Consider the following 54,520-nt stretch of genomic DNA (forward strand, 5'->3'; position numbering starts at 1 on the left):
GCTGGTCAATGAATCGGCCACAATCGAAGCCGAACGCAACGCGGATATCGCGGCGGCCAGCATCCAGAATCACAACCTGCACTTCGCCAGCCAAACGGTCGAAACCAGCCGCGGTCCCAAGCTCTACTACCGATTAGAGAACGCCACGGAGTTCTTGGACGGTTCCAAATTGTGGCTGTGTGATTCCGTCACCACGGCCTGCGGCAAAGACCCGGTGACATTCCTGGATGATGATTCCGAGCGCCGCCTGCTGCTGCCGTCCGACAAGTATCCCGAGTCTCGCTACGGTCCGCCGATCGACTACGTTCAGGGCGTAAGGGGCAAAGAGGGCCGAGACGCGCCGATTCCGCCGGCCTATCTGCCGGACCCCTACGTGTGCGGTCCGGGTGGGGATGCTTGCAACTACGAGAAGGGCGGCCCCCGCTACAAGGCGGGCGACGGCGTGTGGCGCGTGTTCGGCGTGGCTGAACCCGTCCCCGTGCCGCCCATGGTCGAGGTCAAGTGCAACATCAACCAAACCTGCCAGGTCTCGACGCCGGAACGCGACCAGGCCTTGGCGACCAACGAAGCTCGCCATAAGGAACTGGAAGGCAAGATCTACGCCTTCAACGCGGATTTCAATAGCCGGCTGGTCAAGAACTTCTTCTACTACAAGGTGGAAGAAGTCGTCATGGAAAGCCGTACGATTTCGACAGATCCCGCCAGGATCATCGTGGGCGGCGCGGCCAAGTTCACCGGCACGGTGACCAATGACAAGAGCCGCATCGTTGCGGGCGGCACCTTGTCGGCGGTGGGGCCTGCGATCAACAACCTGGGCGCCGAAGGTCTCCGTTCAATCGAGCGGACAGGTTCCGAAGTCCGGACCGTAGCCAAGGGCGGCGGCCGTGACGAACGCTGGTCTGACTACAAAGATGTCGTAGCGCCCGAGCGCATTGATCTGGCCATCGCGAGTTCCGATGGCAATACTGCGCTGCCTGCCACCGGCAACCAGAAGCCGGGGGGCAGCAATGTGACCGGCCCGCTTCAACCTGCGCAGTTGATTGAAATCGGCACCCCCGGCAAGTTTGTGATCCGCGTGCCGACGCTGCCGCCGGTCATCCCGACCAGCGCGTTGTATCGGGTCATGCAGGCGCCCAACGCGCCGTACCTGATCGCTACCGACAGCAAGTTCCTGGGACAGCGTCAACCGCTTTCCAGCGACTTCCTGCTGCAGAAGTTCAATCAAGATCCTGGCGTGATCCTCAAGCGTCTGGGCGACGGCTTCTACGAACAGAAACTCGTTGCCGAGCAAGTCATGCTGGCCAGCGGCCAGCGCTTCGTGGGCGACTACACCGACAACGAAACCCAGTACAAGGCGCTGCTCACCGCAGGCGCGGACTTCGCCGCCAAGTTCGGCCTGACCGTGGGCACCGCGTTGACGCAAGAGCAGATGCGCCAACTGACGGGCGACATCGTCTGGCTGGTGGAACAGACTGTCACGCTGCCCGATGGCACCCAACAAAAGGTACTGACGCCGCAGGTCTACCTGGCCGTCAAGCCAGGCGATTTGCGTGGCGACGGGACGTTGATCGCCGGCCGTGACACGCAGATCAGCACCACCGGTGACGTCGCCAACAGCGGCACCATCGGCGCACGCAATGCGTTGATCGTCGACGCTCAGAACGTGCGCAACACCGTAGGTTCGATGCAGGGCAAGACCGTCAACCTGAACGCCCGCAACGACATCGACAACATTGCCGGGTTGCTCAAGGGCGACAAGGTCGCCCTGAGTGCGGGGCGCGATATCAATCTGCAAGCCAGCACGCAATCGAACGCCAGTGGCGGGGTGAGCAGCACGCGTGTCGATGGCGTGGCCCGCGTCGATGCCGGTGACCTGAACGTGCAGGCTGGCCGCGACATCAATGCCCAGGCCGCCGGCATCTTCGCAAGTGGCGACGCGCGCATCAAGGCAGGCAACAACATCAATCTGACCACCGTCCAGGAGGCGTACGCGGAGTCGTACAACTACGGCTCGAAGAACCGGTCGGCAATGCGTTCAGCCACCGAGGTCGGCTCGCGCATCGTCGCGGACGGAAACCTGACGCTGATGGCGGGCCAGGACGTCAACGCCCGCGCGGCCGAGGTCACCTCCGACAAACAATTGGCCGTGGGCGCCGGGCGCGATATCACCGTGGCCGCCGGCACCAACAGCAATTACGCGTACAACGAGACCTACTACAAGAAGCGCGGGTTCCTCTCGAGCAAGAGCGAACACCGCAAGACAGAAACGGACTGGACGACGTCGGCTTCCTCGACCTTCACCGGTGACACCACGGTGATGATGGCCGGCCGCGACCTAAACGTCGTCGGCTCCAATGTGGCGGCCCAGAACGACCTCGTCATGTCGGCCGACCGCAACGTCAATATCTTGGCGGCGCAGAACACATCCGAGGAGTACCAGTACGAGAAAATCAAGAAGTCTGGCTTAGGGGCGACGGGCGGCTTGAGCTATGGATCACGCCAACAGACCGACATTCTCGAAGGCGACAAGGTGCTGCATACCGCGAGCACGGTGGGCAGCGTCCAGGGCAATGCGCTCATCAACGCCGGAAAGTCGCTCAATGTCGTCGGCAGCAATGTGCTGGCACGCGAGGGCGATGTGACGATGATGGGCCGTGACGTGAATATCACGGCCGCGATCGATACCGCCCGCGAGAAGGAGTTCCACGAGGTCAAGCAGAGCGGGTTGAGCATCAACGCGAGTACGCCACTCTTGAGTGCGATGCAGACCGCCAGCAAGATGGGCGACGCGGCGGGCAAGACCGACAACAAGGTCATGCAGGGGCTAGCGCTGGCCACGACCGGATTGGCTGGCGTCAATGCCTATGACGCGATCCAGGCCAACCCCGGCACGGCGGGCGGCCTGAACATCAATATCGACCTGGGATCGAGCAAGAGCCAAAGCACCACAAAGCGTGAATCCGCGTCGGTTCGTGGGTCCACCGTGGCTGCTGGCCGGGATCTGACGGTTATCGCGCAAGGCGGCGGCCAGGCATCCAACGTGATGGTGACAGGATCGAGCCTGTCGGCCGGCAATAACGCGGCCATCAAGGCGGACGGCGACATTGTTCTGCGCGCCGCTCAGAACACCTTCGAGCAGCACAGCACGAACCAGAGCACCAACGCCAGCATCGGCGTCGGTGTGACGGTGGGCTCGCAGGGGGTGGGTTTCACGCTGAATATCGCGGCCAGCGCTGCGCGCGGCAAGGCCGATGGCAAGGACACCAGCTGGACCAGCAGCACCGTGACGGCGGGCAACGTGCTTGGCCTGCAGTCGGGTGGCGACACGTCGCTGATAGGCGCCATCGGTCAGGCTAATCAGATCGTGGCGTCGGTCGGCAACAACCTGCGCATCGAGACCTTGCAGGACATAAGCACCTACGCGTCCAAACAGCAAAGTGCGGGCTTCGCAGGCAGTCTTTGCTACGGCTATTGCACCAGCAGCATATCGGCCAACGTGTCTCAGGGCCAGATGAAGAGCAACTTCAAGTCGGCCTCGGAACAGGCTGGCCTGAAGGCCGGAGATGGCGGCTTCATCATCGATGTCAAGAACAACACAACGCTGATCGGGGGGCTCATCGCCAGCAGCGACAAGGCCGTGGCCGACGGGCTGAACGTGCTGGCGACGGGCACGCTGGTGACCGAGAACCTGAAGAACAGCGCCAGTTACAAGGCGAGCCAGGTCGGGATCAGTGGGGGATACGGCTGGAGCGGCTCGGGCGGTAAAGAGGGCGGCCTTGGCACGGACGCCAAAGGCAACGTGGCCAGTGGCTCGAAGGCGCAGCCGGGCACGCACGTGTCGCAGACATCGGGCGGGCTGGGAATGGGAACCCCGGGGGTGGCCGCCGCCAGCGGTCGAGACAGCTCGACCACGTATAGCGCGATCAGCGGCGGCACTGTCGTGATCCGCGATGAGGTCGCCCAGCAGAATCTGTCGGGAATGACGGCAGCCGAGACGATCGCCTCGCTCAACCGAGACACGTCGTCCGATACGTTGAACGCGCTCAAGCCGATCTTTGACAAGGAGAAGATCGAGGCGGGGTTCGAGATTGTGTTGGAGTCTCAACGGCAGGTGGGGCAGTTTCTGACGACTCGGGCGAAGGAAGCCAAGGCGCTGGAAGACGCGCTGAAGAATGAGCCCGAAGGACCGCGTCGAGATCAATTGCAACGGGCCTTTGAGGATGCGAAGACGTGGGCGCCGGGCGGAGAAAGCCGTCGTTGGCTGACCGCGATCATCGGGGCTGTGAGCGGCAATGTGACCGGTGCGGCCAGTGACGCGCTACAGGCTGTCGCGGTCAACTATTTGCAAGGGCTGGCGGCGTCCCAGGTAAAGGAGATCGTCTCTGCACTAGGAGACGGGCCGCAGGCGGAAGCTGCTCGCGCCGCAATGCACGCGATCGTCGGGTGCGCGGGAGCAGCAGGAAAAGGCAGCGATTGCGGTGCGGGAGCACTGGGTGCGGGTTCTGGGCCTGTGCTCAATGCGCTGCTGGGTGGCGACGCATCAAAGATGACCCCGGAAGAGAGGGAGGTGCGTCGCAACTTGATCGGCTCGCTGGTAGCGGGAATCGCGCAAGCGTCTGAGGTGTCTGGTGCCGAGGCAGTTTTTGCGGCGATCAATGAGACGGAAAACAACGCCTTGAGCGTGCAGGAACATCAAGCGCGAATTGAAGAAAAGGCGGCATGCAAATCCGAAACAGTATGCGAGCGGCGCGTCGCGAAAAAGTACCAGGAGATCGACGCTGAGAATCGAAAGGCGTTGGCCCAGTGCGCGAGCGTGGACGTTTGTAAGGCAGAAATAGAAGCAGCAGCAGCGCGGCTTGGGGAGTACGGCAGCCGAATTGCGAATTTGGAAGAAAAGCTGCGCATGGAGGGCGGGCTGAGCGCTTCCGAACTGGAGGAGTGGTCACTTCTAAAGATGTCCGCGTCGTTGCTGCTGGATGTTGATCGCAATGCTGCGATCAAGAATTACCTTTTGCTGGGCGGCGATCAGGCCAAGCAGCTTGCGTGGGATGAAATAGGGAAGGCGGGTGTGGCAGGGGCGGCAGCGGCAGTGGGCGCTGTCGGCTCTAATAGGAAGCCGGTTGCTGGAGGAAACGGCGGTGGTTCACCCGGAGGGCGGCCAATACAATCGGAGTCCGAGGGGGCGAAGGCTTCGGCTAAAGACGGCGAAAAATCGACTGGAAAAAGTTATGCCGATATTCTTTCTCCTGAAGCTAAGCAGCATATTTTGCACGGTGATAAGCCTGGAAGTGGTGGCCATATGTGGCCAGGACAGCCAGGAAAGACAGTTTTCCCTCAGGGTTGGTCGGCAGATAAAATCGTTCACGAAATTGGTGATATTGCGACAGCGCCAAATACAGTTTGGTATGCCCAGAAGGGTACTGGTGGGCTGTATACGAAAGCCGGTGAGCCCGCTCGTTGGGTTGCATGGGAGGTCCGAGATGAGGTTCGGATACGGGTTGTATATGAACCTGCAAATGGGAAGGTGATAACAGCCTTTCCTGATAATAGTCCCATACCACCGTTGAAATTGGTAAGGCCATAAGGGTAAATATGAAAATAAATGACCGAATTAGATTTCTAGGCGAACAACTGACCGATAGGTTGGATCCTGCGTTGGTTAGTTACGCGCTTGAATACATCGATCATTCTGAAAGTGTGTTGGCGCTTGAAACTTTATGTGATTTCATTGCTGATAGTGATATTCTGATAACAAAACTTGAATATCGTCATATTATTGATTTAGTTAAAGACATGAATATCGACATGACAAATAGGTATATTTATATAAATCCAGATAAACATTCCTCATGAAAATATGGCGTCAGACTACGTTTTTGGCCTGAAGATGGCTGTGTAAAAACGTGAGATAAGGTGTCAGACTACGTTATTGCCGAGACCCTCTGATGATTCCTATTGGACGTTGGAAAATTAGGGGCAACAGCGATGGAGCTGGTTATCGATGGCTCAAGAATTGCGTCCGAAGAAGACCTTCATGACGTGATCTCTAAGGGTTTGGCTCTGCCCAATTGGTACGGAAGAAATTTGGAAATTAAAGTGTCAGACTACGTTTTCGACACCGGCGTTCGCCGGATGGGCGCATCGCTGGGTGAGACACGCGATGGACATGAGGGAAGATGATCAAATGAAAATCACCGCTGTATTCCCGGGCCTGCCCGACACCGCCGAGGCCAATCTTGCCGACTATGCGAAGTACTTCCTGGCGTACCGTAGAACAGATTGGGAGGCGGATGGGTATGAAGCCCGGTTCAGTTGTCGATTCGAGGGCGGCTGGGTGGTGCTTTTCGTCGTGGATTATTTCGGTAAGGGAATCTCTCTGCGCTATGACTACAACGTGCCCAATGCCAAGGCGGGATCGTGCTGGTACAGCGTGGGGCAAGCCGAGGCAATGCAGGACATCGTGGATGCGGACACCGATCTCTATCTTCCTTTGGGTTCTTGCCTGCCGCCGACGTTGGCCTTTGCCGTGCTGGATGACTTTTTCACGAATCCATTGGAAAAATCCCGCAAGGTCGCATGGGTGAATGCCGAGGACCTGGATTGGTCATCCATCGATTAGGCGGGCGCCGTACTTACGCACGACACCTCTGGAGAATAAGATACCGTCCTGCCCGTCGAGCGTTCAGACGTAATCAGCGCAGATCGGCCTGTTGCCGAGCCAATTCATCCCTTCATTGATTTCACATGCCATGCCAATTTCTGCCGCTGACCTGATTGCGCAGTTTGACCTGCAGCCACACCCCGAAGGGGGCTATTTTCGTGAAACCTATCGTGCGGCCGATTCGATCTTGCGGGCGGCAGATGGGGCATCGCGGTCCGCATCAACGGCGATCTATTACTTGTTGTGTGATGGGGCGTATTCCTCGTGGCACAGGATCGGCTCGGACGAAATCTGGCATTTCTACGCGGGCGATCCGCTCGAGGTGTGGGTGCTCAGCGAGGGCGAGGGGTTGACGGTCCACCGGCTGGGTAACCCGCTTACCCATCCGGGCTGCGTGTTCCAGGCCGTCGTGCCAGCGGGATGCTGGTTTGGTGCGCGCTGTGCGGCGCCTGAGCACCTCGCGCTGGTGGGCTGCACGGTCGCGCCGGGTTTCGAGTTTTCTGAATTCGAACTGGCGGACGCGGCGGCGTTGGCCGCGGCGTTTCCAGAGTACGCAGAATCTGTTGCACAGCTTGCGCCGCACCCGAAGGCATGAACGCAAAGCGCGCGCCGTTCATGGCGGCTGCGCCCCACGACTTGCCCATCCCTGCAGTCACCGCCAGCTCGCCTGGCTCGACCCCAACGCGCTGGCGGGGTAATCCCACGCTTGCGGGATGTCGCCCACCCGCAGCGGTGCGTTGACGCGCCGCACCGGGCCCCACGAGGTTTCTTCGATGGCCGCCGTCAGGTCCTGCGGCGATTCGGGCGCCAAGGCCGGTCCGCCCTGCAATGCGCCCGCATGCGCCACCAGCACCCGTGCGGTCCGTGCCAACGAGGCTCGGGCGCTGCTGCCCACGCCGCTCGCGTAGCGTTCGGTCAGGCCGCGCAGCGCCGCCGTGGCCATCAGGTAGCCGGTGGCGTGGTCGATGGCCTGGCAGGGCAGCGGCACAGGGCGGTCGCTGCCCGCCGCGCGCATGCCGGCATCGGCAATGCCGGTACTCATCTGCACCAGGCTGTCGAAGCCGCGGCGGCCATGCCAGGGGCCCGTCCAGCCGTAGGCGTCCAGCGACACATCCACCAGGGCGGGGTGGAGGGCGCGGCGGCGGTCGGCGTCCAGCCCCAGGCGCGCCAGGGCGTCGGGGCGGTAGCCGTGGATCATCACATCGGCCTGGCCCAGCAATTGTTCGAGCACGGCGCGGTCGGCGGGATCTTTCAGGTTGAGCCGCGCGCAGCGCTTGCCCAGCACCACTTCGGGCACGGTGCCGGGTTCTTCCCAGCCGATGGGGTCGATGCGCAGCACGTCGGCGCCAAAGCCCGCCAGAAAGCGCGTGGCGACGGGGCCGGCCAGGATGCGGGTCAGGTCCAGCACGCGGATGCCTTGCAGCGGGCGCTGGCGGGGAATCTGCCAGACGGGGCGGGCGGCTTGACCGCCGGTCGCCCGGTGCAGTAGCGGTTCGGCGGCCACGCTGCGGCCCTGGGGGTGGGCCGCCCAGGCGTCCAGGCTGCGCATGGCGGCGGCGCAACCGTTGCGTTCGACCACAGCCGCTTCCAGGTCGTCGGCGCGCCAGCGGGCCACGGCCTGTGCAACGGCGGCGCGCTCGGCCGCGACACCCAGCACGGCCAGGGCGGCGTCGCGATGATGGGGGGCGTTGGTGTGCAGCCGTATCCAGCCGTCGGACGCCAGATAGTCGCCCGCCACCGCATCCCAGAGCGGCGGGGACGTCCAGCCGACGGGACGCAGGGTGGTGCCGAACCACAGGGATGCCAGGCGCCGGTCGACCTGCACGGGCGCCAGGTCGCCAGACCCGGCAGCGGTGAATTCCGCCAGCGCCAGGCCGGCGGCGCCGATGGCGGCGGTGGCGAAGTCGGTGACGGCAAAGGCAGACGGCAGCGCGCCGTGGCCGGTCACGCTGACACCGGGCAAGCGGGCGGCGTCGCCACCCGCGGCGAGCCAGAACTGGCGCAGGTAATCGGTGAAGGCGGGGGGCGGCGAGATCGGATCGTGGTGGGGGGCGGACATGGCGTTTCCTGGTTCATCAAGCAATGTCGACAGCCTATTCTTCTGGTTTTAATTGTCAATATTGATTAAATTAATCAACTTATCGAGCGGGCTGTCTGCAGACCGACTGCCGGGTTGCCCCGCCGCTTGTGACTTTGTGACCTTTCGTTCCCCTCTGCGCGCCATGCCCAACTACCTGTCTTCTTCCGAAGCCGCCGCCCGCCTGGGCGTGTCGCGCCAGACGCTGTACGCCTATGTCAGCCGCGGTCTGCTGCATGCCGAAGCGGGCGACAGCCACCGCGAAAGCCGCTATCTGGCCGACGACGTCGAACGGCTGGCCGCGCAGCGCACGCGGGGCCGCAAACCCAAGGAAGTTGCCAAGGCGACGCTGAGCTGGGGGCTGCCGGTACTGGAATCGGCCATCACGCTGATCGAGGACGGGCAGATGTACTACCGCGGCGTCAATGCGGTGACGCTGGCCGAGTCGGATTCGGTGGAGGCCGTGGCGGCGCATCTGTGGCAGTGCGAGGCGCGCACCGCGTTCGGCGGGCCCGCGCTGCCGTGGCCCGACGGGCTGGCCGGCTTGCTCGCGCAGCATCGCGGGCAGCGTGCGGAAAGCTCGCTGCTGCCGCTGTTCACCGCGGCCAGCGACGACGATGCGACCGCGTTGTGGCAAGGCGCCGCGGCGCGCCAGGCGCAGGGGTGCGGCGATCTGGTGCGCATGCTGGCCGCGTGCCTGTTGCAGGCGCCGCCCGATACCTCGCCGATTCATGAGCAGTGCGCCCGCGCCTGGGGGCTGGATGCCGCCGGTGCGGATCTGGTCCGGATGGCGCTGGTGCTCAGCGCAGACCACGAATTGAACGCGTCGAGTTTCACGGCGCGCTGCATCGCGTCCACCGGCGCCAGCCTGCGAGCAGGCATCGTCGGCGGCCTGGCGGCGCTGACGGGTGGGCGCCATGGCGGCACCACGGCACGCGTGGAAGCGCTATGGGACGAGCGGGATCGCGGCGGCGACGCGGGCGCGACCTTGCGCGAACGCCTGGCGCGCGGCGAAGACCTGCCGGGTTTCGGCCACCATCTCTACCCGGGCGGCGATCCGCGCGCGATCGCCATGCTGGGCCGCATCCCGCCGCAGCGCGCGGCGTGGCAGTCGTTCATCGATCAGGCGTTCGGCTTGGTGGGGCAGCGTCCGTCGTTGGACTTCGCGCTGGTGGCGGTGCGCCGTCATTTGGGGCTGCCGGTGGGCGCGGCATTCGGCCTGTTCGCGCTGGGCCGTTCGATCGGCTGGCTGGCGCATGGGCTGGAGCAGCGCGGCAGCCAGAATGTGATCCGGCCGCGCGCGGCGTATACCGGCGTGCGGCCGGAAAAGCCGGCTTAGGCTTCCGCCTTCGACAACGTGACTTGCCCGAACGTCATCCACACATACGCCGTGTCCGACGCCTGTGCGCGATACGCGCCGCTGGCTTCGCCCAGGCGCATGGCAACGGCGGTGAATTCCCAGGCCTGTTCGTCTTCGCAGGCCACCTGGCGGGTGGTGTAGGCGGGCAGGCCGTGGGCCTGGCCGAAGGCCTGCGCCAGTTGTGCGTGTTCGGCCAGTTCGGCGGGCACGGACGGGTGGTCCCAGCCCCACAGGAAGGAGCCGTCGGCGCTGTTGGTGGTGCCGACGATCTGCACCGGCGCGCGGGCGATCATGCCGCCGGGCAGCTGGAACACGATCAGGCCGCTGTCCATGTCCACGGACCATTGCTCGGCTTCGTCCAGGTGCCAGGTGCCGCAGTGCGCGGCGGTGGCGGCGCGCAGGCCTTCCAGGCTCTGGGCGATATAGGTGGCGGCATCAAAGGCTTGGGCGTTGTCGGACATGCGAAGGCTCGGCAAGTGAGAAAACCGATAGCGTACCCGCAAGCGCGGCGGCTTGCCCGTGCCCGGCAGCGCGGTCAGGCGCGCGTTCCAGGGGGCAAGCGCCTGGCCGTGCCGCCCCGCGCGGCCAGGCTCCCGTCTTGCGCTGCTACGCGGCCGCGTTGAACCGCTGCGCCAACTGATCGCACTGCCTGGCCAGCAAGGCCGCGTCGACCCCCACCGCCGTGAACAGGCTGCCCGCGGCCATGTAGCGCCGCGCCAGCGTTTCGTCCACGGTCAGCACGCCGGGCGCCTTGCCCGCCTTTCGAATGCGGGCGATGGCCGATTCGACCGCGGCCACCACCTTGGGGTGGCCGGGTTCGCCGGGGTAGCCCAGGCTGGCGGCCAGGTCGGCCGGGCCGATGAAGACGCCGTCCACGCCGTCGACGGCCACCATGGCGTCCAGCTGTTCCAGCGCTTCGCCGGTTTCGGCCTGGATCAGCAGGCACAGTTCGTCTTCGCAGCGCTGCATGTAGTCGGCGACGCGGCCATAGCGAGTGGCGCGCACGGTGCCGCCCACACCGCGTACGCCGCGCGGCGCATAGCGCATGCCGGCCACGGCGTGTTCGGCTTCGGCGGCATTCTGCACGTAGGGCAGCAGCAGGGTCTGCGCGCCGATGTCCAGGTAGCGCTTGATCTGCAGGTTGTCGTTCCAGGTCGGGCGTACGACGGGATGGCAGGGGTAGGCGGCCACCGCCTGCAACTGCGCCATCACCGTGGGCAGCAGGGCGGGTGAATGCTCGGTATCCAGCAGCAGCCAGTCAAAGCCCGACCCGGCCACGAGTTCGGCGCTGTTGGGGTTGGCCAGCGTGACCCACAGGCCGGTCTGGTGGCGTTGTTCGCGCAGGGCCCGCTTGAATGTGTTGAGGGGAAGTTGCACGGCCGGTTCCTTACGAGAAATGCACCGAGATGCTGCCCAGCGGACCGTAGTCGGCGTGGATGGTGTCGCCCTTGGCGACCGCGACGGTGCGGGTGAACGAGCCGGCCAGCACGACGTGGCCGGCTTGCAGGCCGGTATCGTGCTGCGCGAGTTTGTTGGCCAGCCAGACGATGCCCATGGCCGGATGTCCCAGCACGGCGGCGGACACGCCCGACTCTTCGATGACGCCGTTCTTCAGGAGCAGCGCGCCGACCCAGCGCAGGTCCACGTCCAGCGGCCGTACGGGGCGGCCGCCCAGGATGATGCCGGCGCAGGCGGCGTTGTCGGCGATGTTGTCGACGATGCGGCGCGGGTACTTGCTGCGCCCGTCGATCAGTTCCAGCGCCGGCACCACGTAGTCGGTCGCGTCCAGCACGTCGAACAGCGTCACGTCCGGGCCTTTGAGCGGCTTGCCCAGCACGAAGGCAAGCTCGACTTCCACGCGCGGCACGATGAGTGTATCGGTGGCGATGGTGTCGCCATCCTGGAAGAACATGGTGTCCAGCAAATGGCCGTAGTCGGGTTCGTTGATGCCGACGGTGCTTTGCATGGCCTTGGACGTCAGGCCGATCTTGTGGCCGCGCAGCCGCGCGCCGGCCGCCAGCTTGGCGGCAATGATGCGTTGCTGGATGGCGTAGGCGTCGTCGATCTCGATGCCGGGAAAGGCCTGGTCCAGCTGGGTGGTGGGCACGCCGGTGCGTTCGGCCTCGATCAGCAGGTCGGCGGCGCGTTGGCGGGAGGCTTCGTTCAACATGGGGCTTACCTCAGGAGCGCGCGGCCGCTTCGTCGGCCACGGGGTTGGATAGCGTGCCGATGCCCGAGACTTCCACCTCGACCACGTCACCGGGTTTCAGGAAACGGGGCGGCGTGAAGCGCACGCCCGCGCCGATCGGCGTGCCGGTGGAAATGACGTCGCCGGGTTGCAGGGTGGTCCAGGTGGAGATGTAGCGGATCAGTTCATCGAACGGGAACATCAGGTTGGCGGTGGTGTCGTGCTGGCGAATCTCGCCGTTGACGCGGGTGGTGACGGTCAGCGGCGCGCGGGGGTCGAACTCGTCGGCGGTGACGAGCCACGGACCCATGGACCCGCTGGCGTCCCAGTTCTTGCCTTGGGTGACGTTGAACTTGCCGTGGCGCAGCCAGTCGCGGATCGTGCCTTCGTTCAGGCAGGTCAGGCCGGCCACGTGCGACCAGGCGTCGGCCGCGGCGATGCGGCGGCCGGTCTTGCCGATGACCAGGGCGATTTCGCCTTCGTAGTCCAGTTGTTCGGATTCCGGCGGCCGCAGCAGCGGCTGGCCGTGGCCCACGAACGACTCGGGAAAGCGCGGGAACACGCTGGGGTATTGCGGCGGCGCGCTGCCGTCTTTGTATTCTTCGTTGCGGTTGCCGTAGTTGACGCCCACGCAGATGATCTTGCCGGGCGCGGCAATGGGCGGGCGCAGCGTCAGGGCCGCCAGCGGCAGCGTGGCGTCCAGGCCTGCGGCCAGCTCGGCCAGGCGCGGCAGGGCGCCGGCCGCCAGCACGGCATGCAGGTCGACATAGCCTTGCTGGCTCAGGTCGACGACCGCGTCGCCGCGCAGCAGGCCGAAGCCGGGGCGGCCCTGGTGTTCAAAGGACAGGAGTTTCATGCGTCGAATCCAAAAAGGCGGGCCGGGTTGTCGACCAGGATTTTCTTGAGCGTGGCGGCATCGCCCGCGTAGCGGTGCAGCTGATCCACCAGGCGGCCCTCGTCGGGCGGCTGCTTGACGGACACGGGGTGGGGCCAGTCGCTGCCCCAGACGACGCGGTCGGGGTTGGCGGCGATCAGCGCATGGGCCAGCGGCACCACGTCGTCCCAGGGCGGGCCGGATCGCGACAGCTTTTCGGTCAGTGACAGCATCACCCAGAAGTTGCCCCGGCCCAGCAACTCGACCAGCTTGCGGCGCGTGGGGTCGTCGGCCCCGGCGGTGGGGTCGGCGCGGCCCATGTGGTCGATCAGCACCGGAATGTCCAGCGCTTCGAACTGCGCCGCCTGCGCCGTCATGCCGTCGGGTTCGGGCTGGAATTTGGCGTACCAGCCCAGTTCGCGGATGCGGTCGATGGCGCGCTGGAACGTGGCCGGGTCCATGCTGATGCCCAGGCCCTGGCGGGTGAAGCGCGCGCCGCGCACGCCCGCGTCGTGCAGCCGGGCGATGTAGGCGTCGTCGCGTTCGGCCAGCACCAGCGCATTGGCGCAGCCGCGGTAGCCGGGGCCGGCCGTGGCCAGGCCGTCCAGCACCACCTGGTGGTCGGCGCCGTAGGTGGTGGCCTGCACGATGACGCCGCGCTCGATGCCCAGCAGGCGGTGCAGGCGCAGCGCGGTGTCGATGGTAGCGCTGGGCATTTCATAGGCCGCGCCGGGGCGCACCGGGTAGCGGTCGACGGGCCCGAACACGTGGAACTGGCTGTCGCAGGCTTTCGGCGGCAAGGCCTTGGCCGGCGCGGTGGGGTGGGGGTGAAAGGGCAGGTATTGCGGCATGTTGGTCCTTGGTGTTGTCAGGCCCTAGCCCAGCACCGCGACGAAGTCGCATTCGATGAGCTTGTCGCCGTCCAGGTCCGCCTGCATGGTGTGGCGGGCGGGGCGATCGGCCGGGTCGGGAAAGACGCGCAGCCACACGGCGTTGAGCGCCGCGCGCTGGCTGCGGTCGCGCATCCAGACGGTCATCTTGGCGATCTGGCCGAGCGACCCGCCGCCCGCTTGAACGATGCGGCGGATGTGGTCGAACATCAGCTCGCACTGGCGCTCCAGCGTGTCGCCGTAGGCACCCGTGGCGGGGTCCGTGCCCTGGATGCTGCCGGAATACAGCAGGTTGCCGACGCGGCAGGCGGCGGGAATGGGGTTCTTGTGGCTGAAGCCTTCGGCGTAGATGCTTTGTCGTGTCATGGTGTGTGGCCAGGGAAGGGAGTCGGGAGCGGGCAGGGTCGATCGGCGCCACCAGGCGCCTTGCGCAACCTAGTTGGCGGTGATGCCGGCGCGTTCGATGATGGGCGTCCAGCGCGCGTCTTCCGCGGCCAGGTAGCGGGTGAAATCGGCGGGCGAACTGGCCTGGGCATCGGCGCCCAGTTCCTGGAAGCGCTGGATGATGTCGGGCTGGCGCAGGATCTTGTCCAGCGCCTGGCTCAGTTGCGCCAGCACCTCGGGCGGCGTGCCCTTGGGCGCGAGCAGGCCGGTGAAGGTGGCGGCTTCCATGCCGGGCACGCCGGCTTCGGCAAAGGTGGGCACGTCGGGCAGCGACGGCACGCGCTGCGCCGTGGTCACGGCCAGGCCGCGCGTGCGGCCCTCCTTGATGTAGGGCAGCGATACCGAGATCTGGTCGAAGTTGAAGTCCACCTGGCCGCCCAACAGGTCGGTGGTGGCGGGGGCGTTGCCCTTGTATTGCGCCGTGGTCCAGCGCGCGCCGGTCAACGATTGCAGCAGTTCGCTCACCAGGTGGTTGGTGGTGCCGGCGCCCGGCGAGGCCATGTTCAACTTGCCCGGTTCCTGTTTGGCCAGCGCCAGCAGGTCGCCCAGGGTCTTGACCGGCAGGCCGGGCCGCACCTGCAACACCAGCGGCGTGTACGACACCGAGCTGATGGGTTCGAAATCGCGGTCCCACTTGTAGGCCTGGCGCTTGAAGATCAGCGGGCTGAACAGCAAGGGCCCGTTGGCCGCCATGAACAGCGTGTAGCCGTCGGGCGCCGAGCGCGCCACCTGTTCGCCTGCGATCATGCCGCCGGCGCCCGGCTTGTTTTCCACGATGAACGGCTGGCCGAACGCCGCCTGCAGGCCCGGCCCGATCAGGCGCGCGGCCACGTCCACATTGCCGCCGGGCGGGTAGGGCACCACGATCTTCACGGGTTTGTCGGGCCAGGCGTGGGCCAGGGTCGTCACAGCGGTCAGCGCCAGGGCGGCGCAGGCTTTGGCAAGCGGGTGCATGGGTTGTCTCCTTGGGTTGTTCTGTTGTTTGGACAGACTCTAGAAACTTGCCCGCCGGGCGACAACGCCAAAAATTCGAAAAAGTCCGAATGTTGGACTTATTGCGGGAATCGCGGTTTGTCCGGATTCACCGACCCCTGGAAAACCCGGGAAAATGGGCGCAAAGCTATCGTCGGCCGCGGTATTGGCCGGCTTTTCAGGTTCAATATATGGACGTCTTGTGATGCGTATCGCCGCCCCGGAACTCACCCCCGAACAAACCTACAAGCTCATGAGCGGCATCGTGGTGCCGCGCCCGATCGCCTGGATCACCACGCTGGGGCCGGGCGGCAAGGTCAACCTGGCGCCGTTCAGCTGCTACACCTTCGTGTCCAACACGCCGCCGATGCTGGGCGTGAACATCGGCCGCAAGGCGGGACTGCGCAAAGACACCGCCCGCAATATGCTTGAGCACGGCCATTTCGTGGTGAACGTCGGCAATGCAGATCTGCTCGATGCCATTCACGCCAGCGCCGAAGAGCATCCGCCCGAAGTCAGCGAAGCCGAACTGCTGCAGCTGGACGTGCTGCCGGGCGAGGCCATCGCCACCCCGCGCCTGGCCGCGGCGCCCGTCAGCCTGGAATGCGTGCTGCACAGCGTGACGCCGTTTGGCGACACGGGCGCGGAATTCTTCGTCGGTGAAGTACGGCTGTTTCACATCCGCGACGGGCTGGCGCGCGACGGCAAGATCGACACCACCTTGCTCGACCCCGTCTGCCGCATCGGCGGGCCGAACTACGCGCGGCTGGGGCCGCTGATCACCAAGCGCACGCTGCGCCAGACGCCCAAGTCGGTCATGGGCCAGGACACGCCATGAACGCGCGGGCGGGTGGCATAACGGGCGACGGCGGCGCACTGCGCGGCACGGTGGACGATGACGATACGTCGCACGGCGCGGCGGCGGGCAACGAGGCCGACGACGCGCTGCCCGGCGTGCAGACCGTGCGCCGCGCCATGGCGATCCTGCGGTTGGTGGCCTGTGGGCAAGAGCGGGGCGTGCGGCTGATCGACCTGGTGCGCATGTCCGGGCTGAACCGGCCCACCGTGCACCGCCTGCTCAAGACGCTGGTGCAGGAAGGCGCCGTCGAGCAGGACGCGGCCACCCGGCGTTATCTGATCGGCGGCGAGATCAGCCTGTTGGGCCTGGCACGCACGCGCCGCTTTCCGCTCTTGACCCTGGCCGATCCGTATCTGGCCGAACTGGCCGACCAGGTGGGCGACACGGTCTTCCTGAGCGTGCGCCACGGCCACGATTCCATCTGCATCGGTCGCAAGACCGGGCATCATCCGATCCAGGTGCTGTCGATCGAAGTGGGCGTGCGCCGGCCGCTGGGGCTGGGCGTGTCGGGCGTGGCGCTGCTGTCGTGCCTGGATGCGACGGAAAGCGCCGCCATCGTGCAGGCCAACGCCGCGCGCCTGGCGGTGGCGGGCGAATCGGTTGACGACATCCTGCGGCGCGTGGAGCAGGCGCGCGCCAGCGGCATTGCTCACGCGCCCAACGGGCTGATGCCGGGCACCAGCGCGGTGGCGCTGGCGATTCGGGCAGACGATCGCGAACCGCTGGGCGCGGTGACGGTGACCGCCATGGCCGACCGGCTGGCCGGCGGCCGCCTGGCCCAGGTGGTCGAACGCATGCGCGACCGCGCGCAGGCCATCGCGCGGCGCCATGCCGAGGTCAGCGAACGGCGGCGGTAGGCCTGGGCAGGGCGTACACGCGGGTGTCGCGGCCGTAGTGCGTTTCATTGGCCTGGTACACGAAGCCCAGCTTGTGCAGCACGCGCTGCGAACCCAGGTTGTCCGGCCAGGTGACGGCAAACAATGCCGTGATGTCCAGCGTGCGCCAGGCATAGCCGCACAGCTGGCGCGCGGCCTGGGTGGCGTAGCCGCGGCCCCAGGCGGCCTGCTGCAGACGGTAGGCCAGTTGCAGCCGGCCGGTGTCTTCCAGGCGGGTCAGGCTGATCCAGCCGACGGCCGCGCCGTCCGGCGCCACCACGGCCCAGTGGCCGATGCCGTCCACCGGTTGCTGCAGCCAGTCCAGCAATTCCTGGCGCCGCGCGTCGGTAGCCGGTTTCACGCCGGTGCTGTGGCGCATGACCTCGGGGTCGGACTCCAGGGCCAGGATCATCGGCACGTCGTCTTCGCGCAGGCGGCGCAGGGTGACGTCTGCATGTGGGGGCATAGGGGCGGGGCGTGAATGGGATGAATGCCATGATAGCGGCCGCGCCGACGACCACTTGCCAATTAATAATTAGCCGCCATACTATATGCCACCATATTTCATGAGCCAAGCCCATGCCGCAGCCCGTTCGCCCCATGCTGGAACCCAAGCACCACGCCCTGCTGGACGAGGCCACGCGTCGCGGCCTGCCTTCGTGCGATGGCATCGAACTCTGCTTCCAGGTCCTTGCCTTGGCCCGCGCCATTGACCGCGACTGCGCCGCGCGCCTGGCGCCCAGGCAGCTGTCCGAAGGCAAGTTCGTGCTGCTGTTCCTGCTGCATGGGCAGGCCGGCGGCCTGCCGCCGCACGAACTCGCGACGCGGGCTGGCGTGACGCGGGCCACGGTAACGGGGCTGCTGGACGGCCTGGAGCGCGACGGCTTCGTGCAGCGCCAAGCGGGGCAACAAGATCGGCGCATGATCACCGCGCGGCTGACCGCCAAGGGCAAGACGACGGCGGCCAAGCTGTTCAAGGAGCACGCGCAATGGATCGGATCGTTGTTCGACGGCCTGTCGCCGGCGGACCGTGCGCAGTTGAGCACGTTGCTGCGCAAGGTCTGGCAGGGCACCGACAGCGGCCGCGCCGCGTTGCTGGAGCAAGCCCGATGACCGCCGCATCCGCACGCAAGTCTGCTGGCCGCGGCGTGAAGGACATCGATGCCAAGCGCCTCGCACAACTGAATGCGGGCGCCCCGGCTCTGCACCTGACCGAATGCCTGGCGGTGGACTTTGCGCAGCTGATGCAGGCGGTGGCGCCGGATGTGGGCGCCGCCAGACTGGAACAGATGCGCGCCGCCGCCACTGCCGGCATTTCCAGGCGCATGGCGCTGGCGGCAAGCATCCTGCTGGCACAATTGGGCGCCGACGCCTTCGCGCGGATGGCCGGGCATGCGTCGGACACCGTGCGCGGATGGGCCTGCTTCATGGCGGGCGCGGCGCCGGGCCTGTCGCTGAAGCAGCGGCTCGCGTGGATTCAGCCGTTGGCCGATGACGCGCATTTCGGCGTGCGGGAATGGGCCTGGCTGGCCGTGCGGCCGGCGCTGGCGGCCGAGCTGGATTCGTCGATTGCGCTGTTGCGTCCCTGGACGACGCACCCATCAGAGCGGCTGCGCCGCTTCGCCAGCGAGTCGTTGCGGCCGCGCGGTGTGTGGTGCGCCCATATCGCGGCGCTCAAGGCCGACCCGGGCCGCGCCTTGCCGCTGCTGGAACCGCTACGCGCGGACCCTGCGGTGTATGTGCAGGATTCAGTGGCGAACTGGCTGAACGATGCCAGCAAGGACCAGCCGGCCTGGGTCAGGGCGGTGTGCACGCGCTGGGGCAAGGAAAGCCCGGTGGCCGCCACCCAGCGTCTATGCACGCGGGCCTTGCGCACCATCGGCGCCCAGGCCAAGTCGGGATAGTCGCCTATCCCGATCGTCGGGCCGGTATGCGCCGGCCGCGTTCAATACGTCAGCGACGCCCCCGTCACGACCTCGTACAGGAAGCGGTCCAGCCGTTCGGTCTGGCCATCGGGCCGGTCGAAGAAGGGCGCTTTTTCCAGGGCCTGCAGCGTGGTTTCCAGGTAGGCGTGGATCAACGGAAAGCGCGGGCCTTCCTTGGCCTCGCCGACCTGCATCTTGATGGCCAGCAATTCGTTGATCTCGTCGCGCAGCGCCGCGTCGGTCACCATGGCGTCGGCCAGGTCGGCAAAGCGCATGGGCGGAATGCCGCGGCCGCTGTCGATCCATTGCGCGGCCAGCACGGGGCGCAGCACATACAGGTATTTCTTCAGCCGCACGGTCTCGCCTTGCAGCGACTCGCGAAAGTTGCGCCCGGCCATGGCCACGTAATGCCAGCGGCCCTTCATCTGCGAAAAATACTCGCTGCGAAAATGCCGCAGCCAATCGCTGGTGGCGTCGTCCTGGCGATACAGCACGGGCGAATCCAGCCACTCGAACAGCGTGGGGTTGGACCCGCGCAGCAGTTGCAGCGCCTTGCGCAGTTCCCAGCCGGAGACGTCCAGTTCGTCGTCAATCGGCAGCTCGATCACGTCGCGCTGCGGCGACACGCGCAAGTACCAATCCAGCTTGTGCACGTACAGAAAGCGCACGTCATAGTCGCTGTCGGGCGAGGCAAAGCCCCAGCCGCGGCTGCCGGATTCGCAGGCGAGCAGCACGCGCACGTCGTGGCGCTGTTCGATGTGTTCCAGGGTGGCCATGACGCGTTCGCGGATGGCCGGATCGATGGGGTGGGCGTGCAGGATGGAAGTCATCCGGAAATGCTATCACTGCGGCCCGCGATCTGCTGCTTCCGCCGCCAGCGCCGCCTGCACCGCCGGCCGCGCGTCGATGCGGGCCTGGTACTCGGGCAGGCCGGGCCAGCGTGCCAGGTCGATATCGAATTGGGCTGCCCACCGCAGCACCGTGTACAGGTAGGCGTCCGCCACGCCGTAACGGTCGTCCAACAAGGCCTGCCGGCCGCGCAGCGCGGCGGCCAGGTAGTCCAGCCGTTTTTCCAGCCGCGCCTGCCACCACGTGCGAGCATCCTCGGGCAGGGCGCGGTTGAACAGCGGCCCGAAGCCGCCATGGATTTCGGTGGAAATGAAATTCAGCCATTCCTGCAGGCGGCTGCGGGCCCAGCTGCCGGCGGGGGGGGCCAGGCCGGCCTCTGGGCGCAGGTCGGCCAGGTACTGCACGATGGCCGGGCCTTCGGTCAGCACCTGGCCGTCGTCTACTTGCAACGCCGCGACGTAGCCCTTGGGGTTGATGGCAAGGAAGTCGGCGTCGTCGACCATGCGCTTGGTCTGGTTGTTCACCCGCACCAATTCAAAGGGCAGGGCCAGTTCGCGCAGCACGATGTGCGGCGCCAGCGAGCAGGCATTGGGGGCGTAATACAGCTTCATGCGGGCATCCTGAATCAATCGCGAAAAGGGGTTCAAGGCGCCAGCTTGGGGCCGCCGTAGAAATCCGTAAAATCAATCTTTCAGAAACTAGATATAAGCTGAGCTGATGCCATGATGAACCTGATCCATTGGCGCCTGCTGCTGGCGGTGGCCGACGCCGGCAACATCACGCATGCCGCGCGCCAGGTGGGCATGACGCAGTCCGGCGCCAGCCAGGCCATCGCCCAGCTTGAGCAGCAACTGGGCGCGCCGTTGTTCACGCGCGAACGCCGCCAAAGCGTGCCCACGGCGTTTGGCCTGCGGGTGGCGCAGGAAGCCCGCGCCATGCTGGCATCGCTGGGCCGCATCCAGGCGCTGGCGCGCGCGGCCACGGGCACGGCCGGCGGTGTGCTGCGGCTGGCCAGTTTTCCGATGGTGTTCTCGACCATCCTGCCGCCGGTGCTGCGGCGTTTTCGCCAATTGCACCCGGGCATCGAGGTGATCGCACTGGAAGCCAGCGACAGCGAGGTCGAAGACCTGCTGGCCGCCGGTACGGTGGACGTGGGCGTGGTGCTGAACCCGCCGGCCCGCCGCGACGCCTGCCCGTTGGGCGCGGACGACTGGGTGGCGGTGTTGCCGGCGGCGCACCCGTTGGCGCTGGGCGCGTCGGTGCCCTTGGCGCAACTGGCGGCGCAGCCCTTTGTGCTGGCCACCGGGGGCTGCACGGCGCATGCGGGCAGCGTGGCCGCCGACGCCGGGCTGGCGCTGACCGACGTGCGCGCCCGGGTCATGGAATGGTCCAGCGCGTTTGCGCTGGTGCGCGACAACGTCGGCGTGGCGCTGGTGCCCGAACTGACGCTGCCCGAGAATCGCCGGGGCCTGCGCGTGCTGCCGCTGGCGGCGCCCGTGCAGCGGCGCTTCGCGCTGGCCGCGTCGGATCAGGCCAGGGACGCCCCGGCCGTCCAGGCGCTGTTCGACATGTTGCGGCGCGATGACAGCCCTGGCCGCGCCCGGCGGTCGCGGGCCATGCACGGTCATCGCACCGACATGACGCCGCTCTAGCATCCCGCTTTTCGGCGAGGCAACATGATCATCCGCAATGCAGAGGTCGGCGACAGCGCCGACATCGTTGAACTGCTGGCCCAGTTGGGCTACCCCGGCACGCAGGCGTTCGTGCCCGAGAAAATCGAGCGCCTGCTGGGCCATCGCGATGCCGAACTGCTGGTGGCCGAGGACGGCGGCCGGCTGCTGGGATTCATCGGCCTGCACTTCATGGTGCAGCTGGCCTTGCCGGGCGACTTCTGCCGCATCACCTATTTCTGCGTCAGCGATTCGGCGCGCGGCAGCGGCGTGGGCCGGGCGCTGGAAGAGGCGGCGGCATCGTTGGCGGTGGGGCGCGGCTGCGACCGCATCGAAGTGCATTGCCACGAGCGGCGCGTGGACGCGCACCGTTTCTATTACCGCCAGGGCTACGAGGAATCGCCGAAGTACCTGATGAAGCGCTGCCAGCGCTGAACGGCCTTGCGGCGCGACGCGGTCAAGCCGCCGCCAGCGCCGCGGCCAGGGTGCGTGCCGCCGGCCCCAAGGGCTGGTCGATCCGGTGCGCCAGGTAGACCTCGGTCGCCACCTGGCTGCCGCGTCCCAGGCTGCCGGTGGGCAGGCGCAGCAGGCGGCCTTCGGCCAGGTCGCGTTCCACCAGCCACAGCGGCAGCCGGCCCCAGCCTACGCCGGCCAGAATCAACGCATGCTTGGTGTCCTGCCCGCTGACCCGGCAGGTCTGCGGCGACAGCACGGCGAAGTCGCGGCCGTCGCTGAGCGTGGAGGGATCGGTCTGCACCACCTGCACGTGGTCGGCCAGGTCAGGCGCGGCCAGCGGCTTGCCATCGGCCACGTGTGCGGCCAGCGCATGGCCGGCGCCCACCACCGCCACCATCTGCACCGACGACAGCGCCTGCAAGGCAATGCGAGGATGGCGGAAATGCTCGCCCGCCACGATGCCCAATTGGTGGCTGCCGGCCAGCAGCGCGGCAATCGGCCCGCCCAGCGGCAGCACGGCCACGCGCGTGGCCACCGACGGATAGACCGCGCGCAGCCGGTTCAGCGCCGCGCCCACCTGGGCAATGGGATACAGCGTATCCACCACCAGCGACAGTTCCAGCTCGACCCCTTCACCCAGCCCCTGGGCGCGGGCCCGCATGGCATCCACGCGCAGCAAAATGTCGCGCGCATTGGCCAGCAAGGCCTGGCCTTCGGGCGTCATGACGGGGCGGTGGCCGGTGCGGTCGAACAGCCGCACGCCCAACTGCGCTTCCATGTTGGCAATGGCGTGGCTGACGGCCGATTGCACCCGCGCCAGCTGCCGCGCGGCGGCGCGGAAACTGCCGGTGTCGGCGACGGCGGCAAACACGCGTAGCTGGTCCAGGGTCAGGGCGTCTATCATCGGGCGGCTCGATCTGTTTTTTAGATCGGTTTCATCAAAAGATTATCACTTATCAGAATCGGTTCCACCCGGCATGCTGGCGGCTTCGCCAAGCGAGGAGAGGCAAGGATGGACAAGGCAGAAGGCACGGCGCTGGCCGGCCAGCCGGCAGGTACGCGCTGGGGCGCGGTGCTGGCGATCGTGGGCGCAGGCGTCGTGGCGTCGTTGCAGGTGGGCAAGGTGATCATCGCGGCGCCGCTCTTGCGCCGCGACCTGGGGTTGGACCTGGCGTCCATCGGCACGCTGACGGCCGTGTTCTCGATCCTGGGCGTGCTGGGCGGCATTGCGGCGGGCGGCATCATCGCGCGGTTCGGCGCGCGCCGCATGCTGTTGTGCGGCCTGCTTGCCACCGCGCTGGGCACGGCGGCGGGCGCGCTGGCGCCGGGCTATGGCGTGTTGCTGGCCACGCGCGTGGTCGAAGGCCTGGGCTTCCTGCTGATCACGGTGGCCGGGCCGGCGGCCTTGCAGCGCATCGTGCTGCCCTCCAGCCGCGACCTGGCCTTTGCGCTCTGGAGCTGCTACATGCCCACCGGCATGGCCGTGGCCATGCTGGCTTCGCAGGCGTTTGGCGACTGGCATGCCTATTGGTGGTGCGCCGGGGCCGCGGTGCTGGTGGCGCTGGCCTGCGTGGCCGCGCTGGCGCCGGCCACGCCGGGCGGCAAAGGCCTGTCGTGGGCCGGCCTGCGCCAGGACACCACCGACACCCTGGGCGCTGCCGGGCCGATGCTGCTGGCCGCCTCGTTCACGCTCTACAGCCTGATGTTCTTTGCGCTGTTCACCTTTCTGCCGGTGTTGCTGATGGACAAGCTGGGCCTGCCGCTGGCCACCGCCGGCCTGTACAGCGCGGCAGCCAGCGCCGCCAACATCATCGGCAACCTGGGGGCGGGCGTGCTGCTGTCGCGCGGCTGGCGGCGGTCGACCCTCATTGCCTGCGCCAGCGCGGCGATGGGCGTAGTGGCGCTGCTGATCTTCCGCTCGGTGTTTTCGGCGATGCCCACCTTTCTCCTGTGCGTGCTGTTTTCGGCGGTGGGCGGGCTGATCCCGGCCACGCTGCTGGGCACCGCGCCGCTGGTGGCGCCGCGGCCGGCGCTGACGGCCTCGGCCGTCGGGCTGGTGATGATGGGCAGCAACCTGGGCCAGGTGATCGGCCCGGTCACGGTGGGCGGGGTGATCGACCGCTATGGCTGGGCGCAGGCCTCGCTGATCGTCGTGGCCGCGGCGCTGGGCGGCGTGTTCATCGCGTGGCGATTGCGCCGGCTGGGCGGGGCCGGGCTGTAGGCGCAGGCAGAATTCTCGGCGCAAGAGGGCGGACGGCGTCATGGCGGCGGGACGATAGCTCGGGGCGATAACGGCAGGGCAATCATGGCGGCGGCCGCGCGCCACGCCGCACGCACGTGCAGCTGTCACGCGTCAGGCCTATCATGCAAGCTCGTCTTCCCTGGAGCCGCCATGTCTTCCTTGCCCGCCCCGCGCCTGGTCATCTTCGATTGCGACGGTGTCCTGATCGATAGCGAAATCATTGCCGCGCGCGCCCAATCGCGCGCGCTGGCCGAACACGGCATTGCGATCACCCCGCAAGAGGCTGCCCGGCGTTTTGCCGGCATCCCCGACGCCGACATGTGGCAGACGCTGCAAGACGAAAACGCGCGTGTGTTGCCCGAAGACTTTCCGCGCGCCTACGCCGATCGGCTGCAAGACACCTTCCGCCAGGAACTGCGTGCGCTGCCCGGCGTGCGCGAAACCCTGGCCGCGCTGCGCGAGCGCGGCATCGAATACTGCGTGGCCTCCAGCAGCACCCCGCCCAAGCTGGAAGCCGCGCTCAAGCTGGTCGGCCTGTGGGAGGAATTCGCGCCCCATGTCTTCAGCACGGCGCAGGTGGCGCACGGCAAGCCCGCGCCCGATGTGTTTCTGTTCGCGGCGCGCCAGATGCGCGCCGCCATCCTGGACTGCGTGGTGGTCGAAGACAGCGTGCCGGGCGTGCGCGCCGCCCGGGCCGCGCGCATGCGGGCGGTGGGCTACGTCGGCGCCTCGCACAACGGGCCGGACCAGCGCCAGCGCCTGCTGGACGAAGGCGCGTTCGAGGTCATCGATGATTTGCAGCGGCTGACGGACATCATTTAGTCGCCTGAGGTCAACGCCGTTACGCCACTGCCGTGACGACACCCCCGTCACGCCGCCGCGGGCACGGCCTCGGGCTTGACCCGCACCGCGCGCAGCACCCCGATCACCAGCAGTGCAATGCCCACGAGCGTCAGCGGCTGCGGCATGCTGCCGCGCAGGATGAAGGCATAGGCCAGCGCCGCCAGCGTCTCGAACACGATCAACTGCCCGGCCAGGGCGGTGGGCAGGCGCTGGCTGGCTTCGTTCCAGCACAGCGTGCCCAGCCATGACGAGAACAACCCGATGATGATCATCAAGCCCAGGAACACCTCGGGCCGCGGCCCCAGCGGCATGGCGAAACCGCTGCCGGTGGCGGCCATGCCGCCCCATAGCAGGCCGTAGCCGGCCAGCGCCAGCGGCAGCGTCGCCACGCCCTGGGCGGTGGCCCAGGTGCGCGGGCTGCGGCCGGGGTGGTCGCGCAGCCAGTCGGCATTGCGCAAGGGGTACCAGGTCCAGCAGGCCACTGCGCCCAGCGCCAGCACGGCGCCGATGGCGTAGCGCGACAGGTCCGCGTCGGCTTCCTGGCGCAGCGCCTGCAATTCCACCTGGTTGACGCAGCCGATGCCCAGCGCAATCAGCGCCAGCGACGGCGCCAGCCGCTTCCACGGCAGCCGGCCATCGCGCCGCGCATTGCGCAGGTTGGCGCAGATGGCGATCACCACGGGCAGCGTACCGATGATCATCGTGGGCACCGGGCCGCCGGCGCGCTGGATGGCGCTGGCCAGGCACAGGTAATAGAGCAGGTTGCCAATCGCCGCCAGCTTCAGCGCTTCGATCCAGTCGGCTCGCGTCAGCTGGCGCAGCGCCTTGCGGTCCAGCCACGCCAGCGGCAGCGCGATCAGGCCGAACGCCAGGTAGCGCGCCACCGATTGCAGGGCGGCGGGGTATTCAGGCAGCAGCAGCGGGCCGACGAACACCAGCCCCCACATCAGGCCAGCCGCCAGGGCGTACATCGTTCCTGCCCACATAAAGACTCCCATCGCGATTCAACAGACGGGCCAGTCTAGGCGGCGGCGATAGGGCGGGTCTTGTACCAGATTGCTGCGGCGCACTGCCGGCCTGCCGTTACATCTTTTCCCGGACGACCTGGCCAAGCGTGTCACTAAGCGCCAACTGTCCTCTTTCTGGAGAAGTTCCTTTGCCTTATTCGCCAAGCCAGTCACGATCCCGCTTTCCATCAAGCAACGCCGCGTGTCGTTGCCAACGGGCGGGCAGGCCGGGCCGCTTCCTGCCCCGCGCCGGCATGCTGCGGTCGTTGGCGGTGAGCCTGGCGTTTGCGGCCGGCGTTCTGCTCACCCCGTGCACCAACGCCGTGGCGGCTGCGGGCTACGGCGGCGGCGGCCAGGGCGGGCAGGGCATAGGGTTTGGCGCTAGCGGAGGCCAAGGCGGCGGCGTAACGGGTGGCGCCGGCGGGCAAGGCGGTGACGCGGTTGGCGGTCCGGCGGCTGCGGGGGGTAACGGCGGCGGTGTTGCCGGTTCCGGGCAAGTCGCCGGCGGCCTGCCCGGCCTTCCGGGTAATGATGGCCCGTCCGGCGGCGGACAGGGCGGCGCCAGCGGCACGACGCCTGTCGGGGGAGGCGCGTGGGTGGGCGGCGGCGGAGGAGGCGGAGGTGCCGCGATAGGGGCGGGAGGCGGGGGCGGAGGGGGCGGCCTCATCTATGTCAATTCCACCGGTGGCGCCGGTGGATCCGCCTACCTGGCGACGTCTGGCGGCGACCTCGGCAGCGTGTTCGTGCAAGGGCAGGATGGCACGGGCGCCGACTACTTGGGCGGCGCTGGGGGGGCAGGCGCCGCGATCTCTGGTTTGCCGGGCCTTGCGTTGACGGTCCGCGATGGCGCAGAAATCCGTGGTGGACGTGGCGGGTTAGCCAATGGCGGTGTGACCGATGGTGTTTCGTTCTACGGGGGTGGCGGCGGCGGTGGCGGAGCCGGCGTGGTTGCCCCCTCTGGCCATGTGACGCTGTTGGGGGGGCGAATAGCGGGAGGCCAGGGAGGGGATGCGTCGTATTTGGCTGGCGGCGGTGGCGACGGCCTGGTGCTTTCCACGGGTACGGTCACGGTAGGCGCACAGGCCATCATCATGGGCGGTGCGGGGGGGACTGCGCGCAACGCGCTTCCTGGCTCAGTGACACGAGGCGGCGCGGGCGGGACGGGGCTTTCGATCGGCTCGGGTTCAGTGATGAATGCCGGGCGCATCGAAGGCGGCGGTGGAGGAGTCGTGTTCTTCCCAGACGGTCAGCCCGGCATCGCAGGCGCCGCGCTGCTGGCGGGCAACAACACCATCGTTACCAACAAAGGCGCGCTCATCAGCGGTACAGCGGCGGTGATTTTCGAAGGCAACAACAACACGCTGACGCTGTGGCAGGGGTCGACCACCACTGGCGACGTGCGCTTCCTGGGCGCTGGCAATACGCTGGCGATCGGTAGCGACTTCAACCGTCCCACGGCACAGGTGCTTGTCACGGGGTCCGTGGATTTCGGCGGCGGCATTTTCGCCGTGCGTCTGGTGCCCGGCCAGGCCGACCAGTTGACCGTCACCGGCAACGCCAGGCTGAGCAGCGCCACCGTGAAAGTCAGCACGGGCGCGGGTTCCTACGACACGCGCACGCTGTACCCCATTCTGCGCGCGCAGGACACGTTCAACGACACGCGCTTTGCCAGCGTCAGCGCCGACCTGGCGTTCCTGACGCCGACCCTGGTTTACTCGGCCGACGACAAGGATGTCACCCTGAAATTCATCCTCAAGCAAGTGCCGCCCGAGACCAATCCCGGCAATCCGGCCGGTGCCGGTGTTGGCAATCCCGTGGCGCCGCCCACCCGTCCCATCCGCTTTGCGGACCTCGTTTTCAGCCGCAATGGCATTGCCACCGCCAACGCCGTCGACAGCATGCCGGTCACCCACGAGGTCTACCGGCATGCGCTGAACCTGCCCAACGGCGCGCCGCCGTCGTTCTTCTCGACGCTGTCCGGCGAAACCCACGCCAGCGCCGTCAGTGCGCTGCAGGGCGTCAGCAGCCAGGCGCGCAACGTGCCGCTGGCGCAACTGCGCGCCAACCTGGGGGCTGGCCTGCGCCCGGGCGCGCCAGTCGCTGCCGCGGGCGTCAGCGACGTCGCGCCGGCCGCGTCCGCGCTGCCCACCCCGAGCGTGCAACCGGCGTGGGCGCAGGTCGTGGGCAACTGGCAGCGGCTGGGCGCCACGGGTGACACGGCCGCGGTACGGCAGCACACCGGTGGCGTATTCGCGGGCGCCGATGCTGCGGTCGGCCGCGGCTGGCGCCTGGGCGGCGCAGTGGGCTACACCGACAGCAATGTGCGCACCGATGGCGTGGACGCCAGGACCAATATTGCCAGCTACAGCGCCATCGTCTATGGGGGCAAGGCCTTTGATGCCGGCCCCGGCAAGCTCAGCCTGATGCTGGGGGCGGCGTACAGCTGGCACGACATCAGTACGCAGCGGCGCATCGCGGTGGGCGGCCTGGACCAGACCTTGCGCGCCGACTACGGCGCCAGCACCACGCAAGTCTTTACCGAACTCGGCTGGGCCCTGAAGGCAGGCGATACGCTCACGCTGGAACCTTACGCGGGCGTGGCCTGGGCGGGCCTGCGCACCCGGGCCTTCAGCGAAAGCGGCGGCAGCGCGGCCCTGTCGGGCGCCAGCCAGACCAGTACCACCACGACCACCACGCTCGGCGTGCGCGCGCGCCAGGAATGGATGTTGGGCACGACGGCAGGCGCCGTCACCGGCGGCCTGGGCTGGCGCCATGCCTTTGGTGATGTGACGCCGACCTCGCGCATGGCATTCGACGCGGGCGACACCTTTACCGTGGCGGGCGCGCCGATCGCCCGGGACGCCGCCTTGATCGAGGCGGGGCTGGACGCGGCGATCGGCCGTAGCGCAACGGTGGGACTCAGCTACGCCGGGCAATTCGGTGCCCGCAACCAGGACCATAGCGCGACACTGTCGTGGCGCTGGGCGTTCTAGCGGGGGCGCGGTTCGCCCTTGACCGTTGGCGAGAGCACGCCGGACGGGTGCGCTTTGGAAGTCAGGCCCGTACCTGCTTCTGATACCGCCCCGGCGTCACCCCATAGCGGCGGGTGAACGCACGCGTCAGGTGGGCCTGGTCGGTCAGGCCGGCGGCCAGCGCCGTCTGCGCCGGGGTTTCGCCCGCGGCCAGCAGGCGCTTGGCCTCGAACAGGCGCAGTGCCATCAGCATCTGCTGCGGCGTGGCGTGGTGCTGCGCCTGGAAACTGCGCAGGAAGTGGAAGGGGCTCAGTCCGGCGACCTCGGCCAGTTCTTCCAGCGTCAGGCGCCGCGACAGATTGGCGCGCAGGTAGTCGATGACGCGGGCAAAGCGCGGCGCGGCGGCCGCCTGCAAGGGCCTGGGCACGCGGGCGTGGCGGCGAAATTCCGCCAGCAACGCATACAGGGCGCTGTCGAACGCCAGCGGTTCACGCGCCTGCCACAACGCGTCGAGCAAGGCGGTGACGCGTTGCGCGCTGGCGGCATCGTGGCCCACGGCGCAGTCGAACCACCAGTCGGCTTCGCCGGTGACCCGTGCGACCACGGCGGGGTCGATGTACGCCATGCGGTAGCGCCAGCCGCCCTCGGTCTCGGCCTGGCCGGTGTGCAGTTCGTCGGGGTTCATCAGCACCACCGACCCGGACGGGGCCAGGTGCTCGGCGCCGAGGTAGCGAAAGCGTTCCACGCCGGTTTCGATCGCGCCCAGGCCAAAGGCTTCGTGCGTATGCGGTTCGAACGCGTGGCGGATGATGTGGGCGCGGTACAGCTCGACGCCGGGCCGGTGCGCCTGGCGGCGGAATTCGGCGCGGTCGTTGGGGTGGTCGAACGCCTGCGGCACGCCCGCGATGATCGGTTCAGCGGGCGCGGCGGCGCCGCGAGGGGGAGGCAACAGGGAAGCCATGCAGGAATTTAAACATGATTGCCATCCTGCATGGCTGCCAGCCGCGCCAGCAGCATCTCGCGTTCGCGGGCGTTCTGGGTCATGCCGGCCGCGCGTTCGAATTCCACGGCGGCCTCGGCCCGCCGGCCCAGCTTGGCCAGCAGGTCGCCGCGCACGCTGGGCAGCCAGTGGTAGTTGGCCAGCGTCGGGTCCTGGGCCAGGGCATCGGCCAGGTCCAGTCCGGCCTGCGGGCCGAACGCCATGCCGACGGCCACGGCGCGGTTCAGTGCCACCACCGGTGACGGCTGGGCGCGCAACAGCCGGTCGTACAGCCCCACGATGCGCGGCCAGTCGGTGTCGGCCGCCTGCCGCGCCCGCGCATGGCAGGCGGCCAGGCCGGCCTGCAATGCGTAAGGCCCGTCTGCGCCGCCCAGGTCTTCGGCCCGCGCCAGCGCCGCCAGGCCGCGGCGGATCAGCAGCGTGTCCCAGCGGCCCCGGTCCTGTTCCAGCAGCAGCACCGGGCGGCCCTGGGCGTCGCTGCGGGCATGCAGCCGCGAGGCCTGCAATTCCATCAGCGCCACCAGCCCGTGCACTTCGCTTTCCAACGGCGCGAGCTGGGCCAGGATGCGTCCCAGCCGCAGGGCTTCGTCGCACAGCGCCGGGCGCATCCAGTCTTGCCCCGACGTGGCGGCATAGCCTTCGTTGAAGATCAGGTAGATCACTTCCAGCACCGAGGCCAGGCGCGGCGCGCGTTCCTGCGGCCCCGGCACCTCGAACGGCACGCCGGCCGCGGTCAGGCTGCGCTTGGCCCGCACGATGCGCTGCGCGATGGTGGATTCCGATGCCAGGAACGCGCGTGCGATCTCGGCGGTGGAAAGCCCGCCCAACAGGCGCAGCGTCAGCGCCACGCGCGCCTCGGTGGACAGCACCGGGTGGCAGGCCGTGAACACCAGCCGCAGCAGGTCGTCGCCGATATCGTCCTGGCGCGCCGCGTCCAGCGCGTCGACGAAATCGGGCTCGACGTCGGCCTGCAAGGCTTCGAGTTCGTGCCCGATCTGCTCGTGCTTGCGGTGGTGGATGGCGTCCAGCCGCAGGCGGTCGCGGGCGCGGTTTTTGGCGGTGGTCATGAGCCACGCTCCGGGGTTGTCCGGCACGCCGCTGGTCGGCCAGCGCTCCAGCGCGGCCACCAGCGCGTCCTGGGCCAGTTCTTCGGCCAGCCCGACGTCGCGCACCAGGCGCGCCACGCCGGCAATCACGCTGGCGGCCTCGATGCGCCAGACGGCCTCGATGGCGCGATGCGTGGCGGCGGCGTCCGGCGGGGTCATGCCTGCGGGGTCTCGCCCGGCACCATGTAGAACACTTCCCAGATGTGGCCGTCCAGGTCGTCAAAGCCATGGCCGTACATGAAACCATGGTCTTGCGGCTGGCGCGGCACGGTGGCGCCCGCGGCCTTGGCGCGGGCCACCAGGTCGTCGACCTCGGCGCGGCTTTCGCAGGACAGGGCGATCAGCATTTCGGTGCTTTGCGTGGCATCGGCAATGGGCTTGCCGGTAAAGCCCTGGAAGAAGGGCTTGACCAGCAGCATGACGTAGATGTCGTCGCTGACGACCATGCAGGCGCCCTGGTCGTTGGTGAATTGCGGATTGAAGGTGAAGCCCAGGCTCTTGAAAAAAGCCTGCGACTTCTGCATGTCGTTGATGGGCAGGTTGACGAAGATCTGTTTATGCATGGCGTGCCTCGTGTTGGGGGTAACAGCGGGGGATCAGCGGTGAATCAACGGCCGTTGCCGGGCAGGGCGCGAAAGCGCTCGATGGCCTCGCCGGCGCCCAGGTCATCCAGCTCGTACAGCTGGCGCACTTCGATTTCGCAGGGCTGGTCGGGGAACGGTTCGGGAAAGCGCAGCGTCCATTGCAGGGCTTCTTCGCGCGAGCGCACCTGGATCAGGGTGTAGCCGGCCACCAGTTCCTTGGTGTCGGCAAAGGGGCCGTCCACGACCTTGCGTTGGCCCTTGCTGTCGTACTGGATGCGCCACCCCGCCGACGAGGGGCGCAGGCCGTTGGCATCCAGCAGCACGCCGGCCTTGGCCAGGGCTTCGTGGTAGGCGCCCATGGCGGCTAGCAGGCTGGCATCCGGCAGCACGCCGGCTTCGCTGTCGGACGTGGCGCGCACGATGATCATGAATCGCATTGCAGTCTCCTGGTGTCGATGGCAAGGCCCCAGTTTTGGGGCTTGTACCGGCACGACGCATGGCGCAGGGCGAAATCGACAGCGGCATCACGAATTCAGGGTAAATACCTAGTCGATGAGGCGGCTGCCGGCCTGTGTCCGCCAACGGCCGGTCGGGCGGTTACAGGAAACAGGGCCCCAGTTCCCGCACTTCGACCGTGGCCCACTGCGCGGCCGGGCACTCGGCCGCCAGCTTCAAGGCTTCGTCGCGGCTGTCGGTGGTCAAGAGGAAAAAGCCGCCGATCATTTCCTTGGCTTCGGCGAACGGGCCGTCAACCAGCGTGCGCTGGCCGCCGCGCACTTGCAGCCGTACGCCGTCGGCATCGGACTTCAGCGATTCGGCGGCTTTCAGCAGTCCACGCGATTGCAGGCCTTCGGCATAGCGCAGCATCTGCGCGTAGGCCTCGCGGCCCTCGTCGGGCGTGCGCTCGGCGCGTTGGCCCGTCGGTTCGACGATCAGCAGCATGTACGGCATGGTTTTTTCCTGGTGGACGGCGCCGGGCAGGGCGCTCACGGGGACGGCAGGCCGCCAGATTACTGCGGATTGCGCCGCGCCGGGAGGCCGGAGGGTGGCCGCGCCCGGCGCATGCGCCCGCCGGGTTCAGTCCTGCGGGAAGATGGCTTCGATGGACATGCCGAACACGCGGGCGATGGCGAAAGCCAGCGGCAGGCTGGGGTCGTAGCGGCCGGTTTCGATGGCGTTCACGGTCTGGCGCGAGACGTCCAGCCGTTCCGCCAGCGCGGCCTGGCTCCAGCCGCGCTCGGTGCGCAGGTCGCGGATGATGTTCTTCATCGGTTGCGCAGGTAGGTGATGGTGCTGGCGGCGATCCAGGCAACGGCCATCAGCGGCCAGACAAAGAACATGCTCAGCTTGGGAAAGCCGGCCAGTTCCAGGAAGCCGTAGGTGAACGTGGCGCCGGCCGTGACCGCGGCGGCGACGGCCAGGTGTTCGACGGTGGTTTTGCGCATGAACTCGTCGGAATGGCGGATCTGGCGCACCACGGAACGGATGATCAGCAAGATGCCCAGCACAGGGCTGGCGAGCAGCGCGGTGCGCAAGGCGCCGGGTTCGAGCTGCGCGCCGGCATACGCCGATGCGGCCACCAGCGCCGCGTAAAGCGCCATCGCGACGCCGAATTCCTTGAGATAGCGGCGCTGGGCCTGCTTTTGATTCATGAGGGCAATCTCCCGTTGTGTAAAGCGTGCTTGACATTCTGATGGGGTGAGCGGGGTGTGTCAAGCTTGCTTTACATCAACGGCAAAAATAAAACCGGCCGAAGCCGGTTGTGCCGAGGCGCGATCAGGAATTGCCGGGCGGAGCTTCCATCTGGCTGGCGGCCGCAGGCGCAGCACCCGCCTGGGGGGCGCTGGTTTGGGCCGGTTTGGGATCTGCCGCCTTGGTCGAAGCCGCCGCTGCGGTAACCGCCGGCTTGGCCTGCACGGGTTTGGCGCCGGCGGCCGCCTTGGCTTCGACGTGCACCGGCTTGTCCTGGCCCGGCTTCTGCGCCGCGGTGATGTCCATGATCAGTTCCACCCGCCGATTCGCCGCCCGGCCAGCCGGAGTGTCGTTCGACTCGATCGGACGCGTTTCGGCGTAGCCCACCGCACGCAGGCGGCTGCCGGCCACGCCGTCGCGCACCAGTTCGCGCAGCACGCTGGTGGCGCGGCTGCTGGACAGTTCCCAGTTCGAGGCGAACTGGCGCGTCTGGATCGGTACGGGGTCGCTGTGGCCTTCCACCGACACCTGGTAGGCGTTCTTGTTCAGGATCACGGCCAGGCGCTTGATCACGTCCAGCCCGGCCGGGCTGAGCGTGGCCTGGCCCGACGGGAACAGCAATTCGTTGCTGATCCGAAAGCTCACCGATTGCTCATTGATGATGACGTCGACCGACTTGCCCAGGTCGCCCAGGCCCAGCGATTCCTTGGACGGCGCCTTCAGCGGCTTGGCGGCCTCGGCCACCACGACGCCGTCGGCCGGCGGTTCGGCGTTCTCGGTAGCCGCCGTGGCGACGGGGGCGGGCGGTTCGGCCCAGCTGGCCGGAATGGCGACCGCATCGAATTCGGAATACTCGCCGTCATAGGTCGGCAAGCCCTTGGTTGCCAGGGTGCCGACCAGATCCACCTGCTTGTCGCCGGCTTCGTAAAAGCCGCCGTGCAGGCGCGACACCGCCAGCAGCACCACCAGCATGGCCAGCAGCAGCGTGATCAGGTCCAGGTAGCTCAGCAGCCAGTTCTCGGCGTCCTGCTCGACCGTTTCCTCGACGTGCCAGCGGGCGTAGCGGTCCTTGCGGTCGCTCTTGGTCGGGCGCCAGCCGCTGTTGGCGGCCGCCTTCTGCGCGCGCATTTGGGCCTGGCGGGCCTGCTCGATCCGCTGCGCCAGGGAAGGGGAAATCAGGCTCATTGGCGCGCGGCGGCGGGGCGGGTAATGGAAACGGGCTTGGCGGCGGCCGCGGCCACCTGGCCTTCGGTCTTGGCGCGCGGGGCCGAGGCGCCGCCGTCGTAGATTTCGTCTTCGACGTGCATCACGAACGAATTGAGCGTTTCGCGCACCACGGCCGGGCCGCGCTTCTCGCACATCATGGCGATGCCTTGCAGCACCATGTTCATGGATTCCACGCGGCGCGCGGTACGGCGTTCCAGTTTCACGGCGATGGGCTTGCAGACCAGGTTGGCCAGCAAGATGCCGTAGAAAGTCGTCATCAGGCCGATGGCCAGCTGCTGGCCGATCATCGTCATGCTGCCGTCGCCCAGCACCGCCATCAGGTTGATCAGGCCGATCAGCGTGCCCAGCATGCCGAAGGCGGGGGCAAACGTGGCCATCACGCGGAACATCTGCGCCTCGGCCATTTCACGGGCCCGCAGCCGCGACACGCGCCACTGCAGCAGTTCGATGATCTGGTCTTCCGGGGTGTTGTCGATGATGAGCTGCACGCCGGTGCGCAGGAACGGATTGGTGACCTTTTTCAGTTCCTGCTCGACCTTGTGCACGTCCGTGTTCATCCACAGCTGCGCCATCGACACCAGTTCTTCGATGTCGCGCTGCTGGTCGTGCTGGTCGTTGCGAAACACCGTCACCACCAGCTTGAACACCCGCATCACTTCGGACAGCGGGTAGGCGATGAACAGCGCGGCGCAGGTGCCGCCCAGCACGATGGCCAGGCCCGGCAGGTTGAAATACAGGCCTGGGTCGGTGGCGGCCAGCGCCACGACGATGACCAGGGTAAGCAGGCCGACGACGGCGCCGATGACGGTAGACGGATTCATGGATCTTGCCCGATAGCGAGGGCACTCCGTTCACGGAATGCCGGATGGTGGCAAATTCTAGCCACGGACCGGGCCGGCCAATCGGGAGGAAAACGGGGCGAAAGGGGCGGTAAGCGCCGGCTTAAACCGCCTGTCAGGGTGCGCGCCGGGGCGCGTCGCGCAAGAAAATCAGGGAGACGCGCCAGGGCGCGTCACGGAAGAAAAATAGGGGCGGATTAAGGGCGGATGAAAGAGGGATCGGCCGCCGTCACGCCGCCGGCCCGGCCGAACGGGCGGCCTGTTGCCGCCGCGCCCGCCATTCGTCGCGGGTGATTTCCCACACTTCGGCCAGCATGCGGCCCGAGACAAAACCGCGTTCTTCTGTGGCCACCAGGCGCATGCCGGTGCGCCGCGACAGGTTGCGCGAGCCATCGTTGGCGATGGCCTTGGGCGCCCGCAGCACCGGCTGGTCCAGCACGTCGAACCAATAGCCGGTGACCACTTCGCTGGCCTCGGTCATGTAACCCTGGCCGCGAAAGTCCGGGTCCAGCCAGAAGCCGCGGTTGTTGCCGGGGTCGTCCTGCATCAGGCTGATGAGGCCGATCAGGCGATCGGGTTCGGCGCGCGTGCGCAGCGACCAATGCCACTGCACGCCGCGCCGCATCGCCGGCAGCGCCACCTGCTCTACATAGGTGCGCGCGCCGTCCGCCGGGTAGGGCCAGGGCACCTGGTCCGCCAGGTAGCGCACCACTTCCCATTGCGGAAAGATGCGCTGGATGGCCGGCGCATCGTCCAGGCCGAGCGGCGGCAGGATCAGGCGTTCGGTGGCGAGCGTGGGCAGCGCGGCGGCGTCGGGCATGGCGGCGGGGGCGTCGGGGTCCGGGGTGGGGGAGCGGATATGTATATCATGGGCGACATATCGCGGCCGAACGCCGTGGGTCCTGGATGTGTGCAAGCAGGGCCCCGAGTTGCCGCAGCAACGGAGAAAAACATGAATGCAGCCAACGAAAACGTCAGCATGGCGCTTTTTTGCGACTTCGAGAACGTGGCGCTTGGCGTGCGCGACACGAAGTACCAGAAGTTCGATATCCGCCCGGTGCTCGAGCGCCTGCTGCTCAAGGGCAGCATCGTGGTCAAGAAGGCCTATTGCGACTGGGAACGCTACAAGGAATTCAAGGCGCCCATGCACGAGGCCAATTTCGAACTCATCGAAATACCCCACGTGCGCCAATCGGGCAAGAATTCGGCCGACATCCGGCTGGTCGTGGACGCGCTGGACTTCTGCTACACCAAGTCGCATGTCAACACTTTCGTCATCATCAGCGGCGATTCCGATTTCTCGCCCCTGGTGTCCAAGCTGCGCGAGAACAACAAGAAGGTGATCGGGGTGGGCGTCAAGCAATCCACCTCGGACCTGTTGATCGCCAACTGCGACGAATTCATTTTCTATGACGACCTGGCCCGCGAAGGCCAGCGCGCCGCCGACGCCCGCCGCGACAATCGCGGCGCGGCCAACCCCACCCAGCGCCGTTCGCCGGACGAAGAGCGTCGCCGCAAGGAAGAGCTGGAAGCCCGCAAGACGCAGGCGGTGGACATGGTGGTCGAGACGTTCGAAGCCCTGATGGCCGAGCGCGGCGACAGCGGCAAGGTCTGGGCGTCCGCCCTGAAAGATGCGCTCAAGCGCCGCCGGCCGGATTTCAACGAGTCCTACTACGGCTTTCGCGCCTTCGGCAACCTGCTGGACGAAGCCCAGTCGCGCGGTTTCCTGGAAGTAGGCCGCGAAGAGAAATCGGGCACCTACGTGTATCGCGACAACGCGGGCGGTGGGCAGGTGCGCACGGGCGGCAAGCCCGGTGTGCGCGCCTTGGCGTCGACGTCGGGGCAAGAGGGTCAGGGGGATGCCTCGGCCGCTGACGAGGCCGATGCCAAGCCGGCCCGCAATGCACGCGGCGGCCGCAAGCATGCAGATGCGTCGGGTGGCCGCGGTGGTCGTGGGGGGGCGGGCCGCGCCTCGGGGCGTCATGAACCGGGCCGCGAGGGCGATGAACCCGTGGCGTTGCCGCTGCGGGGCGTAGAACCTAGCGCCGCGCCGTCGCAGGCGTTCGAAGTGGATGCGGCGCAATCGATGCCTGCAGGGCCGTTCTCCGCGCCGGCAAGCAGCGAATCCCCCTTCGAGGAGCCGTCGACGACGTTCTCGCCCGATGCGGCGCCACAGGCCGACAACAAGAGCCGGCGCGGGTCGCGCGGCGGCCGTGCGGCGGCGAAAAGCGGTCGGAACGCGGCGACGTCCGGTGCAGACTCGGCCGCATCCTCCGCGGCGTCGGCCCCAGTCTCGGCTGGGACGGCGCCTGCCGCGGAACCCGCCGCTGCGCAAGCGGCGCCTTCCCGTCAGGCGAGCGAACCTGCGTCGACGCCGGCCGGCACTGAGCCGGCCGCGACAGAGTCCGCCACGACTGCCGGCCGCAAGCCTGCGCGCGCCGCCAAGTCTGGGCGCCGCACGTCCGCGGGGGCGTCAAAGCAGGCGGAGGCGTCTACGCCGGAACCCGTCGCCGAACCCACGGCCAAGCCCGCCCGCAAGACGGCCACGCGCGCCCGTCGCCCGCGCAAGGCGGCGGACGCCGAATAATCCCTCGCTTGTTCCAGCCCCAGGGGCCAGCGTTCTCGGTCAATCGCTGCCGTAACGTCCCGGCGTCACCCCATATTCACGCTTGAACATCGCGATGAACGCGCTGACGTTGTCGTAGCCGGATTCCAGCGCGGCGGCGGTCACGCTGTGCCCAGCGGCCAGCATTTCCTGGGCGCGCATCAACCGGGCCTGCTGGCGCCACGCGCCCAGGGTCAAGCCAGTCTCTTCCAGGAAACGCCGCGCGAGCGTGCGCGGCGCCATGCCGATGTCAAACGCCCACTCGGCCAGCGGTCGCGTGTCGTCCGGCGCATCCGACCAGGCCAGCGCCAGCCGTTGCAAACGCGGGTCGCGCGGCAGCGTCAGCCCGTTTCCCGCGTGGGGCAGGGTGCGGATCTCATCGCGCACGAGTTCCACGATGCGGGTGCGGGCGGCGTCCTGGTCTTCGGCCGGGTCGTTCCAACTGGCGGCGCGTTCCACGGCGGCCAGCAGCAACGCCGATGCTTGCAACGCGCACGGCTGTTGCGGCAGGCCGGCGCAGGCGGCCGGGCTCAGGTAGGCGCTGTAACCCGCATACGGACCATGCGAACGCAATCCGTGCGGGCAGTGGGGCGGAATCCAGATCGCGTGCGCCGGGGGCGCCACCCATTGCCGGTTGCCGGCGTACACCGTCAGCAGGCCGCGGTAGGCGCCGAACAATTGGCCGCGCGCGTGCTGATGCATGGCCGTATGCCGCAGCGTCGCATCGTGTCGGCGCACCGCCAGCAGGCGGGGGCCGCGGGGCGAACCGGCCAGGTCGGGGGCGATCAAGGGGAGCGAGGCAGGGCGGGTCATGGCAGATACACGGTATCGATTGACCAAATTACCGCAGATTTGCCGAGCCTGCGCGCTTATCGTGAACCCTGTGCCTATCAACAGGAGAAAGCCATGAAAGCACAGGATGTATTGCCCGACGATCAGAACGAGGGCCGTTTCCAGGGCGTGACCGTGCGTAAGGGCACGGTCGGCGCCTTTCTGGCCAATGCGCGGGTCTGGAACGACCCCGCCGCCACGCCGCAGGCGCGCGATGACGCCGAGCGGGATATGCGCGAGGCCATGCCAGCGTTGCGCGCGCTGGGCCTGTTCGACGTGTTGCAGGTGCGCGATCCGGCGCTGCGCCAGTGGCTGGACGCCGCCTAGCCGGCCTTGCGACGCTGGTCGCTTCGCGCTGGCGGGTGTTCTAATCAGGCATTCACGGGCGTCAGCCCTTGATGCGCCGCCGGCGGCAGATCGCCATGGCCCGGCCGCGCATCGCTTGCCGGATTCTTCATGCAATACGTTCTTGTCAGCGCCTGTCTCCTGGGCAAGCCCGTGCGATACGACGGGCGCGCGGTGCCCAACGACCACGCCGTGTTGGCCGGCTGGCTGGCGGCCGGCCAAGTGGTGTCCGTCTGTCCGGAAGTGGCCGGCGGCATGCCGATCCCGCGACCTCCCGCCGAAATCGAACCCGGCGCCACTGCCGCCTCGGTGTTGGCCGGGCGTGCCCGCGTGGTGGCGGTGTCGGGCGACGACGCGACCCAGCCGTTCGTGAACGGCGCCCACGAAGCCCTGGCCGCGGCCCGCAAGCATGGCATCCGCGTCGCGGTGCTGAAAGAAGGCAGTCCGTCCTGTGGCAGCGGCTATGTCTACGATGGCCGGTTCGCGGGCGTCAAACAGCCCGGCGTGGGCGTCACGGCGCAGTTGCTCACCGATGCCGGTGTGCGCGTCTTCAGCGAGCATCAATGGGCCGAGGCCCAGGCGTGCCTGGCGCAGTTGCAGGCGCAGGCCGACCGTCCCCCGACGTCGTCGCTGGTCAGGCACGACCCGGCATCGCCACGGGACCCGGCCTGTTCCTCCCCGGAGGCCGGTAATGGGATTTAACGTCGGCGATTGGCTGATACTGGTGGCCGTGGCGGCCGGCGTGGTGTCGGCCTGGCGCCTGTTGGCCGGCACGGCGCGCGGGCGCTTGCTGGCGCGCGTCGGGGCGGGCGTGTCGGCGGTGTTTTCGGCGTTTTTCTTCTGGCTCTGGTACGCCATGTACCTGAAGTGGGACTTCAACGAGCTGGGCCGCTACTACGATCCAGATGAAGGCGTGGTGTATACGGATTCTGGTTTCGTCTGGGTGCTGCCTGCGGCGCTGGCCTTGGTGGCGGCCATCTTCTTTGCCTGGCGCGGCTGGGGCGGCCGGCGCGGTTGAACGTTGCGCGTGGCGCGGCGAATTCGCGGGTGTCGACCTGATGCGGATGGCGGGCCGGCGTTGCCGTCGGCCCGGATCAAGGCGTCAGTTGGCCCGGTAACCCTGGCTGTTCATGCAGGAATCCAGCGCGCGGTTGTAGGTGTCCACCATGACCTGCGTGGTCCATTGCGAGATCGTGGCCGGGTCGTAGCCGCTTTGGTTCATGGCCCAGCGGCGGCATTCGTTGGATGCGTTGGCCTGGGCCTTGTTGACCGGGGCGGGGGCCGAGTATTGCACCGGCGCGTATTGCGGTTCGGGCGCGGCATAGACCGGGGGCGCCGCATACACCGGCGGGGCGTCGTAGACGGGCGCGGCATACACCGGCGGGCTGTAGTAGGCCACGCCCGGCGCGTAGGTGGCCGTCTGCACATAGGTAGGGCCGGAATTGGCCGCCAGGATCAGCCCGGTGGCCGCCAGCGCCAGGGCGCCGCCGACCCACCAGCCGCTGCTGCCGCCGCCGTGGGAATGGTGGTATCCGCCACCGTGATAGCCGCCACCGTGGTAGCCGCCGCGATACCCGCCGGCGAGGGCGGGAGAACTTGCTACGGCCAATGCCAGCGCAACGCCGACCATCCGACCTGTAAACCGCTTCATGATCTTGCTCCTGATCCGCCAGGCTCCGCTTGTTGCAGCAGCTGGCGATATCCGTACTGTAACGCCGCCAGCGCGCAATAGTTGTGTCAAGAACTACGGAGATTTCAAGTGATTTCAGGGCTTTACGGCAGGCGCGGCGCTGTCCGTTGCGCGAATCGGCGTGCCTGATGGAGCAGGCCGGTCGCCGGTCGGTGCGACATCCTTGGCGCCCGGCTGGCCAGGCGCGGGCGGCTCGCGCATGAACGGCGATCCGCCCGGGTTGTTGCAAGAACGCGACTCTCCGGCCTTGAGATGAATGGCAGCATTGTCGTCAAACTTATCAGCGTTGCGGTCCTGCGTTTCGTAGGTTTCGTAGCCCGGTTTTTCGACGCACCAGTTCCAGAAAAAGACTTCCGATCCGTGGATCGCCAGGACCTCGAGGCGCCATTCGTGGCGCGCCTCGAAACGGGCGCGGCCATCGGCCGACGTGCGTGCTTCCTCGCGGAAGCGGTCAAAACCGTAGGGGTAGGCGCCCGCGATCAACACGACCCGCGCATCGCTGATGGGCTGCGAGGTTTCGTCCAGCACGGTGATGGTCGCTGCCGGTTGCAGGGTCTTGTGGGTGGGGTAGGGAATGCAGCCGGACAGCATCAGGGCCAACGCTGCGCCGCAACATATAGGGATAGAACGCAACAATCGCAACATTGCTCGCTTCTATGTATGTAGGAATGTATGGCAAAAATTTTGGAAGGATAGTAATTTCACGCGATGACGACGGCACTACCCCCCTCAATACCGCAAGACAAGCGTTTGACCAAAGGTGAACGCACGCGGCTGCAGCTCTTGGAAGTCGCGGCGGCGGAGTTCGCGGAACGCGGCTTCCAGCATACCCGCATCAGCGACATCGTCGCCCGCGCGGGCGTGACGCAACCGGTGTTCTATCAGTACTTCGCCAGCAAGCAGGCGGCCTACGACGAGCTCGTGGGCATGTTCGCGCAGCGGTTGCGCACTGAGGTCTGCCAGGCGCGGCTCGACGACGACCTGCAAGGCCTGCCGCAAGACGTGCGCATACGGCGCGGCGTCTGCAACTGGCTGGCGATCTTGCAGGAAGATCCCAACCTGACGCGCATCGGCTTTTTCCAGGTCGAGGCGGCCGAAACCTTGAAGGACGAGCTGGTGGTGATGATCGCGGAAAACGTGCGCATCGAGCAGCGCGCCGGTCTGTTCCGCCAGGACATCGCACCCGAATGGCTGGCCCATGCCTTCATGGGCGTCATCGAACGCTTCACCCGGCAGATGCCGGATGAACAGCAGCGCGAAGCGCTGGCCGACTTCATCACCAATATGTTCCTGGAAGGCGTGCGGCAGCGCTGACGCCGTCACGCCAACGGCAACGCCGTGGCGGCGGACGCCACGGCGTTGCGTCGTCTATTCGACGCGGGCGCCCGACGCGGCGACCAGCTTGCCCGCCGCGTCCCAATCCGCCTTGAGCAGGTCCTGGAATTGCGCGGGCGACTTGGCGTCGGCTTCGACGCCCAGCGACGCCAGGCGCGTCTGCACCTTCGGGTCGGCCAGCACCTTGTTGACGGCAGCGTTGATCTTGTCGCGTTCGGCGGGCGCAATGCCGGCCGGCGCCAACAGGCCCAGCCACGAATCGAAGGCATACCCCGGCAGGCCGCTTTCGGCCACGGTCGGCAGGTCCGGCGCAAAGCGCGAGCGCTGCTTGCCCGTATAGGCCAGGAACACCACGCGCGGGTCATTGCGGTAGCCGGTCACACCGATGGTCGCGGCCGTCACGGCAGCGACCCGGCCGGCCAGCAATTCGGTCACGGCATCGCCCGTCGACTTCATGGGAATGTGCTGCATCTGCGCGCCCGCGGCGGTCAGGAACGACGCCATGCCCAGGTGCGAGGCGCTGCCGTTGCCGGCCGACGCATAGTCGTAGGCGCCGGGCTTGGCCTTGACCGCCTGGATGAATTCGGTCGTATTGGCGGCCTTCAGCGCGGCGGACGCCAGGATGATGTAGCCGGTGTTGCCCAGATAGGCCACGCCGGTGAAATCCTTGTAGGGATCGTAGTTCAGGTTCTTGTACAGGTAGCCGGCGATATGGTGGCTGGCCGCGGCCAGCACCAGCGTGTTGCCGTCGGGCGTGGCGCGCGCCACCTGGGCGGTGCCCACGGTGCCGCCGGCGCCCGCGCGGTTCTCCACCACGATCGACGCGTTCAATGCCTGGCCCAGCTCGTCGCTGATGGCGCGGGCGATGGTGTCTTGCACGGCGCCGGTGCCGTACGGCACCACGATGCGGATCACGCGCTGCTCGGCGTGGGCGGTGCTCAGGCCGGCGCCGGCCAGGGCAGCCGTCAGGGCCAGCAAGACGGCGCGGCGGGCGGGGGATCGGGTTCGGTCGGAAGGTTCGGAGTGGGCGGCGCCGGACGGAATGAGGCGGGACGGGATGCGACGGGTAGGCATGGGACGGGGAAGCTCGTGAAGTGTTACGCGGCGTCGGACTCTACCGGCTCGGTCCGCGCGCACCAACGATTAATTCCCCGCTTGCTTATTCCCGTGCGTTATTGGGGCGCGTCTTCGTGCGCCGTCACCCAGGTTTCATGCAGGTGCCGCCAGCGGGGGTGGCCGTCCGCATCAGCGATGAAGGTCGCAGTGGCCCGCCGCACCGTCGCGCCGCCGTGCCAGGCGTGCGATTCGCGATAGGTCAACACCGCGGAATCTGTGCTGGCATGCAGCACCGCGAACTCGTCGATGCGGATGGAAAGCCCGGGCCGGCTGCCGGCCAGGCGTGCGAACAGGCCAGGCAGCGCGCCGTCGGGCAGCCGCTGCCCGTCGGTCGTGACCATGCTGAAGTCGTCGGAAAAATACGCCAGCAGGCGCGGCAGGGTGTCGGATGGCAGGCCGGTCTGGCCGATCCACTGTTCGATCAGGGCGTGGGCATCGTGCGCCGCTCGGCGGCAATGGTCGGAAAAATCTGGCATGAAGAAGGGACTCCGGCAGGGCGCCTGCGGCAGGGCGGGTGGATTTCGGAGCGCCATTCTAGAAATTGCATTGTTCGAAAAGAAGACCTGAAGGGTAGATATACTGTTCGTGAAATTTTGACAATCTACCGGGGCACGCATGATCAACCTGAACCGGCTGGCAATGTTCGTGGCCGTGGTCGACGCCGGCTCGTTCACGGCGGCGGCATTGGCCTTGGGCACCACCAAGGCGGTGGTCAGCTTCAATATCAAGCAGCTGGAACACGAACTGGGGGTGGCCCTGCTGGTGCGCAGCACGCGCCGGCTGGCCATGACCGAGGCGGGCGCAGGTTTCTACGCAGACTGCGCCAACCTGCTGCGCCAGGCCGATGCGGCGGTAGACACTGCGCGCGCCGGGCAGGGCGACTTGTCAGGCAGCCTGCGCGTGACGGCCAGTGTCGACTACGGCAACCGCGTCGTGGCGCCCGCGTTGGCGGCATTCGCGCGGCAGCATCCGGGGCTGCGCATCCACTACCAGGCGGGGTCGGCGCACGCAGACCTGATTTCAGAACGGCTGGACCTGGCCATCCGCGTGGGGGCGCAGGAAGACTCGCGCCACCGCGCCGCGCGCATCGGTGAATTCCAGCTATTGCTAGTGGCCGCGCCGGACCTGCTGGCACGCCATGGCATGCCGCGCACGGCCCAGGCGCTGGCCGCGCTGCCGTGGCTGGCCAACCGCGCGGGGCGTAGCGACCGCTGGCGGCTGGCCGACCGCAAAGGGCGCGAACACGAACTGCGGGTTGAACCCGTGGCGCAGGCAGATACCGCGTCGGCGCTGCTGGCGTTTGCCCTGGCGGGCTGCGGCGTGGCGGCGCTGCCGGACTGGCTGTTGCAGGAACCGCTGGCGCGCGGTGAATTGCGGCGGGTGCTGCCGTCCTACACCCTGCCGCCGCAGCCGGTGTACGCGGTGTACCCGGACACGCGCCACGTCAGCGCCAAGGTACGGCAGTTCATTGATTTCCTGCGAGAACGCAGCGGGGGTTGACGCGTTCGGCGCAACCCGCGTCCCGCGCTGCGGGGCGGGCTACGCCACAGTGGCACCGCCATGGTTCGCCGCGCGCAGCGCATCCGCCGGATAAAGATGGCACGCCACCACCGCCCCGTCACGCGGCGTCAGCGTCGGCCGGTCCTGGCGGCATTGCGGCATGGCGTGGCGGCAGCGCGGGTGGAACGGACAGCCAGGCGGCGGATGCAGCGGGTCGGGAAACGACAGCCCCAGCCCGGTATCCGGAATGCCCAGGCCCGGCTCGGGCGTCAGCACCGAGGCCAGCAGCGCCTGGGTGTAGGGATGGCGCGGGTCGTGGAACAGGCGCTCGGTCGGCGCGGATTCGACCACGCGGCCCAGGTACATCACCGCGACATGCGTGGCAATGTGCTCCACCACCGCCAGGTTGTGGCTGATGAACACATAGGTCAGGTTGAATTCCCGCCGCAGGTCCATCAGCAGGTTCATGATCTGCGCCTGCACGGATACATCCAGCGCGGACGTCGGCTCGTCGCAGATGACCAGTTCGGGGTGCATGACCAGGGCGCGGGCAATCGCCACGCGCTGGCGCTGGCCGCCCGACAGTTGCCCGGGCGTGTTGTGGGCCAGCCGCGGCGGCAGGCCCACGCGTTCGAGCATCTCGATGGCGCGACGCATGCCGGGGTTGGGAATGCCGTGCACTTCCAGCGGCAGCGACACGATGGACGCAATCGAGCGGCGCGGGTTCAAGGACGAATACGGGTCCTGGAAAATGGGCTGCACCCGCCGGGCCAGCGCGCGGCGGCTCAGTTGGCGAATGTCCTGGCCGCCCAGGTGGATGGCGCCCTGGGTGGGTGGAATCAGCCCCAGCAACACGCGCGCCAGGGTGGACTTGCCGCAGCCCGATTCCCCCACGATGCCCAGCACCGAGCCGCGCGGCACGTCCAGGTCCACGCCGTTGACGGCCTGCAAGGTGGTGCGCGGGCGGAACATGCCGGTGCGGATCGAAAACTGCCGGCTGACGTTCCGGGCCTGCAAGAGCGGTGCGGCGTCCGCCGACACGGGCGCGGCCGCGTCGAGCACGCCAGCGAGCGAGGCGCCGTGATTTTCCGTGGCGGATCGATTCAAGGGCGTGTTCATGCCAGGCCCCCATCCGTGCGGATGCAGCGCCATTGCGGTCCAGGCGCATGCCCATGCACCGGCACTGTGTCGCGGCATTGCGGCTGGGCGTGGGGGCAGCGGTCGATGAAGGCGCAGCCGCGCAATTCGCCCACCAGCGACGGGACCACGCCGGGAATGGTGCCCAGCGGCTGGCCCGGCGCGGTGCGCCCGGGCACGGGAATACAGCCCAACAGGCCCTGGGTATAGGGATGGCGCGGCGCGGCGAACAGGCCAGCCACCGGGCCTTCTTCGACGATCTGGCCGGCGTACATCACGGCCACCTGCCGGGCAATGCGCGCCACCACGCCCAGGTCGTGGGTGATGAGCACCATGGCGATGCCCAGCTCGGCCTGCAGGTCGGCCAGCAACCGCAGGATCTGCGCCTGGATGGTGACGTCCAGCGCGGTGCTGGGTTCGTCGGCGATCAGCAGTTCGGGGCCGCACATCAGCGCCATGGCGATCATGACGCGCTGGCGCAACCCGCCAGACAGCTGGTGCGGGTATTGGCCCAGGCGCTGCGCGGCCGATGCGATACCGACTTTTTCGAGCAGCTCGACCGCCCGGTCGCGCGCCTGCTGGCCGCTGGCCCGGCGGTGGTGAATGTAGTGTTCGGTCAGTTGGTCGCCGATGGGGTAGGCGGGGTTCAGCGCGGTCATGGGTTCCTGGAACACCATGGCCATCTTGTTGCCGCGCAGCGCATTGACGCGGCGCGGCCGGGCGCCGGACAGGTCTTCGCCCAGCACCGCCAGCCGGCGGGTGCTGCGGCGGGCCGCCTTGGGCAACAGGCCCATGATGGCGAGCGAGGTCATGGATTTGCCGCAACCCGATTCGCCCACCAGGCACAGCGTTTCGCCGCGCGCCACCTGGAACGACACGTCGCGCACCGCGTGCAGCGTGCCGCGCGGGGTGGCGATGTCCACGGTAAGGCCTTGTACGTCCAGCACGATGTCCGTGGCGCTCATGTCAGGCTCTCTCTTCGGGGGTCAGCAGTTGGTGCAGGCCGTCGCCCGCCAGATTGATCGCGAAGATCAGCAGCGCCAGGGCCGACCCGGGAATGGCGATCAGCCAGAACGAAAAGAACATATAGGCCTTGGCCTCGGAAATCATCAGCCCCCACGACGGCAGCGGCGGCTGCACGCCCAGGCCCAGGAATGACAGCGAGGCTTCCAGCAGGATGGCGCTGGCCGCTTCGAGCGTGGCGATGACGATCAGGTGCGGCACCACGTTGGGCAGCACTTCGCCCCAGACGATGCGCCAGGTGGACGCGCCGGCCGCCTGCGCCGCCGACACGTATTCCAGCGCCCGCACCTGTTGCGTGGCGCTGCGCATGACCACGGCGTAGCGGTCCCACTTGAGCAGGCCCAGCACCAGAATCACCACCCAGAGCGAGCCGCCGACGATGGCCACGGTGGCCAGCGCCACCAGGATCACCGGCATCGACAGGCGGGTGGTCACCAGGAACGACACGGCCATGTCGACCTTGCCGCCAAAGTAGCCGGCCGCCATGCCCATGGCGGTGCCGATCAGGCCGGAAATCAGCGCCACCGACAGGCCGATCAACAGCGAGATGCGGGCCCCGTAGAACAGGCGCGACAGGTAATCGCGGCCCAGCTGGTCGGTGCCCAGCGGATGCAGCCAGGTGCCCTTGGCGTACCAGACCGGCGGGGCGGTGCGGTAGGCCAGGTCCTGGTAGTAGGGGTCATGCGGCGAGATCCAGGGCGCGAACAGCGCGATCAACGTGATGATCAGCAGAATGCCGCCGCCGGCCAGCAGCGCCTTGTTGCGGCGCAGGCGGCGCCAGCGCAGGGCCGACGCGGTCAGTTCGGGCGATTGGGGGGCAAGGGTAGCGGTGGTCATGTCAGGACACCCGGATGCGCGGATCAAGCCACGCGTTGGCGATATCGGCGGCCAGCGTCAGCAGCACGTACAGCACCGACAGCAGCAGCACGATCAGCTGCATGACGGGGTAGTCCTTGTAGGTGATGCTCTGGTAGGCCAGGTAGCCCAGGCCGTCCAGCGCGTAGATGGTTTCAATGACGACGGACCCGCCCAGCAGGTAGCCCAGCTGCACCGCGGCCAGCGCCACCACCGGCACGATGGCGTTGCGCAACGCGTGCTTGAAGATGATCTTGCGGGCCGGCAGGCCCTTGGCCCGTGCGGTGCGGATGTAGTCGGCCCCCAGCACTTCGACCATGCCGGCCCGGATCAGCCGCATGAAGGCCGGCGCCACGTAATAGCCCAGCGCAATGGCCGGCATGACGAAATGCTGCCAGCTGCCGCTGCCCGACACCGGCAGCAGCCGCAGCGAGATCGAGAACAGCATGATGAGGATCAGCGCGAAGAAGAAATTCGGCAGCGCCTGCCCCAGCACCGCCACGGCCAGGCACAGGCGGTCGATCCAGCTGCCCTTGTACAGCGCGGCCAGCACGCCCAGCGGAATGGAGATGGCCAGTGCAAAGGCCAGCGCGCCCAGGCCCAGCAGCAGCGTGGTCTTGAGCTTGGACAGGATCAGCGGCCCGGCGTCGGTCTTGAAGTACACCGACGTGCCGAAGTCGCCTTGCAGGATGTGCCACAGCCAGTCGGCATACTGCACCACCAGCGGCCGGTCCAGCCCGTAGGTCTTGCGGATCATGTCGATGTCGGCCTGGCGCGCGCCTTCGCCCGCCAGCGCCAGCGCTGGATCGCCCGACAGGTGCAGCAGCAGGAAGGCCAGCACCGACACCGTCAGTGCCACCAGCACCGCCAGCCCCAGCCGCCTGATCGTGAAATAAAGCATGCGTGAATCTCCACCTGGCCCATGGCCCATGGCCCGTGATGCGGCTGGGGAGCTGTTCGCCGACCCCGGCCGCCAGTCCGTCAGCCGTTTATTTCCAGCTCATGTCCCAGAACCGGATCAATTCGTCCGAATAGGGCTTGAAGTTCAGGTCCTTGGTGGCCACGTAGTAGGCCGGCAGTGTCCAGAGCGGCACGGCGTAGGCCTTTTGCGCGATCAGGTCCAGCGCCTGCTTGTACAGGCCGTTGCGGGTGGCGCTGTCGATGGTGTGGTCGCCCTTGTCGAGCAGGTCGCGCACCTGCGCATCGCGGGTGACGTCGTCGTTGCCGAAGGCGAAGTACACCGGCGTGGACGCCGACACGTCGTTGACCAGGTTGGATGCCCAGGTCTGGTGGGTCAGCGCGGCCTTGTTGGCGCGGATCATGTCGCGCATGGCGGCGTATTGCAGGAAGTTGAGCTTGGCGCGGATGCCCACGGCCTGCAGGTAGTTGATGATGGCTTCGGTCTGGTTGCGTTCGCGGTAGGCGACGATGTCGATGTCAAAGCCATTGGGGTAGCCGGCCTCGGCCAGCAGCTTCTTGGACAGGGCCGGGTCGTACTTGTACGTGGGGGTGACGTCCTGCGTGCAGCTCGCTTGCGACGGCGTGCAGATGGCGTTGATCAGCCCACCGCCTTCGCCCACGATGTTCTTGAGCATGGCCTGCCGGTCGATCGCGTGGATGATGGCGCGGCGCACCCGTTCGTCTTTCAGTTGCGGGGCCGGCGTACCTTCCTGGATGTTCATCTGCATGAAGACGATGCGCATGGTGTCGCCGGTGACCATCTGCAGCGGCGGCAGGCCGCCCAGCTGTTCGGCCTGGTCTTTCGGCACGCTCATGATCAGGTCTTCGCCGCCCGAGATGACTTCGGCCATCTGCGTCTGGCGGTCGGGGATGAAGCGGATGACCACCTTGCCGATCTTGGGCTGCGCCTTGGGCGAGTCCTTGAAATAGTCGGTGTTGCGTTCCAGCGTGATGGACTTGCCGGGCTGGTAGTCCACCACCTTGTAGGGCCCGGAACCCACGGGTTTCGCGTTCATGCCCTTGGGGCCGACTTCCTGGTAGTACTTGGCCGGGTGGATGGCGGCGGTGGTGGACAGGTATTCCTTGGCGCCGGGGAAGGGTTCCTTGGTGGTCAGGCGCACCTTGTACTTGCCCAGCTTTTCGACCTTGTCGATCCAGGCCACGTTCTGCTGCGTGACCGCCTTGTTCTTCGGGTCGGCCACATAGTTCAGCGTGTACACGACCGAATCGGCGTCGAATTCTTCGCCGTTGTGGAATTTGACGCCTTCGCGCAGCTCGAATTCCAGGGTCTTGTCATCGACCTGGGTGAAGCTCTTGGCCAGCTGCCCCTTGTATTCGTTGGTGACCGGGTCGCGGTACAGCAGCGTGTCCCAGACGTTGGCGGCGATGATGACGCCGATGCGCACGTTGTTGTAGTACGGGTCGACGCTTTCGGGCGCCTGGTCGTAGGCCATGCGCAGGGTGTCGTCTTTCTTGCCGGCATGCGCGGGCAGGGCGGTGAGCGCGGCGGCGCCCAGCAGCAGGCTGGCCAGGGTACGCAAGGGCAGGCGCGGCAACGGCCGGCGCAACAGAGAGAAAGGCAACGGAAAGCGGAACGGAACGGAATTGACGCGGCGGTCGGCCATGGCGAGGCTCCTGTGGACCGGAACGGTGGAACGGAATACTGCCGGGTGCTGCATGAACCGAAGCGGCGTCTGGGCCGTCGGTTCACATGAATCAGTCACTGCGGTACTGCGTATCTAACGTCTCTGGGCCGGGATGCGCCACCCCGATTCTTATGGGTTTTGTCGTCGCGCCTGGGAAAGGCTTATGAAGAATCAGACGGGCTTGCTTGCAGGGCCGACACGCTTTTCAGCGCCGCCTCGCATTTGCGTTGCAGATGCTCGCGCATGATGCCGGCCAGGCGGTCGGCGTCGCGCGCTTGCAGGGCGTCGGCCATGTCGATGTGCTCGCGCATGGCCTGGTCCCACTTGCGCTGGTCTTCGTTGGACACGAAGCGCAGGTTCTGGATGCGTGCGTTCTGCGCGTCGTACAGCTGCTTGAGCAGGTGGTTGTGCGCGGCCAGGCTGATGCGTTCGTGGATGTCGCGGTTGGTGCGGAAATAGGTGGGCAGGTCGCGGCGGGCGTGGCTGGCCATCATCTCGAAGGTCAGTGCGCGGATCTCGGCGATTTCGGCGTCGGTGGCGCGTTCGCAGGCCAGCCGGCACGACATGGCTTCCAGGCCGCCGATGACCTCGAAGGCCTCGCGGATGTCGGCCACGCCCAGCGCCACCACCTGCGCGCCGCGGTTTGGTTCGATGCGCACCAGGCCTTCGGCGGCCAGCACCCGGAAGGCCTCGCGCAGCGGGGTGCGCGACACGCCCAGCCGGTCGCACAGGGCGCGTTCGTTCAAGCGGGCGCCCGGGGCGAATTCGCCCTGGATGATGCGTTCGCGCAGTTGCCCGGCCACGGTGGCGGGCAAGGTGCGGCCGGCCCCCGGCGCGGGGCGCGGCAGGTCGGTGGACGACCCGTCAGGGACGGCGCCGGCAGCCGGGGCTGCGGGCAGGGCGTCCGGCATCAGGCTGGGATCGCTGCGCATTGGTATACAAAAATTCCCCGTGTTTTTTCCGACTATAAACCGTGGCCCCAGCCTTTAATCATGGGTGAATACCCTAGCTTATAGGCTTAAAAACAATGGGATAGAGTGGCGCATGACGTAGCCGGGTTTGCCCCGATTGCGCCGTTGAACCGCTGCGCCTCTTTCGTTGGTATACAAAAAAATCCCCTCCAAGGCTACGCATGCATCCCCTTGAAACCTCTCGTTCCGGCCGGCATTTCCTGCAGATTCCCGGGCCTACCAACGTGCCCGACCGGGTGCTGCGCGCCATCGACCAGCCCACCATCGACCACCGCGGGCCGATGTTCGGCCAGTTGGGGCTGGCGGTGCTGGCGGCCTTGAAACCCGTGTTCCAGACCGAGTCGCCGGTGATCATCTTCCCGTCGTCCGGCACGGGCGCCTGGGAAGCCGCGCTGGTCAACACGCTGTCGCCCGGCGATCGCGTCTTGATGGTCGAAACCGGCCACTTCGCCAGCCTGTGGCGCAAGCTGGCCGGCCGTCTGGGGCTGGAAGTCGATTGCCTGGCGGGCGATTGGCGCCGCCCGGTGGATGCCGCAGCCATCGGCGCGCGGCTGGCCTTGGATGCGCAGCACGCCATCAAGGCCGTCTGCGTGGTGCACAACGAAACCTCCACCGGCGTCACCAGCGACATCGCCGCGGTGCGCGCCGCCATCGACCGCGCCGGGCATCCCGCCTTGCTGATGGTGGACACGATTTCGTCCCTGGGCTCGGTGGACTACCGCCACGACGAATGGGGCGTGGACGTCACCGTGGCCGGCTCGCAAAAGGGCCTGATGCTGCCGCCCGGCCTGGCCTTCAATGCCGTCGGGCCGCGTGCGCTGGCCGCCGCTGATTCGGCGCGGCTGCCGCGTTCGTACTGGGACTGGCGCGAGATGCTGGCCGCCAATGCGCGCGGCTATTTCCCGTACACGCCGTCCACCAATCTGCTGTACGGCCTGCATGAGGCGCTGGCCATGTTGCAGGCCGAAGGCCTGCCGCAAGTGTTCGCACGCCACCAGCGCCATGCCCAGGCCACGCGGCTGGCCGTGCAGGCCTGGGGGCTGGAACTGCTGTCGCTGGACCCGGCGGCCCACAGCCCCGCGTTGACGGCGGTGCTGATGCCGGCGGGCCACGGCGCGGACGCCTTTCGCAAGGTCGTGCTGGACCGCTTCGACATGTCGCTGGGGCAGGGCCTGGGGCAGTTGTCCGACCGCATCTTCCGCATCGGGCACCTGGGCCACTTCAATGACCTGACGCTATGCGGCACGCTGGCCGGCGTTGAAATGGGCCTGGCCGCGGCGGGCGTGCCGCACCGGCCCGGCGGCTTGCAGGCCGCCATGGAATTTCTGGCCAAGGCGCCCTGACGGCGCCGGCCCCCCACTTTGAACGGTGGCCGCGTCGGTTCATGGCGCGGTCACGCAACCACCAGGAAAAGCAATGAACGCGCTTATGCAGCAGGCGATCCAGTTCGCCAACGACCATGAATCCACCTGGGACCGCAGCGTCAACGGCGTCTTTGGCGTGCACCAGAACGACCCGCCGCCCTGGAACCGCCTGCTGGGCCCCATTCACGATCGCGGCCCGGTGTCGGGCGTGGTGGTGGTGGACGGCAAGACCGTGGCCGAATGGGGCGAACCCGAACGCGCCGACCTGACCTTCAGCGTGGCCAAGCTGTACCTGGCCATTCTGGCCGGCGTGGCCCACGACCGGGGCCTGTTGCCCGACGTGGACGAGCCCGTCGGCAAGCGCGTGCCGGGCATCGGCTTTGACGACGGCCAGAACGCCCGCATCACCTGGCGCCAGCTGCTGCAGCAGACCAGCGAATGGGAAGGCGAACGCTTCGGCGTATCGGACCAGGCCGACCGCTACCGCGCCGTCACCTTCGGCGTGCCGCCCGATGGCAAGAAGGGCGACGCGCGCCCCTTGCAGGCGCCCGGCACGTACTGGGAATACAACGACGTGCGCATCAACCAGCTGTCGTACGCGCTGCTGCACCTGTTTCGCAAGCCGTTGCCCGAGGTCTTTCGTGAAGCCGTCACGCGGCCGCTGGGCGCCAGCGAAAACTGGCAGTGGGTGGGCTACGACAACGCCTGGGTCGAGATCGACGGCCAACGCATGCCGTCGGTGCCGGGCGGCTCGCACTGGGGCGGCGGCATGTCCATCAGCGCGCGCGACCAGGCGCTGATCGGCCAGATGCTGCTCAACGATGGTTGCGCGGCCGACGGCCGGCGCATTCTGTCCAGCGAATGGCTGGCCGCCATGCGCACGCCGTGCGCCATCGCGCCGTACTACGGCTACCTGATCTGGCTGAACCACGAAGGGCGCGTGTTTCCCAGCGTGCCGGCGTCCAGCTTTTTCGGCGTGGGTGCGGGCAGTTCGTTCACCTGGGTCGAACCCGAACGCAAGATGGTCGTGATCGTGCGCTGGCTCAATTCGGCGCATGCCGATGCGCTGTTCGGCAAGATCCTGGCGGCCATCGACGCGCCGGCCAGCTGAACGAGCCTTGCCCCGGAATCCCTGCGGCCCGCAGGGATTTTCCGCGGCCTGTCAGCATTCTTCTGGCAACATGACCCATCCGCTCGCCGGGCAGCCGGCGGGCGTGTTCGCATTTGCCAAGCAACCAAGGACACATTCGCCATGAATTACCGCCGACTGGGAACCAGCAATCTCCGCGTATCGCCCCTGTGTTTGGGCACCATGATGTTCGGCGAGCAGACGCCGGACGACGAAGCCGCCCGCATCGTCGCGTCGGCCCGCGATCACGGCCTGAATTTCATCGACACGGCCGACGTCTACAACGAAGGCCGGTCCGAAGAAGTGGTGGGCAAGCTGCTGGCCGGACAGCGCCACGACTGGGTGCTGGCCAGCAAGATCGGCAACGTGGTGGGCAAGGCCCCGAACCAGTCGCGCTACTC

Annotated in this window: 58 protein-coding genes (1 of these 58 cut by a window edge); 24 read left to right on the forward strand and 34 right to left on the reverse strand. The window is 67.4% G+C overall.

Annotated elements, in window-relative coordinates:
- Window positions 1-154: 154 nt before the first annotated feature.
- From U858_RS36445 to U858_RS0116735, 5 genes are all read left to right on the forward strand, one after another.
- Window positions 155-5,584 carry a hemagglutinin repeat-containing protein gene (locus U858_RS36445; RefSeq protein WP_304413269.1) on the forward strand — a complete coding sequence of 1,810 codons (5,430 nt, stop codon included), beginning with the start codon at window positions 155-157 and terminating at the stop codon, window positions 5,582-5,584.
- 8 nt (window positions 5,585-5,592) lie between these two features.
- On the forward strand, window positions 5,593-5,853 hold the full coding sequence (locus U858_RS34855) for a MafI family immunity protein (RefSeq protein WP_081821635.1): 261 nt from the start codon (window positions 5,593-5,595) through the stop codon (window positions 5,851-5,853).
- Between the two features lie 132 nt (window positions 5,854-5,985).
- A complete protein-coding gene (locus tag U858_RS36500) occupies window positions 5,986-6,180 on the forward strand; it encodes a barstar family protein (RefSeq protein WP_081821636.1) in 195 nt (64 codons plus the stop codon).
- A gap of 4 nt (window positions 6,181-6,184) precedes the next feature.
- The gene (locus tag U858_RS0116730) at window positions 6,185-6,619 is read left to right on the forward strand and encodes a hypothetical protein (protein ID WP_025138298.1); all 435 of its coding nucleotides are present in this window, start codon (window positions 6,185-6,187) and stop codon (window positions 6,617-6,619) included.
- 130 nt (window positions 6,620-6,749) lie between these two features.
- The gene (locus U858_RS0116735; protein ID WP_025138299.1) at window positions 6,750-7,256 is read left to right on the forward strand and encodes a cupin domain-containing protein; all 507 of its coding nucleotides are present in this window, start codon (window positions 6,750-6,752) and stop codon (window positions 7,254-7,256) included.
- A 57-nt stretch (window positions 7,257-7,313) separates the two neighbouring features.
- On the opposite strand, the gene U858_RS0116740 is transcribed toward U858_RS0116735, so the two are convergent.
- On the reverse strand, window positions 7,314-8,720 hold the full coding sequence (locus tag U858_RS0116740; protein WP_025138300.1) for a CoA transferase: 1,407 nt from the start codon (window positions 8,718-8,720) through the stop codon (window positions 7,314-7,316).
- 163 nt (window positions 8,721-8,883) lie between these two features.
- Here U858_RS0116740 and U858_RS0116745 point away from each other — a divergent pair, with 163 nt between their 5' ends.
- Complete coding sequence (locus U858_RS0116745; RefSeq protein ID WP_025138301.1) at window positions 8,884-10,077, forward strand: citrate synthase family protein; 1,194 nt, start codon at window positions 8,884-8,886, stop codon at window positions 10,075-10,077.
- Here the strand turns inward: U858_RS0116745 and U858_RS0116750 are convergent.
- From U858_RS0116750 to U858_RS0116780, 7 genes are all read right to left on the reverse strand, one after another.
- On the reverse strand, window positions 10,074-10,559 hold the full coding sequence (locus U858_RS0116750; RefSeq protein WP_025138302.1) for a DUF6882 domain-containing protein: 486 nt from the start codon (window positions 10,557-10,559) through the stop codon (window positions 10,074-10,076). The two genes, U858_RS0116745 and U858_RS0116750, sit on opposite strands and share 4 nt — an antisense overlap.
- Window positions 10,560-10,704: 145 nt before the next feature.
- Window positions 10,705-11,475 (reverse strand): aldolase/citrate lyase family protein, encoded by a 771-nt coding sequence (locus tag U858_RS0116755; RefSeq protein WP_025138303.1) that lies wholly within the window; start codon window positions 11,473-11,475, stop codon window positions 10,705-10,707.
- A 10-nt stretch (window positions 11,476-11,485) separates the two neighbouring features.
- The gene (hpaH, locus tag U858_RS0116760) at window positions 11,486-12,268 is read right to left on the reverse strand and encodes a 2-oxo-hept-4-ene-1,7-dioate hydratase (RefSeq protein WP_025138304.1); all 783 of its coding nucleotides are present in this window, start codon (window positions 12,266-12,268) and stop codon (window positions 11,486-11,488) included.
- Between the two features lie 10 nt (window positions 12,269-12,278).
- The gene (locus U858_RS0116765) at window positions 12,279-13,142 is read right to left on the reverse strand and encodes a fumarylacetoacetate hydrolase family protein (protein WP_025138305.1); all 864 of its coding nucleotides are present in this window, start codon (window positions 13,140-13,142) and stop codon (window positions 12,279-12,281) included.
- Window positions 13,139-14,011, reverse strand: a complete 873-nt coding sequence (locus U858_RS0116770) for an amidohydrolase (protein ID WP_025138306.1) — start codon at window positions 14,009-14,011, stop codon at window positions 13,139-13,141. The genes U858_RS0116765 and U858_RS0116770 overlap by 4 nt, the downstream gene beginning before the upstream one ends.
- A gap of 24 nt (window positions 14,012-14,035) precedes the next feature.
- Entirely contained in the window at window positions 14,036-14,416 is a 381-nt protein-coding gene (locus U858_RS0116775; protein WP_025138307.1) for a RidA family protein, read from the reverse strand.
- 69 nt (window positions 14,417-14,485) lie between these two features.
- The gene (locus U858_RS0116780) at window positions 14,486-15,448 is read right to left on the reverse strand and encodes a tripartite tricarboxylate transporter substrate binding protein (RefSeq protein ID WP_025138308.1); all 963 of its coding nucleotides are present in this window, start codon (window positions 15,446-15,448) and stop codon (window positions 14,486-14,488) included.
- A 223-nt stretch (window positions 15,449-15,671) separates the two neighbouring features.
- On the opposite strand from U858_RS0116780, the gene U858_RS0116785 reads away from it, so the two are divergent.
- Together U858_RS0116785 and U858_RS0116790 are read left to right on the forward strand one after the other, a co-directional pair.
- A complete protein-coding gene (locus U858_RS0116785) occupies window positions 15,672-16,304 on the forward strand; it encodes a flavin reductase family protein (protein ID WP_025138309.1) in 633 nt (210 codons plus the stop codon).
- A complete protein-coding gene (locus U858_RS0116790; protein WP_025138310.1) occupies window positions 16,301-17,182 on the forward strand; it encodes an IclR family transcriptional regulator in 882 nt (293 codons plus the stop codon). Before U858_RS0116785 ends, U858_RS0116790 begins: the two co-directional genes overlap by 4 nt.
- Here U858_RS0116790 and U858_RS0116795 read toward each other — a convergent pair.
- Entirely contained in the window at window positions 17,163-17,666 is a 504-nt protein-coding gene (locus U858_RS0116795; RefSeq protein ID WP_025138311.1) for a GNAT family N-acetyltransferase, read from the reverse strand. The genes U858_RS0116790 and U858_RS0116795 overlap by 20 nt on opposite strands.
- 113 nt (window positions 17,667-17,779) lie before the next feature.
- On the opposite strand from U858_RS0116795, the gene U858_RS0116800 reads away from it, so the two are divergent.
- Window positions 17,780-18,313, forward strand: a complete 534-nt coding sequence (locus U858_RS0116800; protein ID WP_025138312.1) for a MarR family winged helix-turn-helix transcriptional regulator — start codon at window positions 17,780-17,782, stop codon at window positions 18,311-18,313.
- Window positions 18,310-19,104: a DNA alkylation repair protein gene (locus tag U858_RS0116805; protein WP_025138313.1), complete on the forward strand. Its 795-nt coding sequence runs from the start codon at window positions 18,310-18,312 to the stop codon at window positions 19,102-19,104. The genes U858_RS0116800 and U858_RS0116805 overlap by 4 nt, the downstream gene beginning before the upstream one ends.
- A 41-nt stretch (window positions 19,105-19,145) precedes the next feature.
- On the opposite strand, the gene U858_RS0116810 is transcribed toward U858_RS0116805, so the two are convergent.
- The gene (locus U858_RS0116810) at window positions 19,146-19,955 is read right to left on the reverse strand and encodes a nucleotidyltransferase domain-containing protein (RefSeq protein WP_025138314.1); all 810 of its coding nucleotides are present in this window, start codon (window positions 19,953-19,955) and stop codon (window positions 19,146-19,148) included.
- A gap of 12 nt (window positions 19,956-19,967) precedes the next feature.
- Window positions 19,968-20,585, reverse strand: a complete 618-nt coding sequence (gene gstA, locus U858_RS0116815; protein WP_025138315.1) for a glutathione transferase GstA — start codon at window positions 20,583-20,585, stop codon at window positions 19,968-19,970.
- Window positions 20,586-20,696: 111 nt separating this feature from the next.
- Here gstA and U858_RS0116820 point away from each other — a divergent pair, with 111 nt between their 5' ends.
- Complete coding sequence (locus tag U858_RS0116820) at window positions 20,697-21,626, forward strand: LysR family transcriptional regulator (RefSeq protein WP_025138316.1); 930 nt, start codon at window positions 20,697-20,699, stop codon at window positions 21,624-21,626.
- A gap of 24 nt (window positions 21,627-21,650) precedes the next feature.
- Entirely contained in the window at window positions 21,651-22,079 is a 429-nt protein-coding gene (locus U858_RS0116825; protein WP_025138317.1) for a GNAT family N-acetyltransferase, read from the forward strand.
- 22 nt (window positions 22,080-22,101) lie between these two features.
- On the opposite strand, the gene U858_RS0116830 is transcribed toward U858_RS0116825, so the two are convergent.
- Complete coding sequence (locus U858_RS0116830; protein WP_025138318.1) at window positions 22,102-23,004, reverse strand: LysR family transcriptional regulator; 903 nt, start codon at window positions 23,002-23,004, stop codon at window positions 22,102-22,104.
- A gap of 108 nt (window positions 23,005-23,112) precedes the next feature.
- Here U858_RS0116830 and U858_RS0116835 point away from each other — a divergent pair, with 108 nt between their 5' ends.
- Window positions 23,113-24,321: an MFS transporter gene (locus tag U858_RS0116835; RefSeq protein WP_025138319.1), complete on the forward strand. Its 1,209-nt coding sequence runs from the start codon at window positions 23,113-23,115 to the stop codon at window positions 24,319-24,321.
- A gap of 171 nt (window positions 24,322-24,492) precedes the next feature.
- Window positions 24,493-25,164 (forward strand): HAD family phosphatase, encoded by a 672-nt coding sequence (locus tag U858_RS0116840; protein ID WP_025138320.1) that lies wholly within the window; start codon window positions 24,493-24,495, stop codon window positions 25,162-25,164.
- Between the two features lie 47 nt (window positions 25,165-25,211).
- Here U858_RS0116840 and U858_RS0116845 read toward each other — a convergent pair whose 3' ends face one another.
- Window positions 25,212-26,171: a DMT family transporter gene (locus tag U858_RS0116845; RefSeq protein WP_025138321.1), complete on the reverse strand. Its 960-nt coding sequence runs from the start codon at window positions 26,169-26,171 to the stop codon at window positions 25,212-25,214.
- 1,250 nt (window positions 26,172-27,421) lie between these two features.
- Here U858_RS0116845 and U858_RS0116855 point away from each other — a divergent pair.
- Complete coding sequence (locus tag U858_RS0116855) at window positions 27,422-29,185, forward strand: autotransporter outer membrane beta-barrel domain-containing protein (protein ID WP_025138322.1); 1,764 nt, start codon at window positions 27,422-27,424, stop codon at window positions 29,183-29,185.
- 61 nt (window positions 29,186-29,246) lie between these two features.
- On the opposite strand, the gene U858_RS0116860 is transcribed toward U858_RS0116855, so the two are convergent.
- The 10 genes from U858_RS0116860 to U858_RS0116905 all read right to left on the reverse strand — a co-directional run bounded on the left by U858_RS0116860 (window position 29,247) and on the right by U858_RS0116905 (window position 36,432).
- A complete protein-coding gene (locus U858_RS0116860) occupies window positions 29,247-30,125 on the reverse strand; it encodes an AraC family transcriptional regulator (protein WP_081821637.1) in 879 nt (292 codons plus the stop codon).
- A gap of 8 nt (window positions 30,126-30,133) precedes the next feature.
- Window positions 30,134-31,429 (reverse strand): RNA polymerase sigma factor, encoded by a 1,296-nt coding sequence (locus U858_RS0116865; RefSeq protein ID WP_025138324.1) that lies wholly within the window; start codon window positions 31,427-31,429, stop codon window positions 30,134-30,136.
- A complete protein-coding gene (locus tag U858_RS0116870) occupies window positions 31,426-31,833 on the reverse strand; it encodes a VOC family protein (RefSeq protein ID WP_025138325.1) in 408 nt (135 codons plus the stop codon). The genes U858_RS0116865 and U858_RS0116870 overlap by 4 nt, the downstream gene beginning before the upstream one ends.
- Before the next feature lie 44 nt (window positions 31,834-31,877).
- On the reverse strand, window positions 31,878-32,291 hold the full coding sequence (locus U858_RS0116875) for a YciI family protein (RefSeq protein WP_025138326.1): 414 nt from the start codon (window positions 32,289-32,291) through the stop codon (window positions 31,878-31,880).
- 160 nt (window positions 32,292-32,451) lie between these two features.
- Entirely contained in the window at window positions 32,452-32,805 is a 354-nt protein-coding gene (locus U858_RS0116880; protein ID WP_025138327.1) for a YciI family protein, read from the reverse strand.
- Between the two features lie 126 nt (window positions 32,806-32,931).
- A complete protein-coding gene (locus U858_RS0116885) occupies window positions 32,932-33,123 on the reverse strand; it encodes a helix-turn-helix transcriptional regulator (protein WP_025138328.1) in 192 nt (63 codons plus the stop codon).
- Window positions 33,120-33,506 carry a hypothetical protein gene (locus U858_RS0116890; RefSeq protein WP_025138329.1) on the reverse strand — a complete coding sequence of 129 codons (387 nt, stop codon included), beginning with the start codon at window positions 33,504-33,506 and terminating at the stop codon, window positions 33,120-33,122. The genes U858_RS0116885 and U858_RS0116890 overlap by 4 nt, the downstream gene beginning before the upstream one ends.
- A gap of 124 nt (window positions 33,507-33,630) precedes the next feature.
- Window positions 33,631-34,731 (reverse strand): OmpA family protein, encoded by a 1,101-nt coding sequence (locus tag U858_RS0116895; RefSeq protein WP_025138330.1) that lies wholly within the window; start codon window positions 34,729-34,731, stop codon window positions 33,631-33,633.
- Window positions 34,728-35,594: a motility protein A gene (locus U858_RS0116900; protein ID WP_025138331.1), complete on the reverse strand. Its 867-nt coding sequence runs from the start codon at window positions 35,592-35,594 to the stop codon at window positions 34,728-34,730. Before U858_RS0116900 ends, U858_RS0116895 begins: the two co-directional genes overlap by 4 nt.
- 247 nt (window positions 35,595-35,841) lie before the next feature.
- Window positions 35,842-36,432 carry a GNAT family N-acetyltransferase gene (locus U858_RS0116905; protein WP_025138332.1) on the reverse strand — a complete coding sequence of 197 codons (591 nt, stop codon included), beginning with the start codon at window positions 36,430-36,432 and terminating at the stop codon, window positions 35,842-35,844.
- Between the two features lie 132 nt (window positions 36,433-36,564).
- Here U858_RS0116905 and U858_RS0116910 point away from each other — a divergent pair, with 132 nt between their 5' ends.
- Window positions 36,565-38,199 (forward strand): NYN domain-containing protein, encoded by a 1,635-nt coding sequence (locus U858_RS0116910; protein ID WP_025138333.1) that lies wholly within the window; start codon window positions 36,565-36,567, stop codon window positions 38,197-38,199.
- A gap of 39 nt (window positions 38,200-38,238) precedes the next feature.
- On the opposite strand, the gene U858_RS0116915 is transcribed toward U858_RS0116910, so the two are convergent.
- A complete protein-coding gene (locus U858_RS0116915) occupies window positions 38,239-39,030 on the reverse strand; it encodes a helix-turn-helix transcriptional regulator (protein ID WP_029953983.1) in 792 nt (263 codons plus the stop codon).
- 93 nt (window positions 39,031-39,123) lie between these two features.
- On the opposite strand from U858_RS0116915, the gene U858_RS0116920 reads away from it, so the two are divergent.
- The 3 genes from U858_RS0116920 (at window position 39,124) to U858_RS0116935 (ending at window position 40,411) form a co-directional block, all read left to right on the forward strand.
- Window positions 39,124-39,375 (forward strand): hypothetical protein, encoded by a 252-nt coding sequence (locus tag U858_RS0116920; RefSeq protein WP_025138335.1) that lies wholly within the window; start codon window positions 39,124-39,126, stop codon window positions 39,373-39,375.
- A 129-nt stretch (window positions 39,376-39,504) separates the two neighbouring features.
- Window positions 39,505-40,095 carry a DUF523 domain-containing protein gene (locus U858_RS0116930; RefSeq protein ID WP_025138336.1) on the forward strand — a complete coding sequence of 197 codons (591 nt, stop codon included), beginning with the start codon at window positions 39,505-39,507 and terminating at the stop codon, window positions 40,093-40,095.
- Entirely contained in the window at window positions 40,085-40,411 is a 327-nt protein-coding gene (locus U858_RS0116935; RefSeq protein ID WP_025138337.1) for a hypothetical protein, read from the forward strand. The genes U858_RS0116930 and U858_RS0116935 overlap by 11 nt, the downstream gene beginning before the upstream one ends.
- Window positions 40,412-40,495: 84 nt before the next feature.
- Here U858_RS0116935 and U858_RS0116940 read toward each other — a convergent pair whose 3' ends face one another.
- The gene (locus U858_RS0116940) at window positions 40,496-41,044 is read right to left on the reverse strand and encodes a hypothetical protein (RefSeq protein WP_025138338.1); all 549 of its coding nucleotides are present in this window, start codon (window positions 41,042-41,044) and stop codon (window positions 40,496-40,498) included.
- 114 nt (window positions 41,045-41,158) lie between these two features.
- Entirely contained in the window at window positions 41,159-41,728 is a 570-nt protein-coding gene (locus tag U858_RS0116945) for a carboxypeptidase-like regulatory domain-containing protein (RefSeq protein WP_025138339.1), read from the reverse strand.
- 105 nt (window positions 41,729-41,833) lie between these two features.
- On the opposite strand from U858_RS0116945, the gene U858_RS0116950 reads away from it, so the two are divergent.
- Complete coding sequence (locus U858_RS0116950) at window positions 41,834-42,397, forward strand: TetR/AcrR family transcriptional regulator (protein WP_232786553.1); 564 nt, start codon at window positions 41,834-41,836, stop codon at window positions 42,395-42,397.
- Window positions 42,398-42,451: 54 nt separating this feature from the next.
- On the opposite strand, the gene U858_RS0116955 is transcribed toward U858_RS0116950, so the two are convergent.
- Window positions 42,452-43,492: a tripartite tricarboxylate transporter substrate-binding protein gene (locus tag U858_RS0116955; RefSeq protein ID WP_232786554.1), complete on the reverse strand. Its 1,041-nt coding sequence runs from the start codon at window positions 43,490-43,492 to the stop codon at window positions 42,452-42,454.
- 98 nt (window positions 43,493-43,590) lie between these two features.
- Complete coding sequence (locus U858_RS33765) at window positions 43,591-44,010, reverse strand: DUF4440 domain-containing protein (protein WP_025138342.1); 420 nt, start codon at window positions 44,008-44,010, stop codon at window positions 43,591-43,593.
- Between the two features lie 139 nt (window positions 44,011-44,149).
- Here U858_RS33765 and U858_RS0116965 point away from each other — a divergent pair, with 139 nt between their 5' ends.
- Window positions 44,150-45,034 carry a LysR family transcriptional regulator gene (locus U858_RS0116965; RefSeq protein WP_025138343.1) on the forward strand — a complete coding sequence of 295 codons (885 nt, stop codon included), beginning with the start codon at window positions 44,150-44,152 and terminating at the stop codon, window positions 45,032-45,034.
- 39 nt (window positions 45,035-45,073) lie between these two features.
- On the opposite strand, the gene U858_RS0116970 is transcribed toward U858_RS0116965, so the two are convergent.
- The 6 genes from U858_RS0116970 to U858_RS0116995 all read right to left on the reverse strand — a co-directional run bounded on the left by U858_RS0116970 (window position 45,074) and on the right by U858_RS0116995 (window position 51,587).
- Window positions 45,074-46,006 carry an ABC transporter ATP-binding protein gene (locus tag U858_RS0116970; protein WP_051593604.1) on the reverse strand — a complete coding sequence of 311 codons (933 nt, stop codon included), beginning with the start codon at window positions 46,004-46,006 and terminating at the stop codon, window positions 45,074-45,076.
- Window positions 46,007-46,149: 143 nt separating this feature from the next.
- Window positions 46,150-47,136: an ABC transporter ATP-binding protein gene (locus tag U858_RS0116975; RefSeq protein WP_025138345.1), complete on the reverse strand. Its 987-nt coding sequence runs from the start codon at window positions 47,134-47,136 to the stop codon at window positions 46,150-46,152.
- A gap of 1 nt (window position 47,137) precedes the next feature.
- Complete coding sequence (locus U858_RS0116980; protein ID WP_025138346.1) at window positions 47,138-48,031, reverse strand: ABC transporter permease; 894 nt, start codon at window positions 48,029-48,031, stop codon at window positions 47,138-47,140.
- 1 nt (window position 48,032) lies between these two features.
- Window positions 48,033-48,950, reverse strand: a complete 918-nt coding sequence (locus U858_RS0116985; RefSeq protein WP_025138347.1) for an ABC transporter permease — start codon at window positions 48,948-48,950, stop codon at window positions 48,033-48,035.
- Between the two features lie 88 nt (window positions 48,951-49,038).
- On the reverse strand, window positions 49,039-50,634 hold the full coding sequence (locus U858_RS0116990) for an ABC transporter substrate-binding protein (protein WP_025138348.1): 1,596 nt from the start codon (window positions 50,632-50,634) through the stop codon (window positions 49,039-49,041).
- Between the two features lie 182 nt (window positions 50,635-50,816).
- Window positions 50,817-51,587, reverse strand: a complete 771-nt coding sequence (locus U858_RS0116995; protein ID WP_198529734.1) for a GntR family transcriptional regulator — start codon at window positions 51,585-51,587, stop codon at window positions 50,817-50,819.
- 200 nt (window positions 51,588-51,787) lie between these two features.
- Here U858_RS0116995 and U858_RS0117000 point away from each other — a divergent pair, with 200 nt between their 5' ends.
- The 3 genes from U858_RS0117000 to U858_RS0117010 form a co-directional block, all read left to right on the forward strand.
- The gene (locus U858_RS0117000; protein WP_029953991.1) at window positions 51,788-52,969 is read left to right on the forward strand and encodes an alanine--glyoxylate aminotransferase family protein; all 1,182 of its coding nucleotides are present in this window, start codon (window positions 51,788-51,790) and stop codon (window positions 52,967-52,969) included.
- A 73-nt stretch (window positions 52,970-53,042) separates the two neighbouring features.
- On the forward strand, window positions 53,043-54,101 hold the full coding sequence (locus tag U858_RS0117005) for a serine hydrolase (protein ID WP_025138350.1): 1,059 nt from the start codon (window positions 53,043-53,045) through the stop codon (window positions 54,099-54,101).
- Between the two features lie 141 nt (window positions 54,102-54,242).
- Window positions 54,243-54,520 carry the 5' end (the start) of an aldo/keto reductase gene (locus U858_RS0117010; protein WP_025138351.1) on the forward strand. Its footprint extends 733 nt past the window's final position, so the window shows 278 of its 1,011 coding nt (coding positions 1-278); its start codon is at window positions 54,243-54,245; its stop codon lies beyond the right edge, outside the window.

The organism is Achromobacter sp. DH1f, from assembly GCF_000633435.1.
GTDB classification, from domain to species: Bacteria; Pseudomonadota; Gammaproteobacteria; order Burkholderiales; family Burkholderiaceae_B; genus Achromobacter; species Achromobacter deleyi.

Bases quoted from the DNA above. Each gene is read 5' to 3' on its own strand.
- U858_RS34855 (WP_081821635.1), top strand. From the start codon at position 5,593: ATGAAAATAAATGACCGAATTAGATTTCTAGGCGAACAACTGACCGAT.
- U858_RS36500 (WP_081821636.1), top strand. From the start codon at position 5,986: ATGGAGCTGGTTATCGATGGCTCAAGAATTGCGTCCGAAGAAGACCTT.
- U858_RS0116730 (WP_025138298.1), top strand. From the start codon at position 6,185: ATGAAAATCACCGCTGTATTCCCGGGCCTGCCCGACACCGCCGAGGCC.
- U858_RS0116735 (WP_025138299.1), top strand. From the start codon at position 6,750: ATGCCAATTTCTGCCGCTGACCTGATTGCGCAGTTTGACCTGCAGCCA.
- U858_RS0116740 (WP_025138300.1), bottom strand. From the start codon at position 8,720: ATGTCCGCCCCCCACCACGATCCGATCTCGCCGCCCCCCGCCTTCACC.
- U858_RS0116745 (WP_025138301.1), top strand. From the start codon at position 8,884: ATGCCCAACTACCTGTCTTCTTCCGAAGCCGCCGCCCGCCTGGGCGTG.
- U858_RS0116750 (WP_025138302.1), bottom strand. From the start codon at position 10,559: ATGTCCGACAACGCCCAAGCCTTTGATGCCGCCACCTATATCGCCCAG.
- hpaH (WP_025138304.1), bottom strand. From the start codon at position 12,268: ATGTTGAACGAAGCCTCCCGCCAACGCGCCGCCGACCTGCTGATCGAG.
- U858_RS0116765 (WP_025138305.1), bottom strand. From the start codon at position 13,142: ATGAAACTCCTGTCCTTTGAACACCAGGGCCGCCCCGGCTTCGGCCTG.
- U858_RS0116770 (WP_025138306.1), bottom strand. From the start codon at position 14,011: ATGCCGCAATACCTGCCCTTTCACCCCCACCCCACCGCGCCGGCCAAG.
- U858_RS0116775 (WP_025138307.1), bottom strand. From the start codon at position 14,416: ATGACACGACAAAGCATCTACGCCGAAGGCTTCAGCCACAAGAACCCC.
- U858_RS0116780 (WP_025138308.1), bottom strand. From the start codon at position 15,448: ATGCACCCGCTTGCCAAAGCCTGCGCCGCCCTGGCGCTGACCGCTGTG.
- U858_RS0116785 (WP_025138309.1), top strand. From the start codon at position 15,672: ATGCGTATCGCCGCCCCGGAACTCACCCCCGAACAAACCTACAAGCTC.
- U858_RS0116790 (WP_025138310.1), top strand. From the start codon at position 16,301: ATGAACGCGCGGGCGGGTGGCATAACGGGCGACGGCGGCGCACTGCGC.
- U858_RS0116795 (WP_025138311.1), bottom strand. From the start codon at position 17,666: ATGCCCCCACATGCAGACGTCACCCTGCGCCGCCTGCGCGAAGACGAC.
- U858_RS0116800 (WP_025138312.1), top strand. From the start codon at position 17,780: ATGCCGCAGCCCGTTCGCCCCATGCTGGAACCCAAGCACCACGCCCTG.
- U858_RS0116805 (WP_025138313.1), top strand. From the start codon at position 18,310: ATGACCGCCGCATCCGCACGCAAGTCTGCTGGCCGCGGCGTGAAGGAC.
- U858_RS0116810 (WP_025138314.1), bottom strand. From the start codon at position 19,955: ATGACTTCCATCCTGCACGCCCACCCCATCGATCCGGCCATCCGCGAA.
- gstA (WP_025138315.1), bottom strand. From the start codon at position 20,585: ATGAAGCTGTATTACGCCCCCAATGCCTGCTCGCTGGCGCCGCACATC.
- U858_RS0116820 (WP_025138316.1), top strand. From the start codon at position 20,697: ATGATGAACCTGATCCATTGGCGCCTGCTGCTGGCGGTGGCCGACGCC.
- U858_RS0116825 (WP_025138317.1), top strand. From the start codon at position 21,651: ATGATCATCCGCAATGCAGAGGTCGGCGACAGCGCCGACATCGTTGAA.
- U858_RS0116830 (WP_025138318.1), bottom strand. From the start codon at position 23,004: ATGATAGACGCCCTGACCCTGGACCAGCTACGCGTGTTTGCCGCCGTC.
- U858_RS0116835 (WP_025138319.1), top strand. From the start codon at position 23,113: ATGGACAAGGCAGAAGGCACGGCGCTGGCCGGCCAGCCGGCAGGTACG.
- U858_RS0116840 (WP_025138320.1), top strand. From the start codon at position 24,493: ATGTCTTCCTTGCCCGCCCCGCGCCTGGTCATCTTCGATTGCGACGGT.
- U858_RS0116845 (WP_025138321.1), bottom strand. From the start codon at position 26,171: ATGTGGGCAGGAACGATGTACGCCCTGGCGGCTGGCCTGATGTGGGGG.
- U858_RS0116860 (WP_081821637.1), bottom strand. From the start codon at position 30,125: ATGGCTTCCCTGTTGCCTCCCCCTCGCGGCGCCGCCGCGCCCGCTGAA.
- U858_RS0116865 (WP_025138324.1), bottom strand. From the start codon at position 31,429: ATGACCCCGCCGGACGCCGCCGCCACGCATCGCGCCATCGAGGCCGTC.
- U858_RS0116870 (WP_025138325.1), bottom strand. From the start codon at position 31,833: ATGCATAAACAGATCTTCGTCAACCTGCCCATCAACGACATGCAGAAG.
- U858_RS0116875 (WP_025138326.1), bottom strand. From the start codon at position 32,291: ATGCGATTCATGATCATCGTGCGCGCCACGTCCGACAGCGAAGCCGGC.
- U858_RS0116880 (WP_025138327.1), bottom strand. From the start codon at position 32,805: ATGCCGTACATGCTGCTGATCGTCGAACCGACGGGCCAACGCGCCGAG.
- U858_RS0116885 (WP_025138328.1), bottom strand. From the start codon at position 33,123: ATGAAGAACATCATCCGCGACCTGCGCACCGAGCGCGGCTGGAGCCAG.
- U858_RS0116890 (WP_025138329.1), bottom strand. From the start codon at position 33,506: ATGAATCAAAAGCAGGCCCAGCGCCGCTATCTCAAGGAATTCGGCGTC.
- U858_RS0116895 (WP_025138330.1), bottom strand. From the start codon at position 34,731: ATGAGCCTGATTTCCCCTTCCCTGGCGCAGCGGATCGAGCAGGCCCGC.
- U858_RS0116900 (WP_025138331.1), bottom strand. From the start codon at position 35,594: ATGAATCCGTCTACCGTCATCGGCGCCGTCGTCGGCCTGCTTACCCTG.
- U858_RS0116905 (WP_025138332.1), bottom strand. From the start codon at position 36,432: ATGCCCGACGCCGCCGCGCTGCCCACGCTCGCCACCGAACGCCTGATC.
- U858_RS0116910 (WP_025138333.1), top strand. From the start codon at position 36,565: ATGAATGCAGCCAACGAAAACGTCAGCATGGCGCTTTTTTGCGACTTC.
- U858_RS0116915 (WP_029953983.1), bottom strand. From the start codon at position 39,030: ATGACCCGCCCTGCCTCGCTCCCCTTGATCGCCCCCGACCTGGCCGGT.
- U858_RS0116920 (WP_025138335.1), top strand. From the start codon at position 39,124: ATGAAAGCACAGGATGTATTGCCCGACGATCAGAACGAGGGCCGTTTC.
- U858_RS0116930 (WP_025138336.1), top strand. From the start codon at position 39,505: ATGCAATACGTTCTTGTCAGCGCCTGTCTCCTGGGCAAGCCCGTGCGA.
- U858_RS0116935 (WP_025138337.1), top strand. From the start codon at position 40,085: ATGGGATTTAACGTCGGCGATTGGCTGATACTGGTGGCCGTGGCGGCC.
- U858_RS0116940 (WP_025138338.1), bottom strand. From the start codon at position 41,044: ATGAAGCGGTTTACAGGTCGGATGGTCGGCGTTGCGCTGGCATTGGCC.
- U858_RS0116945 (WP_025138339.1), bottom strand. From the start codon at position 41,728: ATGTTGCGATTGTTGCGTTCTATCCCTATATGTTGCGGCGCAGCGTTG.
- U858_RS0116955 (WP_232786554.1), bottom strand. From the start codon at position 43,492: ATGCCTACCCGTCGCATCCCGTCCCGCCTCATTCCGTCCGGCGCCGCC.
- U858_RS33765 (WP_025138342.1), bottom strand. From the start codon at position 44,010: ATGCCAGATTTTTCCGACCATTGCCGCCGAGCGGCGCACGATGCCCAC.
- U858_RS0116965 (WP_025138343.1), top strand. From the start codon at position 44,150: ATGATCAACCTGAACCGGCTGGCAATGTTCGTGGCCGTGGTCGACGCC.
- U858_RS0116970 (WP_051593604.1), bottom strand. From the start codon at position 46,006: ATGTTCCGCCCGCGCACCACCTTGCAGGCCGTCAACGGCGTGGACCTG.
- U858_RS0116975 (WP_025138345.1), bottom strand. From the start codon at position 47,136: ATGAGCGCCACGGACATCGTGCTGGACGTACAAGGCCTTACCGTGGAC.
- U858_RS0116980 (WP_025138346.1), bottom strand. From the start codon at position 48,031: ATGACCACCGCTACCCTTGCCCCCCAATCGCCCGAACTGACCGCGTCG.
- U858_RS0116985 (WP_025138347.1), bottom strand. From the start codon at position 48,950: ATGCTTTATTTCACGATCAGGCGGCTGGGGCTGGCGGTGCTGGTGGCA.
- U858_RS0116990 (WP_025138348.1), bottom strand. From the start codon at position 50,634: ATGGCCGACCGCCGCGTCAATTCCGTTCCGTTCCGCTTTCCGTTGCCT.
- U858_RS0116995 (WP_198529734.1), bottom strand. From the start codon at position 51,587: ATGCGCAGCGATCCCAGCCTGATGCCGGACGCCCTGCCCGCAGCCCCG.
- U858_RS0117000 (WP_029953991.1), top strand. From the start codon at position 51,788: ATGCATCCCCTTGAAACCTCTCGTTCCGGCCGGCATTTCCTGCAGATT.
- U858_RS0117005 (WP_025138350.1), top strand. From the start codon at position 53,043: ATGAACGCGCTTATGCAGCAGGCGATCCAGTTCGCCAACGACCATGAA.